This window comes from Nocardia sp. NPDC059180 (genome assembly GCF_042754945.1).
Lineage (GTDB): Bacteria > Actinomycetota > Actinomycetes > Mycobacteriales > Mycobacteriaceae > Nocardia.
Genome location: NZ_JBHZBU010000006.1, coordinates 264,954 through 320,911 on the forward strand (window position 1 = coordinate 264,954; position 55,958 = coordinate 320,911).

Sequence of the window (55,958 nt, forward strand, 5' to 3'; positions counted from 1 at the left end):
AGGAGGTCGGCGCCACTACCGACGACGCGGTGCGCGCGTTCACCGCGGCTGTCGAGATCTTCGGGCTGCGTGAGCTCTGGCAGCGGATCCGTACCGCACCCATTCCGTCCGCCGCGCGCGATGCCCTCGAGCTGGAGACCGGCCGTACCCTCGAGCGAGCATCCCGGTGGCTGCTGCTCAACCGGCCGCAGCCTATCGCCATCGGTGCCGATATCGCCCGCTACCGCGATGGCGTGACGGCGCTGGCCGGCCGGGTGTCGGACTGGCTGCCCGGCTACCTGGCCGACGACCTGACCGCACGCTCACAGGGCGCCGTCGCTCTCGGTGCACCGCAGGAGACGGCCACCGAGGTGTTCCGGCTGATCCATCTGTTCCCGCTGCTGGATGTCCTCGATATTGCCGATATCGCCGAACGCGACGCCGACGAAGTCGCGGTGCTCTACTTCGCGCTCAACGAACACCTCGACATCGAACGGCTACTCACCGCGGTCGGCAACCTCGAGCACGGTGATCGGTGGCCGACGCTGGCGCGCCTGGCTGTCCGCGACGACCTGTACGAATCGCTGCGGCTGCTCACTCTCGACGTCTCTACCGCAACCGAACCCGACGACACCGTCGCGGAGAAGATCGAATACTGGGAGTCGACCAACCGATCCCGGCTGGCGCGGGCCGCGGCTGCGCTCGGCGAGATCTTCGATTCCGGCACCTATGATCTGGCGACGCTGTCGGTTGCCGCACGTCAGGTGCGCGGAATGGTCAGCGCGGGTGGAGAGTCCAGCGTGGTGACGGCGAGCACCATGGGCTGAGCCCGCAGTACTCGATTCGATGGGCCGGTGGCGATCACGCCACCGGCCCATCGGCCTCTGTGGACCCGGTCAGGAGCCTGCAGGCGACCCACAGTCACCACAGAATTTGGCCGCGGCGACGAGTTCGGCTCCGCAGCTCGAACAGTGCCGCGGTCGCCTCGCCAGCTGCTGCCCGCAGTGCATACAGAAACGGGCCGCCGTCGGATTCTCCGTGGCGCAGGCCGAGCAGGTCTGGTTGTCGGTGGCTGCCGCCGCGGGCAGGGCGGCCGGCGCGGGCTGCGCCGGTACAGGTTGCGGGGGAGCTGACTGGATGGGTTGCGGCGGCACGCCGGAGTGCTGACTGATCGCGTTCAGACCGAGTGCCGCGCCGAGGAAGCCGGTGTCGGAACCGGTGCCACCGTGCGCGAATCCCTGGCTCGCACCCAATGCCAGCTCGCCGGCGGCGTACTGGCGGAAGTCGCCGGCCAGCCTGATATAGGTGACGTCCTTGGCGAGCCGTTTGAGCCGATCGGCATCCTCGGGTGCGAGGGTGATGTCGAAATTGCCCATCCGGACGATGCGCAGGCCGTACTCGTAGAGCGTGATGTTGGTCTGCCGCAGCACTGCCGCCTCGATCGGGAGCAAATGTCCCGACAGGCCGAGCACCGGCCACTCGCCTCGGGAAATGCCCTGTGTCACCGCGATCTTCATCGATTTCAGGAGCAGCTCCGCACACCAGGAATTCATGGCGGCCGGGTCGGCGAGGTCGGCGGTACCCGTGAGACCGGTGATCAGCTGACCCGGATCTCGCACGGCCAGAGCGAATTCACCGAACACCCGCAGCGTCACCACCTGCTCGCTGACCGGGTCGACGATATCGGCGAGCCGCCCACCGAACTTGATGCCCGCGAACTCGCGTGTCGAGACGAAATACAGTTCCGCGCGATAGAAGTTTCCGCCCGAGAGCGAGTCGACGAGTGCGCCGAGCACGGGCAACTCATCGGCGTCGATGCGATGGCGGCCGGGGCCCATGGTGGCCACGACATGGCCGGACTTGACGAACAGCGCGGTCTGATCGGCATTGACGATGGCGCGGCTGTAACGGCGGATGTTGACATCGGGCCACTTATAGACCAGCTGGCCCGTCGCGGTCTCCGGGACCGCGATGAATTCCCGATCGAACCACGCCATTTCCGCTCCATCCGCGAGTGACAACAAATAGCGTACCGATTGGTATCGGTACGATCAATCGGCTATGACCTGGGCGAATGCGACCTGGTGCGGCAAAATCCGAAAGTTCTTGGTTTCCAGCACGTTACAAGGGGTAGATACCTATTGATCGTGCCGCTATCTAGCGGTACATTACCCATAGATATGATCGCCGCCACAGGAAAGGCCATCACCATGACCACTGTTCGACCTACCTCGGCGCAGGCGCCTGCCGCGCAGCCCGAGCACGGCGCGCCCGCGACGTCGGTCGACGCGCTGCACGCCGAGGACGCGGGATATCACAAGTCCCTGCGCCCGCGTCAGCTGCAGATGATCGCCATCGGTGGCGCCATCGGCACCGGACTGTTCCTCGGTGCCGGTAGCCGGCTGGCCAGCGCCGGACCCGGCCTGTTCATCGTCTACGCCATCTGTGGCGTGTTCGTGTTCTTCATCCTGCGGGCCCTGGGTGAACTCGTCCTGCATCGCCCGTCCTCCGGGTCGTTCGTGTCGTATGCCCGCGAGTTCTACGGCGAGAAGCTCGCCTTCGCGGTCGGGTGGATGTACTTCTTCCACTGGTGCATGACCGGGATCGTAGACATCACGGCCATCGCCACCTATGTCCATTACTGGGGAGCGTTCGAAGCTGTACCGCAATGGACGATTGCGCTGGTTGCGCTGGTCTTGGTCGTCGCCATCAACATGGTGTCGGTCAAGTGGTTCGGTGAATTGGAGTTCTGGGCGGCACTGATCAAGGTGGTCGCGCTGGTCACCTTCCTGATCATCGGCACGGTGTTCCTCGCGGGCCGATTCGACATCAAGGGTCAGACCACGGGGCCAAGCTTGATCGCCGACAACGGCGGCTTGTTCCCCACCGGTGTGCTGTCGCTGGTGCTGGTCACCACAGGTGTCGTCTTCGCCTACGCGGCGGTGGAGCTGGTCGGCACGGCCGCCGGTGAGACGGAGAACCCGGAAAAGGTGATGCCGCGGGCCATCAACTCCGTCATCGCCCGAATCGCACTGTTCTATGTCGGTTCGCTGGTGCTGCTCGCCCTGCTGCTGCCCTACACCGCCTTCAAGTCCGGAGAGAGCCCGTTCGTCACCTTCTTCGCCAAGCTCGGCATCGAGGGTGCCGGTTCGGTGATGAACCTGGTCGTGCTCACCGCCGCGTTCTCCAGCCTCAATGCCGGGCTGTACTCCACCGGCCGAATCCTGCGCTCGATGTCGATGAACGGCAGCGCGCCGACTGTGGCCGCCCGGATGTCGAAGACCGGCGTGCCCTACGTCGGCATCCTGGCCACGGGCGCGATCGCGCTGTTCGGTGTCGGACTGAACGCGATGGTGCCGGAGAAGGCATTCGAGATCGTGATCAACGTGTCTGCGCTCGGCACCATCTTCGCCTGGGCGGCGATCGTCCTGTGCCAGCTGCAGCTGTGGCGCTGGTCGAAGCAGGGCAGGGTCGAGCGTCCGTCGTTCCGCCTGATCGGTGCGCCGTACACCAGCGTCGCGACTCTGGTGTTCCTGGTCGGCGTGGTATTGCTGATGGCCTTCAGCGATGACGAGGTGCAGCGCGGCGCGGTGATCGCCATGGGCGCCATCATGATCCCCGCCCTGGTCGGCGGCTGGTTCCTGGCCCGCAAGCGGGTGGCGCAGCTCGCGCAGATCCGTGGCGGACACACCGGGCAGTTCCCGGTGCTGGCCGAGCGTCCACCGCGCAAGGATGCCCGCGAAGCGGTGGTCATCCTGGAGAAGCCCGAAGACAAATGAGCACCCCGCTGCCCCGGACGCATAGTCCGGGGCAGCGGTATTCCCAATTCGGGGAACACTGCCGACGCGTGGCTGTGCCGTGGCGCAGCAGAATGAGACCTCGGTTCAACGGGTTCTAGGGGTTCATATGCCGGAACAGCCCAGCACATCCGATCAGCAACGCCCGCCCGCCTGGGCCGATCGGCGTATGCGCGGTATGGAGGTGCCCCACCGTCTTGCGCCACACTGGTCCACCCGGCGGGTATCCAAAGCGGAGCTTTCCCAGCGTGTTTCACCACCGTTGATGACAGCGGACGCGCCCGGCATCGACAAGAACGGGCCGGCCGCGACGGCGACTGCCGGACTCGGTGACTTCGATCTGGCCGAACTCGACGAGCTGGGGACGGGATCGGGCCGCAATACCCCGTCACGACCGAGTGTGCGCCGCCTCGGCGCCGGACTCGTCGTCGTACCCCGTGTCACCGAGACCGATCCGCTCTCGGCGGTGCTGGAGAATCCGGAAGTTCCCGAGCACAAACGGTTCTGCTGGAACTGCCAGGACTCGGTCGGGCGCGGTACTGCCGACGGCCCTGCGGTCGTAGCCGGTGAATGCCGTCGATGTCGGTCGCCGTTCAATTTCCGGCCCGCACTACGTCCTGGTGAGCTGGTGGCCGATCAGTACGAGGTTCAGGGTTGCCTCGCGCATGGCGGTCTCGGCTGGATATATCTGGCGGTCGACCGCAATGTCAGCGACCGCTGGGTGGTGCTCAAGGGTTTGCAGAACCCACTCGACTTCGAGGCTCACGTCGTCGCGCTCGCCGAACGGCAGTTCCTGTCGGAAGTGGCTTATCCAGGCGTGGTGAAAATCTACAACTTCGTCAAGCACAAGTCGGCGCGAGAGGTCGCCGACGGCTACATTGTGATGGAGTACGTGGGCGGGCATTCGCTGAAGTCGATGCTCGACCTCGGTGCGCCCGAACGTATCCCGGTGGCCGAGGCCATCGCCTACTTGATGGAAGTGCTGCCCGCACTGGACTATCTGCATTCCATCGGCCTGGCCTACAACGACCTCAAACCCGACAACATCATGGTCGGCGACGACGAGGTCAAACTCATCGACCTCGGTGCGGTCGCCGCCATGGAGTCCTACGGCAGTATCTACGGCACGCCCGGCTATCAGGCGCCGGAGATCCTGCAGACCGGGCCGACGGTCGAATCCGATATCTACGCCGTGGGCCGCACCTTGGCCGCGCTGTTGTTCGATCTGCCGACCGACTCCGAAGGCCACTATCTGCCCGGAGCGCCGTCGGCTGCACAACAGCCGATGCTGCGTCGTTACCCGTTCCTGCACCGGTTGCTCCTGCGCGCGACCGACCCGGACCCACTGCGCCGATTCCCGTCCGCTTACTCCATGTATTGCCAGCTCGCGGGTGTGCTGCGCATGGTTCTCGCCGCCGACACCGGCCTGGAGCATCCGCAGGCGTCGACGGAGTTCGGCTCCATGCGTGGCGATTTCGGTATCGAAACACTCATCGGTCAGACCGACGGCATGGTCGACGGTATGCACCGCATGCTCTCGGTCGACGCGGTCAGCGTCGTCGCGGCATTGCCGATTCCGCTGATCGACAGTGAGGACCCGAGCGCCGAACTGCTGTCTACGTTGCTACACGGCGATCCACACCACATCCTCGACGTGCTCGAGCGCACCACCGAACGGATCGGTTCCGGGACCATCAAGGCGCCGGAGTCCTTCGATCTGGAGGGTCCGTTGACGGCCGTCCGGGCCCACTTGGATCTGGGGGAGCTCGCACCGGCGCGTGCGCGGCTGGACAAACTGCGCCTTCGATTCGGCACGGACTGGCGCATCCAGTGGTACTCGGGCATCGCCGATCTGCTCGAGGGATACTACGAACGCGCCTACGGCTGTTTCGACGAGGTACACACCGTGCTGCCCGGCGAGATCGCGCCCGCGCTCGCCTTGGCCGCCACTGCCGAACTGATGCTGCAGCACCTCGAGCTGCCCGCCGACACCGACCGCTGGCACAGCGCCGCCATGGAGTATCACCGGATGGTGTGGCGCACTAATCACGGTGTGGTGAGCGCGGCCTTCGGGCTGGCTCGCAGGCTCGCCGCCGATGGTGAGTTGCTCGAGGCAGTCGGCGTACTCGATCAGGTGCCCGCTGCATCGCGACATCATGTCGTCGCTCGGATGACCGGATGCCTGATGCTGGTATCGCGGCCGATCACCGACATTATCGCCGAAGACCTGCGCGAGGCCGCCGAACGGCTGGAATCATTGCCTGAGGAGCCACGGAGGCTGCAATTGCAGGTCATCGTGGTGGGAGCGGCGCTGGAATGGCTGCGCGCAGGTCGCGGCGACTCCGGCACGTGCGCCGCGATCCTGGGATTTCCGTTCACCGAGCCCGGGTTGAGTCGTGGGCTCGAGTCCTGTCTGCGTGCGCTCGCGCGCACCGCACCTGATCGGCTGCATCGCTACCGGCTGGTCGATCTCGCCAATCACGTGCGGCCCCGCAGCCGCTGGTGACGGCTCAGGTGCCCTTCTGGCGTGCGCCCGACAGCCGTTTGACGGCCACCAGCGCCGAGGCACCCGCGACGGTCGGCACCACCAGCAGCATCCACCAGCTACCGAATATCAGCGCCAGCACCACAGCGAGCGCCACGACACCGGCCGCCGCGATCGCGGGCAGCGGATTACCTGGCGATGTCAGGGGAGCCGCGTCTGGGACAACGCCGGGGAGGTCGGTGAACAGTTCGGCCAGTTCGGCGGGCTGATTCGCCGCGGCCACGGCGGCGCTGCGGGTCTCGAACTCGTCCAGGTCGATGCGTCCCGTCCCGAGGTGATGTGACAGTTCGCGCAGGGCGCGTTCGCGTTCGGCGACACTGATCCGGGGCCCCGGCGTATCGGTCATGACCGAAGAATAGGCGCGTTCTACCGCATGGTCGGCGTCGCGAATTGCCATGGGCGGGAAGGTTGCCGGACGTCGATAACGTGACGGTTCCCACATATGGGGAGAATTTAGGCTGGCAGCGGCACGAACTCGCAGCATGAGGAGTCCAGGTATGACCACCGTGATCGAGCGCACCATCCCGGCCGCGTACGCCTGGGACTGGCAATTGCGCGGATCCTGCCGAGGGGTGGAGTCGGCGGTGTTCTTCCATCCGGATGGTGAGCGCGGCCGGGCCCGCGCCGCGCGGGTCCGGCGCGCCAAACAAATTTGTGACAGCTGTCCGGTCTTGGCCCAGTGCCGCAGCTATGCGCTGTCAGTGAGCGAGCCCTACGGCATCTGGGGCGGCATGTCGGAGGACGAGCGCCGGGCCGCTGCGCGCCGCAGCCCTTGGAACCACCGCCGCGCCTGATCGACCAGGTCACGGACTCGCCGCGACCGCGCACGCCCGCTGGACCACCGTCGGATGTGGTTTCCTTGATATATGGCTGGGCGTGTGGAGTACACGATCGACGAGCTTGCTCGCGAGGCCGGCACAACGGTGCGTAGTCTGCGGGTCTATCACGATCGCGGGGTGCTGCCACCACCGCAGGTCAAGGGTCGCACGGGTTTCTATGGCGCCGAGCATCTGAACCGGGTCCGCACCATCAGCCGACTGCTCGATCGAGGCATCAAACTCAACGGCATCAGGGAATTGCTCGAGGCGTGGGATCGCGGCGACGACCTCGGCGACGTCCTCGGTGTCTCCGAAGACGCCGTCGCCGAACCCGGCACGGACACCGCGGCTGCGGAGACCATTCCGGCCACCGAACTCGCGCAGCGCTACGGCGCTGTCTCCAACGGATTGGCGCGCGTGGTGGCGGCCGGCCTCTACGAACCCGTCGATGCCACCACCTATCGCCCGGCCGATCACCGGCTGATCCATGTCCTCGACCAGATGGAAGCCGCCGGAATCCCCGCCGACGACATGCTGGCCGAGCTGGAGAAGGCTCGCACCGACGCCGACCGCATCGCCCGTCGCTTCGTCGAGTTGTTCCATCGCACTGCCTGGCAGTCCTATCAGCGGTCCGCGCGGTCCGCGGCGGATCGGGCCGCGCTCACCGAGAGCATCGACGTGGCGAGGATCGTCCCCGGGCAAGTGGCGGGGGAGCTGGTGAACCGTTTCGTTGCGCGGTATTTCGACGAGGACAGCGAGCTCGGCGAACTGTAAGAGGTCTCAGCCGAGTCTTTTCGGTAGAACATCGCCCCGGGGCGCCGACACCTGACCTCACTCAATTCCCACCACTGGTGATTCTCCTCTCATTAACGTGCCGTTAGGCAGCGGTACATTAATTGACGACAATGATAGGGCGGTCCACCCTGTCCGATCCCGGTGGATCTGCGAGAACGGAGTGATGCGATGCGTGCGTTCACAGAAGCCCGTCGGGCACCGACATGGCTGGCAGGCGCCGCGATCGCAGCGGCTCTCGCGCTCGGCCCGGCGGCGGTCGCGAGCCTCACCGCGGCTGCGCCCGCGCACGCGGCCGGCTACGTGGCTGCCGATGGTGCCGGCGCCGGTGATGCGGACAGCGTGGCCGGGATCGGCGGTGGCGGCGTGGTCGGTGTGAGTGATACCGGGCTCGGCGACAGCGGCTTCGGCGACGGGGGAGTCGGCGGCTTCGGTGACGGCGGCGTCGGTGGTGGTTTCGGTGACGGCGGAATCGGTGGCGGTTTCGACGGTGGCGGCAACGGCGCGGGTGACGGTGGGTTCGGCGGTGGAGCGCCCGATGTCGGCCTACCCACCGACGGCCTACCTGACCTGGGCGGTGGTGATTCCGGCACCGGAACCCTTCCCGGCACCGGCAACGCCCCGCATGTGCCGTCGCCACCCGATGGTGGCGATCCCGGCACCGGCCAACCGGCGCCGGCCGAGCCCGGTGTGCCCCATGATCCCGGTCTTGGCTGGCACGCCGACCGCTGGCCGTTCCCCGATCCGGGCTACCCGTTCAGCCCCTTCTTCCCGCCCTCGCCTGCACCGGAATCCCAGGACGACGCCGATCCGCCCTGTGCGACGTGGCAGCAAGGCGCGCACTGCGACACGGGCCTGTTCGACGGCGACTCCGCACCCCAGTCCCCGGTCACGCCACCACCGGCCCCGCATTCTCCGGCACATCATGGGGGGCTGCCGTTCGGCCTGTCACTGCCCAGCGGAAGCGCGGGCCAACCGTAATTCCTGGTAGTGCGCGATAGCCGACGGCGGCAGTCGTCGTCGGCCGTCAGGCCCGTTCTACCTAAGTAGATCGGCGGGGAACTACCGATGCGCACGGCTACGATCCGGCGCCACAATTCACACTGTCGCACGGGTAGGGACAGTGAGGGTTGCCTGGAATGGGAAGCGTGACGTTATGGATGCAGATATCGCTCGACGGCTTCGCCGAAGGCCCCGATGAGCAGGTGCACTGGCCCGTCGTCGACGAGGAGTTGTGCGTAGCGTTCCTCGAGGATCTACGCCGGGCCGATATGTTCCTGTACGGGCGCAAAACCTACGACATCATGGCGTCGTTCTGGCCGAAGGCCGACGCGGCGCCGGGGATCTCGCCGTTCTACCTCGATTTCGCGCGCTGCTGGAAGCAGAAGCCGAAGATCGTCTTCTCCCGCACGCTGCGCCGCGCGGACTGGAATACGACGGTGATCGGTGACCGGATGATCGAACGGGTCACCCAGATCCGGGAACATTCGGCACGCGAGCTGATCCTGTTCGGTGGCGCGGAAACGGCGGCAGCCTTCATCGAACACGATCTGATCGACCAGTACCGGCTGTTCGTGCATCCGGTGTTGCTCGGCGGTGGGGCTCGCCTGTTCCGGTCGCACGCCGACACCGCAGGCTTGGAGCTGGTCGACGTGACGCGATTCGAGAGCGCGGTGGTCGGAATGCATTATCGGCAATGCGCACCGGCGGCCGTCGGGCATCCGATCAGAGCCGCGGGCTGATCCTCCGGGGAACAAACCCGACCGGCCGGAACGGTGATCGTCTAACCTTCACTCGATATGGTCGTGGTATCGGGAGTGGATGGCGTGTTCGCCGATGCTGCGCGGCCGCCCGCAGGCACCGCCGAATTCGTCGGCCGGGTCGCGGAATTGCACCGGTTGAACGCGTTGATCGACGACGGCGCTCGGCTGATCACCCTGGTGGGGCCAGGTGGGATCGGGAAAACACGGCTCGTCGCCGAACTGCTGCGCCGCATGGGACACCACCGCAAGTCTGTTCACTGGGCCAGGCTGGCCGAAATCGAACGCGACGCGGCAGGTGACGACGTCGGCGCGGTGCAGTGCATGGTGCGCACCAGCGCGGCCGGTGCATCGGAGCCGACTGCCGGCCATCGGATCCTGGTGCTGGACAATTGCGAACATATGCTGCCCGCTGTCGCGCGGGTCGTCGCCGAATTGATCCCAGCGGCCCCTGATCTGATCATCCTCGCCACCAGCCGTGAGCCCATCGGCTGGATCGACGAGTATGTCCTGACCGTCCCGCCGCTCTCGCCGGGGCAGTCGCTCGAGCTGTTCCGCAGGCGCTCGGAGCTCACCGGCAGGCCGATTCTCGACGATCCGGGCCAGATCGATATCGCCGCGCAGATCTGCCGCCACGTCGATCACAGTCCGCTGTTCGTCCGCCTTGCCGCGGCCCGTTTACGTCACCAGCCGCCGGTCATGGTGTTACGCGAGCTGACCGGAGACGCCGGCGACAAGCGGATGCGCTGGTCGCACGGCGCCAGGGCCGGTGTCGAACAACGTCATCGAGGTGTGTACGACGTCATCGAGTGGTCCTATCGGCTGTGTACGGCCGAGGAGCAGGTGCTGCTGGAACGTTTGTCGGTATTCGCCGCGGGTTACGAGACCGACCGGGAGAATACGGTCCGCAATGGGATCGAGCTCGCCGACGCGGTCGCGGTCTGCGCGGGCGACTCGCTGTCGGCGCACGATATCGAAGACCTGATCGAGCGACTGGCCGAGCGATCGCTGGTATCCACGCATGTCACCACGACCTCGGTGCGGTGGTATCTGGTCGAAAGCGTGAAGGTATTCGCACGCGACCGGCTGCAGAGCCGGGGCGAGGACGAATCGGCCCGGATGGCGGATCGGCATCGGCGGTATTACCGCGATCGGGTCATAGCGTGGCAGGCCGACTGGTTCGGCCCGCGGGAGCAGGCATGGTTGGACTGGGTCCGTGCGGCCTGGGACAACATCGTCGTCGGGATCGAAGCCGGACTCGATGACCCGGTGGACGCACTCGCCGGCCTGGAGACCGCGGCCGTCCTGCTCGCGACGTGGGTGCCGTCGATGCGCGGCGACGGCAGCGCGATCACATGGGTGACCGAGCGGGCGCTGGAAGCCACTCGGACAGTGCGCAACGATGGCGCAGAGACCCGGTTGCGCGCCTCGGCGATGCTCGCCTGGAACGCGGTGTGGCAGGGCGACAGCGACCGCGCGGCGCGACTGCTGGACGAATGTGTGGCCGGCGCAGGTGTCACCGGGAATTCGTCGTGGCGCGACACCCCGAGCGCGGATATCGGATTGCCCGCCTACGTCGAATGGGCGTGGGGCCTCGAGCTGATGCTGGCGCATCGAGACGGCCGGGCCATGCTCGTGCTGGAGCGCGCCCGCCGCAAGTTCGCCGAATCCGGTGATCAGATCGGGTGCGAAGGCAGCTCGCTGTTTCACGCCCTTGCCTGCGCCTTCCTCGGCGACGGTGACACCGCTCTGCGCACCAGCCGTGACTATCTGGGCAAGGCGTTGCCCTCGGGCTCGCCGTCGGCGATCGTGTGGGCGCAGATCACGCGCGCGGTGGCCCTCGCCGGGCACGGCGGCGCCATCGAGGCCGTCGCTATCACCGAGCGCCTGCTCGCCGAACTGCGACAGTGCAACGACGCCTGGATCACCCACTGGGCCGAAGTCGCCCGGATCGTGGCCATGACGCAGCTGCTGGCCGGCCACCGGACCGACGAAGAGTGCCGTGGCACGAACACATCGGCCGCTGCCGAAATCAGAGCACTGGTTGCCGATCTCGAACAGGCCGATCCGAGCGCGGGCGTCCGAATCGGAGCGGTTCCGCTCGTCGCGTTCGAAATGCGCCGGGCGACGGAGGTGGCGAACCGGTTCGTCGAAGCTTCGGCACTCGGCGGGGCCGAACGGCTCGGACCCGGCATGGTGTCGCGAGCACCGAACTGGGACAGCTTGTCCCGGGCCGAGCGCGAGATCGCTGTTCTCGCTGCCGCAGGCTGGTCGAACAACGCGATCGCGGTGCGGCGGGGAAGCTCGATGCGCACCGTCGACGCCCAGGTCGCCAGTATTCGCCAGAAGCTGGCCATCGCGTCGCGACGGGAGATCGTCTCGCATATCCCTGCCGACCTGGCCGATCGTATCGAGCTGGAATCGCGGAGTTGGGCCGAGCTTCGTCGCCATTGAGCGCTGCACCGCGTCGGATGTGGAGCCCGCCCCGCGATGGATGTGGGCCGCTCCACCCGCGATGAAAGCTGTGCGCTGACGCCGGAAAGCCCGCTGCCGCGCCTGTTCGGTAGGCGCGCCAGCGGGCTGTTGGCGAGTTCCGCTGCTCGAACAGCGGGGTCGACGGTCCGGGTGTGAGGGATTAGTCCGGGCCGCACTCGCCGTGGCAGCGGCTGCTGTAGCCGGGCTTGTTATCGGAATCGGTGCTGCTCGAGGAGTTGCGCAGTCCGTGGTTGTGGCCGTGGCCGTAGCCGCGCCCTTGGCCGTACCCGCGGCTCTGGCCGTAGCCGCGCCCGTGGCCGTGACCATCGCTTCCGTGGCTGCTGCCGTGGCTGTCGCCACGGTTCATGGAGACCTTGGCGTCGGCGCCCGCGGGCATTGCGGCCGCGATCTGCGGAGCCACAGCGGCGGGGATGAGGGCCAGTGCGCCGGCGAGGGCAGTGGTGGCCAGGATCTTGCGGACCGTGCCGCGGTGGGAGGTGCTGCTCATGGTCTGCTCCGTTCGTTGTGCCAGTGCCCCGCATCGGGTCGGCAGGTGGGCCCCGGCTCTGCCTGACCCATTCAATGTGTCGTTATATAGCGGTACGATACGCGATGTGACGATGATTGCTGTACCGCTATTCCCGTAACTGGGAAGGGGGCCGGGCGCAGAGCGGCGTGCGGTGACCGATGGATGAACTACCTGGCCGATCTGGGTGTGGATGACTACGTCGACGCACATCCCGAATGGCAGCAGCAGATCTGCCGTGAGGCACTCGATCTCGTGCACGCCGAAGCCCGCCGGTAAAGGCGGGCCTTCGGTGGAAGTGGAGTGCCGTCGTGCGGGCGCGATCGACCTACCTCACTGGGGCAGGTGGCGTTATCGGCCTGATTGGCTGGATCGACGTGCTCGCCGTCGGGTGGGCCGCTGCCTAGCTCGCGGCGGCCGTCAACTCCGAAGGCCCTTCGCGCCGCGCCGAGCGGGCGGCGCGGACCGTTGCGGCGGCAAGCATCGGCAGTCGCGCGTCGCCCAGCGACATGGCGTGGTTGCCGAGATGGTTGGTGACGAACGCGATGGACAGTCCGAGACCCGGCATCGCCATGGCGCCCGAGCCGCCGATGCCGTAATGGCCGAGCGCGTGCCTGGTCAGGGTGGCTCCCACGATGCCGCGGTGATAGCCGAGTGCGTGGTGGGGTGGTGCGCCGAGGACATAGTCGAAGCGGCTGTTGGCGGGCATCCGGGCGATCATGCGGGTGGTTTCCGGCTTCAGCAATCGCCGATGTCCGATCCGCCCGTCATTGGCGATCGCGCCGTACATCGCGGCCAGTGCCCTTGCCGTGAACACGCCGTTCCAGCCCGGCATCATGGCGGCGTAGGGGCGATCGCTCTGACTCATCTCGGCCCAACCGTCGTAGACCACCCCGCGCAGCGAGGTCAGGGGCCGCAGCGATCCAGTCAACCCGGTCAGCCGATCCAGCGGCACCCGTGCCACATGCAACCCCGGCGACAGCGGCGCGATCCGGTGCCGGTGATGTTCGGGGACGCCGAACCAGAGATCGTCCTGTCCCAGGGGTTCGGTCAGTTCCGTGCGTACCAGCTCGCGGAACGACCGGCCGGTCGCGCGCTGGGCGATCTCGGCGACCAGCGTGCCGAAGGTCAGCCCGTGATAGCCCGACGCGCGCAGACGCAGCGGATCCGGCGCCGCCGCGCCGAGTGCGGCGGCGAGGGCGTCGTGGTCGAGCATGTCCGCGGGATCGTCGAGCAGTCCGCGGGTGCGCTGCAGGCCCGCGCGATGGTTGAGCACCTCGCGGACGGTGATGCTGTCCTTTCCGTTGGCGGCGAACTCGGGCCAATAGGTGGCGACCGGCTCGTCCACGGCGAGGATGCCGCGTTCGATCAGGCGGTGCGCCACCGTCGCGGCTACGCCCTTTCCGGTCGAATAGGCCAAGGCCATGGTGTCGCCGTGCCAGCGCCGTTCGCCGTCGGCCCAGCCACCCCAGATGTCGAGCACCGGCTCGCCGTCCAGATAGACCGCCAGCGCCGCGCCGCCGTGACCACGGCGACGGAACATCGCGAAGAACTTCATGGCCACCGGGGTGAAACGGTCGTCGATGAGCATGCGGAAGGCGGGCGGGACAGCGTCCTCGGCCCGCGAACCATCGGTGCCGGCAGCTGGCATGGTTCAGACTCCTTTGTCTGCGTAAACGCCCGGCCGCTTGCTCACTGCTAGCAGTTGCAAGCGACCTGCTGCCTCCGAATGTAACCCGTTTCATTACTCCGGGCAATGATCGTCGTAGACGCCTTTTCCGGCCGCATCTCCTCGGCCCTGGCCTGACGCACCCGGCCCTGCTGGTCGGATGCGGCGGGTGGGTCGGTGAGGCGGCACTGTCGCTCTACTATCGACATGTGACCGTCAGCTGGAACACCACACAACCGGCGCCCATCTCATGGGAGGAGTTTCTCGGCCTAGGGGTGGAACTTCGCCGGGAGTCCGAGCTGGTCGACGGATATCTCGTCCCCCGCGAGCAGCGCAGCCGGAATCACCAAAAGGTCGGCGCCCGTGTGTCGAACGCGCTGGAGCGGGCTGCGGTTGTTGAAATGCGCCGTGACGGTGGGGGTTCCTGCTACGAAACGAACACCGAGGTCGATGTTCTGCTCTGGGAAGTGCCGCCGACCGCCCGCAAGCCTGATGCCGTGGTGCATCGCTGCTTGCCCGATTACGAGCAATTGACGGCGGCGCACTGCCTGATCGTGGTCGAGGTGTTGTCGACGTGGTCGGCGCGCCGGGACCGAGTGCACAAGATGAGCGACTACGCCGACGCGGGCATTCCGCACTACTGGCTGGTCAGCTTCGACAAGGTCGGCGCACTGACCATCGAGCGATACGCATTGTCCGGGGCGGCGGGGCCTTACACCCACATCGGGACCGTACATCGGGACATGGGGCCGGTGGCTGTCGATGTGTCGGATCCGTTCCCGATCGAGTTGGTGTGGCGGGATCTGGAGATCGCGCCGCCTGATTAGACCCTCGGACGGCCGATGCTCGTCGCGGAGGCGCCGTGCCGGTGGCAAGGCGATTACGGCCCCGGCCAGGTCCAGTCCGCGACGACGGGGATGTCTTCGCCGTGCTCCCTGGTCCATGCCCGTGCCCGCAGGCGCGCGTCCTGCATCTGCTGGCGCAGCCCGCCGGCTTTGTCGCGCAGGGCGGGCACGCGGTCGATCACGTCGGTCACCAGGTGGTAGCGGTCCATATCGTTGAGCATCACCATGTCGAACGGTGTCGTGGTGGTGCCGCGCTCCTGGTATCCCCGCACGTGCAGACCGTCGTGGTTGGTGCGCCGGTAGGTCAGCCGGTGGATCAGCCACGGGTAGCCGTGGAAGGCGAAGATCACCGGGCGATCGCGGGTGAACAGGGTGTCGAATTCGGAATCGGGGAGCCCGTGCGGATGGTCGGTGCTCGGCAGCAGCCGCATCAGATCCACCACATTGATCACCCGCACCCGCAGCTCGGGAAGGCGCTCGCGCAGGATGGCCGCGGCGGCCAGGGTCTCGAGGGTCGGCACGTCGCCCGCGCAGGCGAGCACCACGTCGGGCTCGGTGCCGAGTTCGTCGTTGTGACCGGCCCAATCCCAGATGCCGATGCCGCGCGCGCAGTGCAGCGCGGCCGCATCGACCGACAGCCACTCGGCCTGCGGCTGTTTACCGGCCACCACCACGTTCACGTAATGGCGCGAACGCAGGCAGTGGTCGAACGTGGACAGCAGCGTATTGGCATCAGGCGGCAGATACACCCGCACGATCTCGGGCTTCTTGTTCAGCACCACATCGAGGAATCCCGGGTCCTGATGGGTGAATCCGTTGTGATCTTGGCGCCACACATGTGAGGAGAGCAGATAATTCAGGCTCGGAATCGGCTGCCGCCACGCCACCGCGGCACTCGCGTCGAGCCATTTCGCGTGCTGGTTGAACATCGCGTCCACGATGTGCACGAACGCCTCGTAGCAGGTGAACACCCCATGCCTGCCGGTGAGCAGATAGCCCTCGAGTAAGCCCTGGCACATGTGCTCCGACAGCACCTCGATCACCCGGCCGGTGCGGTCGAGACCGACATCGAATTCGTCGATCTCGGCCTGCCAATTGCGTCCGGTGACTTCGAGAATGTCCTGTAATCGATTGCTGGCCAGCTCATCCGGTGCGAAGGTCAGGAAATTGTGCCCGTTGCGCGCGGTGACCTCGCGCAGCCAGCCGCCGAGCACCCGGGTCGCCTCATGGTGGGTGGCCCCGGGTGCGGGAACCTCGACGCCGAACGCGCGCCAATCCGGCAGGCGCAGATCGCGCACGAGAGCGCCCCCATTGCTCACCGGGTTCGCGCTCATCCGCCGATCACCCGACGGCACCAGCCCCATCAGCTCCGAGACCGGTGCCCCGGATTCGTCGAACAATTCCGCGGGCCGGTAGGACTGCAGCCACAGCTCGAGCACCGCCCGATGGCTGTCGTCGGTGCGGGCCGCGGGCAGAGGCACCTGATGAGCGCGGAAGGTCCCCTCCACCTGATCGCCGTCCACCAGCGGGGGACAGGTCCAGCCCTTGGGGGTGCGCAGCACGATCATCGGCCAATGCGGCCGCGTGCCGTCACCACCGCCGCGTGCCGCGCGTTGGATCTGGGCGATCCGCTCCAGCGCGGTGTCCATCGCCTCGGCCATGGCCTGATGCACCCGCGCCGGATCCCGGCCGGAGACCACCAGCGGCTCGTACCCGTAGCCGCGCAGCAGCGAGATCAGTTCGGGTTCCGGTATCCGCGCCAGAATCGTCGGGTTGGCGATCTTGTATTCGTTGAGCGCCAGAATCGGCAGCACCGCGCCGTCGCGGGCCGGGTTGAGGAACTTGTTCGCATGCCAGCTGCCCGCCAGGGGACCGGTCTCGGCCTCACCGTCGCCGACCACGCAGAACACGGTGAGGTCCGGATTGTCCAAGGCCGCACCGAACGCGTGCAGCAGGGAATAGCCCAGTTCACCGCCCTCGTGAAACGAGCCGGGTGTTTCCGGCGCGCAATGGCTCGGCACCCCACCGGGGAAGGAAAACTGCGCGAACAGCGCGCGCATACCGTCCAGATCGCGCGGGACGTGACTGTAGAGCTCGGAATAGGTGCCCTCGAGCCAGGCGCAGGCGTTCGGTCCCGGACCGCCGTGGCCGGGCCCGGCGACGAATACGGCGTTGAGATCGCGGGCCAGGATCGCCCGATTGGCATGCACCCACACCAGATTCAGCCCCGGCACCGTGCCGAAATGGCCGAGCAGTCGCGGTTTGATGTGCTCGGCGCGCAGCGGTTCGCGCAGCAGCGGATTGGCCATCAGATAGATCTGGCCGACCGACAGAAAGTTGGCGGCGCGCCACCACGCGTCTACGGCCTCGAGTTCCTCGGTGTCGAGCGGGCCAGGAGCATCGGTGAGCCGATACGGGCGCGGCGCCACCGAGATCCCGCCGCCGCCACCTACGTTGTCGGCCGAGGTGTCTTCGGCAGTGGGGTTACCGTCGGAACCGGCCGACTGCGCCATGGGCGACTCTCCTCACGTTCGTGCCACGCACCGGATGGAGATTCCCCGTCAGGTTACCGGCCGTATCCGCTGTAGGCCCAGTACTTCAGGCATACTTCCGCCTCCTCCGCGGCTGCGCACGAGCCGCGCCGGAACCGTTCGTACCTGCGTCTGCGTCGCGGCCCGTATACCTGTGCTGCGGCCTGGGGCGGGCCGCGTGCGGTGACGTCGATTAGGGTGCGCGGCATGCCTACCTCCGCCAGGATCATCGGTATCGCCACCATCGCCGCCGCGGCGTTCGCGCTCGGAGCCTGTGGCTCGGACGACAGCTCCGACACCGACGCAGCGGCCACCACCACGAAGGCCACCACCAGCGCCGCCGTGGCTACCGGTGCGACCACCGCCAAACCGTCGACCGGCCGCGCATGCACCGCCGAGGACATCGGCGTCACCGGCGGCTTCGGTGAGAACCCCACCATCACCATTCCCGACGATTGCGACGCTCCGACCGAACTGATCGTCAAGGACCTGGTGGTCGGTTCCGGCCCCGGCGCGCAGGCCGGTCAGGAACTGGAGATGAACTACACCCTGGTGACCTGGTCGGACAAGCAGAAGCTCGACAGCTCCTTCGACCGCGGCGAGCCGTTCGAGCTGACGCTCGGCGCGGGCATGGTCATCCCGGGCTGGGACCAGGGCCTGGAAGGTGTGCAGGAGGGCACGCGGCGGCTCCTGATCATCCCGCCGGACTTGGGCTACGGCGCGGGCGGCAACGGCATCAAGCCGAACGAGACCCTGGTCTTCGTCACCGACGCGGTGGACGTGCCGGATAACTGACGCACCCGGTGAGTGCGGGCCCGCCCGCGCCGATGAGGCGCTGACGGGCTCGTTCGCATGACCGGATTGCAGGGCGTGGGCACCGGTCGACTAACCTTGCGTGGATGCGATCGGGGGGACCACCGACGTCAACGACCGATGAACTACGAACAAGGAGCATGTCCGTGAAGAGCACCGTCGAGCAGCTGAGCCCGACCCGGGTCCGGATCAATGTCGAGGTGCCCTTCGAGGAGCTGAAGCCGGACTTCGACAAGGCCTACAAGGCCCTGGCCAAGCAGGTCCGTATCCCCGGTTTCCGCCCGGGCAAGGCACCGGCCAAGCTGCTCGAGGCCCGCCTCGGCCGCGGCGCGATCCTGGAGCAGGTCGTCAACGACGTGCTTCCGGCCCGCTACAGCGAGGCCGTGACCACCTCCGAGGTGAAGGTCATCGGCCAGCCCGAGATCGAGATCACCAAGATCGAAGACGGCGAAGAGCTGGCGTTCACCGCCGAGGTCGACATCCGCCCGGAGATCACCCTGCCCGACTACAGCACCATCGCGGTGACCGTCGACGCCATCACCATCGGCGACGACGACATCGACGAGCACCTGCAGTCGCTGCGCCAGCGCTTCGGCACCCTCACCGGCGTCGAGCGCGCTGTGCAGGAAGGCGACTTCATCTCCATCGACCTGTCGGCCACCGTCGACGGCGAGGACGTCCCCGAGGCCTCCACCACCGGGCTGTCTCATGAGGTCGGCTCCGGCCAGCTCATCGAGGGCCTGGACGAGGCCGTGGTCGGCCTGTCGGCCGGTGAGTCCAAGGAGTTCACCTCCACCCTGGTCGCAGGCGAGCACGCGGGCAAGGAAGCCGTCATCACCGTCACCGTCGGTTCGGTCAAGGAGCGCGAGCTGCCCGAGGCCGACGACGAGTTCGCCCAGCTGGCCAGTGAATTCGACACCCTCGACGAGCTGAAGACCGATCTGCGCGGCCGCGTAGAGCGGGTGAAGAAGGTCGAGCAGGCCGGCGATATCCGCGACAAGGTCCTCGAGCAGCTGCTCGAGCAGGTCGAGGTGCCGCTGCCCGAGGCCGTGGTCAAGGCCGAGATCGACGCCGTCGAGCACGACGCCGTGCACGGTTTCGACCACGACGAAGCCAAGTTCGCCGAGGCGCTCGAGGCGCAGGGTTCCAGCCGCGAGGAGTTCGACAAGGACACCAAGGAGGCGGCCGAGAAGTCGGTGAAGACCCAGCTGCTGCTGGACGCCATCGCCGAGGCCGAGGGCACCCAGGTCGGCCAGGAGGAGCTCACCGAGCGGATCCTGTTCCAGGCCCAGCGCTACGGCATGTCGCCTGAGCAGTTCATCCAGCAGGTACAGCAGGCGGGCCAGCTCGGCGCCGTGTTCGCCGATGTGCGCCGCGGCAAGGCGCTCGCCGGTGTGGTCGGCCAGGCCACCGTCACCGACTCCGAGGGCAACGCCGTCGATACCGCCGAGATGTTCGGCGAGTCGGAGGATTCGGCCGAGGAGTCCACCGAGGCGGCCGTCGAGACCGTCGAGGCTTCGGCAGACGCCGAGAAGTAAGCCGAACGGCGAAGAACCATTGAGAGACCAGCGTGATGGGTGCCCTGCGGGGAGCGTAATTGCGCTGTGAGCGAAGAAGGGCGGTACCGGGAGTTCGGTGCCGCCCTGCTTCGTTAATGTTTGTGTCAGCAACGAGCCGGCGAGAGAAGGCAGGTATCCGTGACGATCAATAAGGCAGGGGTCATGACAACCGCGACTGCTGGTCTCAACCTCAGTGATTCGGTGTACGAGCGCCTGCTGCGTGAGCGCATCATCTTCCTCGGCACCCAGGTCGACGACGACATCGCGAACAAACTCTGCGCGCAGATCCTGCTCTTGTCGGCCGAAGACCCGACCAAGGACATCGCGCTCTACATCAACTCGCCGGGTGGTTCGGTGACCGCCGGTATGGCCATCTACGACACGATGCAGTTCGCCGAATGCGATATCGCGACCTACGGCATGGGTCTGGCCGCCTCGATGGGCCAGTTCCTGCTCACCGCGGGGACCAAGGGCAAGCGTTTCGCGCTGCCGCACGCGCGCATCATGATGCACCAGCCCTCGGCCGGTATCGGTGGTTCGGCCGCCGATATCGCGATCATGGCCGAGCAGTTCGCGCACACCAAGCGGGAGCTGAACGAGCTGCAGGCACTGCACACCGGCAACTCCATCGAGCAGGTGACCGCCGACGCCGACCGTGACCGCTGGTTCACCGCGAGCGAAGCCTTGGAATACGGCTTCATCGATCACGTGATCAGCCACGCGAACCAGGCCAACGGCGCAGGCAAGTAAGCGGACACCCTCACAAGACTTTGGAGACGAAGATGGCCAACCTGATCGACCCCCGCGCAGGCCTGTCCGGTAGCGCGCCCGCGAGCCCGCAGGCCCGCTACATCCTGCCGTCGTTCATCGAGCACTCGAGCTTCGGCGTCAAGGAGTCCAACCCGTACAACAAGCTGTTCGAGGAGCGCATCATCTTCCTCGGCGTGCAGGTCGACGACGCCTCGGCGAACGACATCATGGCGCAGCTGCTTGTGCTCGAGTCGCTCGATCCCGATCGCGACATCACCATGTACATCAACTCGCCGGGTGGCTCGTTCACCTCACTGATGGCCATCTACGACACCATGCAGTACGTGCGTGCCGATGTGGCCACCGTCTGCCTCGGCCAGGCCGCCTCCGCCGCGGCCGTGCTGCTGGCCGCCGGTACCCCTGGTAAGCGCGCCTGCCTGCCCAACGCCCGCGTGCTCATCCACCAGCCGTCGCTGGAGGGTGGCATCCAGGGTCAGGTGTCGGACCTGGAGATCCAGGCCGCCGAGATCGAGCGCATGCGTCGCCTGATGGAGACCACGCTGGCCCGGCACACCGGCAAGGACGCCGACACCATCCGCAAGGACACCGATCGCGACAAGATCCTGACGGCGGAGGACGCCAAGGAGTACGGGATCATCGACACGGTGTTCGACTACCGCAAGTTGAGCGCGCAGAAGTAATCGGCGGCGCCTGCGGCACCGCGTGTTCGCGGCCCCTGGATGTCTCGCGTCTCCGCTACCGCTGCTTGCCTTCGGCGTACGCAGCGGCAGCGGAGATGCGAGACGGGCCGCGAACTCGGATGCTCGGTCTCGCTTCGCTCGAAAATTGAGGTATGGCCGGCCGATGTCACGGACGGTGGTCAGCCTGGCCGCGGTCCGTTGAGTCGTCCGGCGTCGGGTGTCGGCGACACGCGCGGTTGCTGATCTGTTGCGCTCGGCGCGGATAGCTCGGCGACCGGGCGACTCCGGCGAATCATGGTGAGAACCCGCACAACCCCGGCGAGAAACATGCGCGAGTTGTCGACCTGTATCGCGCACACCGGGTACGGTCGTCCTAGGGACCTTTGCTCCCGGTTGACAGCAGTGCACCACCACCCGGATACGGTCGACGTATTCAACGACACCTTCCACCGGTGGCGGAAAGCTGGCAACTGGATGGACGGTTGCACGCGAACAAGGAAGTAGGACCCACGAGATGGCGCGCATCGGTGATGGCGGCGATCTGCTGAAGTGCTCGTTCTGCGGAAAGAGCCAGAAGCAGGTCAAGAAGCTCATTGCGGGACCCGGGGTGTACATCTGCGACGAGTGCATCGACCTGTGCAACGAGATCATCGAAGAGGAGCTGGCCGAGTCCAGCGAGGTCAAACTCGATGAGTTGCCCAAGCCCGCCGAGATCCGGGATTTCCTGGAGAACTACGTGATCGGGCAGGACACGGCCAAGCGCACGCTCGCCGTGGCCGTCTACAACCACTACAAGCGCATTCAAGCCGGCGACAAGGGCCGCGACAGCCGCGGCGAGAGCGTCGAGCTGGCCAAGTCCAACATTCTGATGCTCGGCCCCACCGGCTGCGGTAAGACCTATCTGGCGCAGACCCTGGCCAAGATGCTCAATGTCCCGTTCGCCATTGCCGACGCCACCGCGCTCACCGAGGCGGGCTATGTCGGTGAGGACGTCGAGAACATCCTGCTGAAGCTGATCCAGGCCGCCGATTACGACGTCAAGCGCGCCGAGACGGGCATCATCTACATCGACGAGGTCGACAAGATCGCCCGCAAGAGCGAGAACCCGTCGATCACCCGCGACGTCTCCGGTGAGGGTGTGCAGCAGGCGCTGCTGAAGATCCTGGAGGGCACCCAGGCCAGCGTGCCGCCGCAGGGTGGGCGTAAGCATCCGCACCAGGAATTCATCCAGATCGACACCACCAATGTGCTGTTCATCGTGGCTGGCGCGTTCGCCGGTCTGGAGAAGATCATCTCCGACCGCACCGGTCACCGCGGTATCGGCTTCGGTGCCGAGGTCCGGTCCAAGGCCGAGATCGACACCACCGACCACTTCGCCGAAGTGATGCCCGAGGATCTGATCAAGTTCGGCTTGATCCCGGAGTTCATCGGCCGGCTCCCCGTCGTGGCGTCGGTGACGAACCTGGACAAGGATTCGCTGGTCACGATCCTGTCCGAGCCGAAGAACGCGCTGGTCAAGCAATACATCCGGCTCTTCGAGATGGACGGCGTCGACCTCGAGTTCACCCGCGACGCGCTCGAGGCGGTGGCCGACCAGGCCATCCTGCGCGGCACCGGTGCCCGCGGCTTGCGTGCCATCCTGGAGGAAGTCCTGCAGCAGGTGATGTTCGACATCCCCAGCCGCGACGATGTCGCCAAGGTGGTCGTGGACGCCGACACCGTCAACGACAACGTGCTGCCCACCATCGTCCCGCGCAAGCGCGAGCGCGCCGAGCGCCGCGAGAAGTCGGCCTGAGTTCGTTCTGAAACGGCCCGTCCACGTTGTGGGCGGGCCGTTTATCGTTTCGGCGCGGAGTTGGCGATGACGGCCTCTGGAGGGCGTCGATCGTTGTAGGGTCGGTGCACCTGCAGGCGTCGCACAACGAGGAGCGGCCGATGTCGAAGCGTTTCCGAGCCCGCAATCTGGCCGCAGCGGCCGCGTTCGCCGCGGCGGCGGCATCGGCCGTGGTGGTCAGCGCGCCTACGGCGGCGGCCACCGTCACGCAGGTCAGCGTGATGCCGGACTACAATTTCGGGCCGATCACCAACTACGGCACCACCTGCCAGTACACGGTGCGGGCGCGGCTGACCGAGGGGGTGACGCCGGTGACCTTCTACGACAACGGGCTACCGTTCGCCACCGTGGCGCCGACAGACGGCGTCGCGCTGGTCACCTGGACGCCGACCACCCGGGGCCACCACACCTTGCAGGCGGTACAGCCGACGACCGGGGCGAATCTCGCGCCCTGGGTCCAGGTCGAAGTGGGCGTAGGCATGCATATCGGATACGCCTGCCTCGTCATCTGATCCGGCCTGCGGCGATCGGGTCCCTCGGTGGTCGTGCACGCCGCGGCGCCGGGGCGATGCCTCAGCGCCTGGTCGGCGTCTCGGCTCAGGCAGGTTCCATGCTCAGATCGTCCTGGCCCCAGTAGGCGCGCATGTGGATGATCCGGCCCTCGTCGTCGAACTCCATCACGTCGATCGGATGCAGTGTCATGCGCTGCCCACCCGCGATCGTGACGAGGGTGAACATGAATGCCGCGTGATTGCCGACGATGCGGATCGAATCGGCGTGGATCGACGTTTCGCGTTCCAGGTTCGCCAGGATGTTGTAGAACTCGCGAATCGCGTCATGGCCCTGCTTCGGCGGGGTGCCGATCGGGTCCTCGACGATCGCGTCCGGTGCGTAGAGCGCGACGATGTCGTCGGTGGGACCACTGCCGACCAGCTTGACGTACTGCTCGACCACATCGCGGATCTGCCGTGCCATGGGAACTCCTGCCGAATTGGAACGTGTTCTAATTCGGCACGATATCAGTCCAGGTGCACCACCGCGGCGGGAACGGACCGACCCTGTAGTTGTCGCACCCGGTGGGATTCGGTGACGGCCGGTGGGTTCCGGTCCGCGCCCGGTGTCGAGATCGCCGTTGATCTCCCTGGTTCGCCGTTGAACCTTGATCCGTGCGGGTGCTTCTGCTGATGTGTCGGTTCGTGTCGCCTCGCTGTTACGTGGATCACTCACCGACCGTTCCGTACTCCGGGGCGCCCGCCATACGGTAGGTCGACATGACCAGGCCGGTGGAGCTCGCACGGGACTCGGTGAGCCGGAATCCGGTGGGGCGCAAGCCATCGGTGAACAGTCGCTTACCATCGCCGAGCACGACGGGGGTGGTGACCAGATGCAAGATGTCCACCAACCCCGCGGCGAGCAAGCTCTGTCCGAGACTGCCGCTGCCGTGCACCTGCACCTCACGTCCGGGGCGATCTTTGAGGGCGGTCACCTCCGTGACCAAGTCGCCACTCAGGATTTCGGTGTTCGCCCATTCAGCATGATCGAGGTGAGTGCTGACGACGAACTTGGGCAGCGCGTTCAGCTTCACCGGCACCACGTCGTCGCTGTCGGTGACCTTGGGCCAGTACCCGGCGAAGATGTCGTAGGTGCGCCTGCCGAGCAGGAACGCGTCGGCCCGGTCGAACACGGAATCGATGAAGGCGCCGAAATCCGCGTCGATGAACGGTGCCATCCAGCCGCCCTGGGTGAAGCCGCCGCGGGGATCTTCCTCGGGTCCGCCGGGGGCCTGGTAAACGCCGTCGAGGGTGACGAACAGGGTCAGTGACAGCTCCATCGGTCCGGTCCTTCCCGTCTCCGCCCGGTCGGTTCGGGCTCGTTATGGGTTCCGACGGGCCGGAGCGCGGAAAATCATCGCGTTATCCACCATGTTCTTCCCCGGTGTGTCGGGCGTACCTTGTCGGTACGGTGATGTTGAATCGGTCCGGTCAACCAGATGTTCGAGTGACGAGTGAAAGCGGAGGAGACATGGCACTGCCTACCATGACCGCGGAACAACGCACTGAAGCGTTGGCCAAAGCGGCTGCGGTCCGCAAGGCGCGCTCCGAACTGATCGGCAAGGTGAAGGAGGGCAAGGTCTCGGTAGCGGATCTGCTGAAGAAGGCCGACTCCGACGACCTGGTCAAGAAGACGAAGGTCGCGGCGGTCATCAAGGCGCTTCCCGGCGTCGGCCCGGTCAAGGCGGCGAAGCTGCTCGACCAGGCGGAGATTCCCGAGGACCGTCGTATCGGCGGTCTCGGCGCTCGCCAGCGCGCCGCCTTGCTCGAGGCCCTCGCCGACTGAGAATCCGGCGCTGAGCGTCCGCGCGACGAGTTTTCCGCGACGGACGCTCAGGTCGGCGCGAGTTCGACACCTGGCATACGATCGACCGTATGGTGATCGGTCGACCGCATGCGGGTGCTATCGGGACGACCGCTCGACCGTCGCCTGCGGATGGTCGGCTCGTTCGAGGCGCACGCTCCCGAGCACTGATCACCCGGCGCGCGGTCGACATCGCCTCTATCGACGGACTCGACGGGATCAGCTTCGGCAGACTCGCTGACGAGCTCGGTATCAGCAAGGCGGGCATTCAGACGCTGTTCCGGACCAAGGAGCAATTGCAACTGGCCACCGTCGAAGCGGCGGGTGAGGTATTCGCCGAGGCGGTCGTTCGTCCGGCCGAGCAAGAGCGCACCGGCGTGGATCGGGTCCGCGCGCTGGTCGCGCGGTGGATCGACTACGCCAGCGCACCATTATTGCCCGGCGGATGCTTTTGGACCGCAAACCTTCCCGAGTACGACAGCCGTCCAGGAGTCATCCGCGATCTATTGGTCCGCCAGCGTCGGTGGTGGCGGACGCTTCTTGCTGACGAAATCGCCGCGGCCGTTGCCGCCGGTGAGATCGCCCCCACCGACGCCGGGTTCGGCGCATTTCAGATCGTCGCAGTGCTCGATGCTGCCAATATCTCGCTGCGGCTGGGGGATTCGAGTGTGATTGATCTGGTGGATCGGGTTGTCGACGGTGTTCTCGACGGCTCCGGCGACACGCACCGCGGGTAGAAGTCGCCGTCGATCTCAGACGAGTTGCGCCTTGGTGAGTGCGGGCAGTCGGCGGATGCGCGGGTCGGCGGTCATCGGTTCGGCTCCTCGAGCAGCCTGCGGCGGGCGGTGGCGGGGTGGAGGAGCCGCATCGCGGTCGTGAGGTCCTGATTGCTCTTGGCGTCTGCGAGCTGTTGGGCCGGCTCGAACATTCTGCTGCTGTGCATGCGCGTACCTCCGGAGCGTGTCTGGCTCGGCGGCACTACAAAAATACGTCCGGCCGTATGTATAAATCAAGCGCAGTCTCCCGGCGTCGAGGTGGAAGGGGATCCGTCCTCAGGCGGGCCGGGAGGTCGCCGTGGAATCGGTGCTGATCCGGTCGGCGTGGGTGTAGATGTTCATGGTCTCGCCGCGGACGAAGCCCGCGAGGGTGAGGTCGGATTCGGCGGCGAGGTCGACGGCCAGTGAACTGGGGGCCGAGACCGAGGCCAGCAGGGGGATGCCGGCCATGACGGCCTTCTGGACCAGTTCGAAGGATGCGCGGCCGCTCACGACCAGCACCAGGTCTCCGGCCGGGATCCGATCCTCGCGCAGCGCCCAGCCGACCACCTTGTCCACGGCATTGTGGCGGCCGATGTCCTCGCGGACCGCGAGGACCGTGCCATCGGGGGCGAACAGGCCCGCCGCGTGCAGGCCGCCGGTGGCATCGAAGACCGATTGCCGGGATCGCAGCGTGTCCGGCATGGCGGCAAGCGTGTCGACATCGACCATCGCGGCTGGTGCGGACAAGGGAAAACGAGTGCGGGTGCGGACATCCTCGAGCGCGGACTTGCCGCAGAGCCCGCAGGAACTGCTGGTCAGGAAATTCCTGGCGTGTACCGGTGCCGCCGCAGTGCGCAGAGAGACGTCGAGGACGTTGTAGGTGTTGCGGCCCTCGTCGTCGGTGCCCGCGCAGTAGCGAGCCGCCACGATGTCCTCCGCAGAGCCGATCACCCCCTCGGCGAACAAGAATCCGTGCACCAGATCGATATCGCTGCCCGGAGTGCGCATGGTGACCGTGAGCGACTCACCGTTCACCCGGATCTCCAGCGGTTCCTCCACAGCCAAGGTGTCGGGGCGCTGGATCAGACCGGCCGGAGATACGCGCTGCATCCGGCGGCGGGCGGTCACGCGGCTCATGAGCCGGCCCGCTCGAGCCGGATGGTGACCGCCTTCGCCACGGGCGTGTTCGATCTCGCTGCGACATGGTCGAGCGGGATCAGCGGGTTGGTCTCCGGATAGTAGGCGGCGGCATTGCCGCGCGGGGTCGAGTAGCCGACGATCCGGAATCCTTCGACCCGGCGCGCCACACCGTCGCTCCACTCCGACACCAGATCGACGAGTTCGCCGTCGACGAAACCGAGTTCGGCGATGTCGTCGGCATTGACCAGCACGACCTTGCGGCCACCGTGCACACCGCGGTAGCGGTCCTCGAGCCCGTAGATGGTGGTGTTGTATTGGTCGTGGCTGCGCAGTGTCTGGAGTATCAGCCGTCCGGGCGGAACAGGCAGCCAAGTGAGATCGTTGACGGCGAAATTGGCGCGGCCGGTATCGGTGCGGAATTCGCGGGAATCGCGCGGTGGATGTGGAAGCACGAAACCGTTGCGCTGGCGGACTTTTCGATTGTAGTCGGCGCATCCGGGGACGACGTGCGCGATGGCGTCGCGGATGAGGTCGTAGTCGCGACGGAAATCGGCCCATGGCACCGGATGCTCCGACCCGAACAGGCGTTGCGCGAGTTCGCAAACGATGGCGACCTCGCTGCGCAGCTGTTCGCTCACCGGATGCAACCGGCCGGTGGACAGATGCACCATCGACATCGAATCCTCGACCGACACGTGCTGTTTCACGCCTTCCTGCAGGTCGTGATCGGTGCGGCCGAGGGTGGGCAGGATCAGGGCGGTTGCGCCGTGTACGACGTGGCTGCGGTTGAGTTTCGTGGAGACCTGCACCGTGAGATCGCAGGCGCGCAACGCTGCCTCGGTAACGTCGGTGTCGGGTGTGGCGGCCACGAAATTGCCGCCCATACCGAAGAACACCCGCGCCTTACCATCGCGCATGGCGCGAATGGCATTCACGGTATCGAGGCCGTGGGCGCGCGGGCTGGTGATCCCGAACTCCCGATCCAACGCGGTCAGAAACGATTCCGGCATCTTCTCCCAGATGCCCATGGTGCGATCACCCTGCACATTCGAGTGCCCGCGCACCGGGCATACACCAGCGCCGGGCTTACCGATCATGCCGCGCATCAGCAGCAGGTTGGTGGCTTCTTCGATGGTGGCGACGCCGTGGGTCTGCTGGGTCAAGCCCATGGCCCAGCAGACGATGATCCGTTCGGATTCGGCGAACAATCGCGCGGTGCGGTCGAGTTGCTCCCGGGTCAGTCCGGTCGCCTGTTCCACAACGCCGAGATCGACAGCGCGGACGTTCTTTTCGTACTCGGCGAGGCCTGCGGTGTGCCCGTCGACGAAGGTCTGGTCGACCACCGTGCCCGGGGCACGATCTTCGGCCTCGAACAGCAGTTTGCCCAGACCCTGGAACAGCGCCATATCGCCGCCGAGCCGGATCTGCAGGAAATCGTCGGCGATCGGCACACCGGTGGTGAGTCCACGCACCGTCTGCGGATCGCGGAATCCGATCAAGCCGGTTTCGGGCAGCGGGTTGACCGCGATGATGCGCGCGCCCGCGGCCTTGGCGTCGGCGAGGACGCTGAGCATGCGTGGATGGTTGGTGCCCGGGTTCTGGCCGGCGACGATGATCAGATCGGCAGCGGCGAAATCGTCGATGGTCACCGAACCCTTGCCGATGCCGATCGAGCCGGTCAACGCCGTGCCCGAGGATTCGTGGCACATATTGCTGCAGTCGGGCAGGTTGTTGGTGCCGAAGCTGCGGACCAGCAGCTGATAGAGAAATGCGGTCTCGTTGGCGGTGCGGCCGGAGGTATAGAAGACCGCTTCGTCCGGGCTGTCGAGGGTGCGCAGCCGGTCGGCGATCAGCTGATAGGCGTCGTCCCAGGCGATAGGGGAGTAGTGGTCCTCGCCAGGGCGCAGCACCATCGGGTGGGTCAGCCTGCCCTGTCTGCCCAGCCAATACCCGGACTTGTCCGCCAGCTCGGCGACCGAATGCGCGGCGAAGAACTCCGGCGTGACGGTGCGCGTCGTCGCTTCCTCGCCGACCGCTTTGGCGCCGTTCTCACAGAACTCGGCGGGCCTGCGGTGGCCGGTGGGTTCGGGCCAGGCGCATCCGGGACAGTCGAAGCCGTCTACCTGGTTGAGCCGCGCCAGCGTCCGGGCCGTGCGCACCACACCCATGTCCTCGACGGCCCGCTTCAGCGCGACCGCCACCGCGGTGACGCCTGCCGCCTGCTGCTTCGGCGGGGTCACCGACAGTGCGGACTCATCGATATCCTCGGTCGGCCCTTTGCGGTGCATGGGGCCATTGTGCTCTTCGCGTTGTTGCGGCGTGGGACATGGTCGGATCCAGGCAGGTCACTCGGCCCGGCATCCGGTGGTTACGCAGATGCGCTGCCGTCCTCGCTCCGGTAGGTGAGTACTCGGTCGCTGATCCGGACCCGTCCGCCCGGTGGGAGTTCGGTGGGGGACCGGCCGACGCGGGCCCACTCGGGGGAGTCCGGAGTGGCCAGGAAGGTTCCGGAGGCGGTGCCTGCGTCGCGGACGTAGACCTTGCCGTGGTCCAGCGAGACGTAGGCGTGCACGCGCGAGATGTGGCGATCGCGCTGCAGCACGATCGGGGCTGCGGTGGCGCTGCGGACCGATTCGTCGGCGGAGGGCCCGCGCCCGATGACGTACGGACGGTCCAGCGGATAGGTGGCGCCGTCCTCGGCGACCAGGACACCGGGGACCTGAACGCTCGGCGTCGCTCCGACGGCGAGGCGCGGGCGGCGGCGGACCGTATCCTGCGGTCCGGGTTTGTGCAGGGCTACCGGTTCCGGCGGATCCGAGCGCAGCGTGGCCGGGGCCTGCGACCAGGCAAGGGACATGGCTTGGGTGCCCTCGGGCTTCGGGCCGGCGCGATGGCGCGCGGCCGCCGATGGCTTGTTGTGCACCGGTGGTGTCGCGCTGGTCGAGGGATGTTGGTCGGGTTCGGCGTCGGCGACGGCGAACCCGGCGGGTGCGGTGGCGGGCGGCTCGCCCGGCGTCGCGGCGGGCGTCGCGGTCCGTGCGGCGGGCTTGCGTCCACTGCGGCGAACACCGGCGCGCAGCACGAATCCGCCACCGGGAACAACGCCCGAACGCAGATCGGTGCGCGGGTGTTCGACGATCGGAGCTCCGGTGTCCGGGCCGATGGTGATGGAGCGGATCGGCACGCGGACGATTTCGTCGACCCAGGTGAAGGCCCGCGAACCGGTCAGGCGTCGAGCCCCCTCGGCACCGTCGATCATGGCGGCCACCGAGCCGCGCAACAGCACGAGGGTGCCGTCATCGGTGGGGGCGAGCACGCCGAACGGGGGCGGTTCCGAACCCGCGCCGAACACCACCGCGGCCAGCCGCTGAGCAATGGCCGCACCCGGATGTTCGGTCGCCGCCACGGCCTCTACCGCGCCGAGAATCCGCTCGGTGGAGGCGGTTTCGCCGCCGATATAGACGATGACGTCGTCGAATCGCGCCACCAGGCCATCGCCCGGCGCGACGCCGACTGTGGATGATCTGCCGCGCACTCGCGCCTCCTTCCTGGCGCACCACCGGGTCCAGCATAGAGGCCGCGCGCGGGGCTGACCGGGGGACGAGCGACGCAGTTGGCGCTGATGCCGACCCCGTGTGCGCGGCAGGTCGTCATCGGTGCAGGTGAGGCCTGCGGGCCGTCGAGCGGCAGCGAGGGAACTGCGTCGGTCAGCCGAGTACGGTGGCGCGCCGTTGAGCGAGATTCGCGACGCCGAGGTAACCGGCCGCTCGGCCGTGCCGCAAGTGTTGGCTCCTTGCTGCTGGTGAGCGCCGCAGCGATGGGTAGCGGACTACCGTTGGTCCGGTGATCCGCTCCGCCGTGCTGGCCGACCTCCCATTGCTGCAAGACATCGAACGCGCGGCGGGTGCCCCGTTCGCGACGATTGGTATGACCGAGGTCGCCGAGGACGAACCGCCGAGCATCGACACCCTGCGCGAGTTCGTCGACGCCGACCGTGCCTGGGTGTGGGCCGATCCCGCCGGAACGCCGGTCGCCTATTTGGTGGTGGCCGTGGTCGACGGCAGCGCCCACATCGAGCAGGTTTCGGTGCATCCGTCGCAGGCCGGTCAGCGGATCGGCAGGCGCCTGATCGACCACGCCGCTCGCTGGGCCGAGGAGCAAGGCATGCCGGCTTTGACGCTGACGACGTTCACCGAGGTGGACTGGAACGGCCCGTACTACGAGACCATGGGCTTCCGCTACCTGTCCGCAGACGAGGAAACCCCAGGCCTGCGCGCTATCCGCGCCGCCGAAGCCGCGCACGGACTGGACCGGTGGCCGCGGGCGAGCATGCGCGCCCAGCTCGCCGGCTGGACCGCGCACTGAGCACCTGGGTGCTGCTCGGTCTCAGGGACTCTCGGCTCGCGGGCCAGCGCTACGCCTTCTTGCGCAGCAGCGTTTCCAACTCGTCGATTGCCTCTTGCCAGCCCGAGTCTTCCTCCATGTATTCGATCAACAGCGTTCGCTGCCATCGCGTCCAGAAGTGTGCGTCCAGGAAGCGGACATCATCGCGCAACAGCGAATGGCGTGTGATGAACGCGTGGACCGAATCTCTTCGAACACCCAACTCGATCAGCAAGTCCCAGGCTGTAGCAGCCATCTAATCCCCTCCCCAGTCCCGGTGGAGAGATCGTAGTCCCGTCGGACCGCTAGTCGGTTCGATCTGCTGCGAGCGCCTCCTCCGCCGCGGGGAGTGCGGCCACGCGGTCGGTCGCGACCAGTCCGATGCGGGTGCGGCGGTCGAGGAGGTCGGCGGTGTCGAGGGCGCCTTCGTGGGAGATCGCCCACGCGAATTCGGCTCTGGTGACGTCGATTCCGGGGGCCACCGCCGCGAGCTGGGCCGGGTCGGCATCGGCTTGGCCGAGCACGGCGGCTGCTTCCGAGCCGTAGCGTTCGACCAGCACCGGCGGGGCGGCGATCTTGTCGCGGGCGGCGCCGGAGACCGCGCCGACCAGTGGTAGCCGTTTGGTGCGGCATGGGCTTGCGGTGAGTCCGGCGTGGGTGACGGCGGCGTCGACGGTGTCCTCGGCCATCTTGCGGTAGGTGGTGAGTTTGCCGCCGACAATGGTGATGAGGCCGTCGGGGGAGTGCAGGACGGCGTGTTCGCGGGAGATGTCGGCGGTGCTGTCGGTGCCGGTTTTCAGCAGCGGCCGCAGGCCGGCATAGCTGCCGCGAATATCGGCGCGGGTCAGCGGTTCCCGCAGTGCGGCGTTGATGGTGTCGAGCAGGAAATCGATCTCGGAATCGGTGGGCTTCGGTTCGTCGGGAACCGGGCCGGGGGCGTCCTCGTCGGTCAGGCCGAGGTAGACCCGCCCGTGTGCGGCGGGGAAGGCGAAGACGAAACGGCTGGTGCTGCCGGGCACCGGCACCGTCAGCGAGGCGCTGAGCCCGCCGAAGGCCGCGGCGTCGAAGACCAGGTGCGTGCCGCGGCTGGGCCGCAGTTCGATACTCGGGTCGACCTGGTCGGCCCACACACCGGTCGCGTTGACCACGGCGCGGGCGCGCACCGTCAACGTCTCGCCGGTGCGGGTGTCGCGCAGTGTGGCGGATTCGCCGGTGGCAGTGGTGACCTCGACGCGGGTCAGCACGGACGCACCCGCCGCGGCGGCGGTGCGCGCGAGCGCGACAACGAGGCGGGCGTCGTCGACCAGTTGCCCGTCCCAGGCCGTCAACCCACCGCGCAACCCGTCCCGGCGCACCGTCGGTGCCAGCCGCAGCGCCTCCGCCGCGGCCACCCGCCGCGAACGTGGTAGCAAACTCGCGGGCGTCCCTGCTCCACGTCGCAGCAGATCACCTGCCAAGAATCCCGCTCGGACCAGCGAACTCTGCGCCACACCCAGCTCCGGCAGCAGCGGCACCAGTTGCGGTAGCGGCCGCACGAGATGGGGAGCGGTGGTGCGGATCAGGATGCCGCGCTCCACCGCGCTCTCATGTGCGATGCCGACGTGCCCGCCCGCCAGATACCGCAGCCCGCCGTGCACCAGCTTGGAGCTCCACCGGCTGGTGCCGAAGGCCAGATCGTGCCGTTCCACCAGCACCGTGCGCAGGCCGCGGGCGGCGGCGTCGAGCGCGACGCCCGTGCCGGTCACGCCGCCGCCGATCACCAGCACGTCGATCTGCGCCCCGTCGCCGAGTGCCGCCAGTTCGCGCTGACGTCGCGCGGCGTTGAGGGCTGAATCGCCGGTATGTACCGAATTCTGGGTCATCACAGTCCTTGTCATCGGTGTCGGTGGTTGCTATCGGTGCCCGGTGCCCGGTGCCCGGTGCCCGGTGCCCGGTGCCCGGTGGCTGGTGCCCCGTGGTTCGCCCGTTGGCCGGTAGCGGTGGCTGGTGTCTGGTATCTCTGGTCGTTCGGGGCTTGTGAACTGTGTCCGGTGTCCGGGGCTCATGGCCTATGGCTGTGGCCGTGGCCGGTCAGCCGTTACTGCCGCCCGGCGGTGCGCTGTGCGGAGTGAGGTATCCGTCGATGGCGCGGGCGAGTTCGGCGTCCAGCGCGGTGCCGTCGAGCAACTCGGCTAACGTCCCGGCCGACTGCACCACCGATTGCGCGATGAGCAGCAGCATGGTGGCCATCTGTTCGGGATCGCCGTCGCGGACCGATCCATCGGCATTGCCCTCGCGGATCGCGGCGGCGAACAGTTCGATCAGATGGCGCTGGTTGCGGCCGAGCCTGCCGAATACGTAGGTCAGCATCAGATCGGTGTCGGCGCGGAAGATCTTGCGGAACAACGGGTTCGCGCGCACTGCGGCCGAGCCCGCGACGATACCGTCGACCAGGCGCCGTCGCACTACGCCGTCGGTGGGCATGGCGGTGGTGAGGATGTCGCCCAGCTCGCGGACCAGCAGTTCGGCCACCAGCGAGCCGGTGTCGGGCCAGCGCCGGTAGACGGTCGGCCTGCTCACCCCCGCACGGCGCGCGACCTCGGTGAGGGTGGTTCGCCGCACCCCGAACTCCGCCACACAGTCGCGTGCGGCATCGAGGATCGCGAGGTCGATGGCCGAAGGCTCGGCGTCGGGCTCGTCGGAGACGGTCATGGGTTCACCACCGGGGTCGGGCGGGCGATCGGAGGTCCGGTCGCACGCAATCCTGCGCGTTCACTGGTTACTGCTTGACAGTCTATGTCAAACTGTAACGCATGGTCGATACTCAGCAGCCTGCCGGCGCCGAACCGGATCCCCTGGCGAACCAGGACGACACGGCGCTCCCGACGAGTATGGCGTGGGACGCCTGGGGCGCTCCCGCCGGACACAAACCGCTGTCGGCGCAGATCCGTGGCCTGCTGAAGCAGGTGTTCGGGGTGTCCGGCGAACCGGTGGCGCGCCGCGATGAGGGTGACGTGCCGCTGCGCGATTCGGCATTGACGCCTGCCGCGCGCGACGGGCTGGTCGCGGTGGTCGGTGCCGAGAATGTGTCGACCGCCCACCGCGACCGGCTGCTGCGCGCGGGCGGCAAGAGCACCCCCGACCTGCTGCGCCGCCGCGCCGAAGGCCCGCAGGACGCACCCGACGCGGTGGTGTTCCCCCGCGACCACGATGAGGTCGTCGCCCTCCTGTCCTACTGCGCCGAGGCCGGCATCGCCGTCGTCCCGTTCGGTGGCGGCACCAGCGTGGTGGGCGGCCTGGACCCGATTCGCGGCGACTTCGACACGGTGATCACCCTCGATCTACGCAGGCTGAACGCCTTGTCCGACGTCGATCCGGTGAGTGCCACCGCAACCCTCGGCGCCGGCGTGACCGGCCCGCGCGCCGAGGAACTGCTGGACGCCCACGGCTTGTCGCTCGGTCACTTCCCGCAGAGCTTCGAATTCGCCAGCATCGGCGGTTTCGCGGCCACCCGCTCATCTGGTCAGGCTTCGGCGGGCTATGGCCGCTTCGACGATATGGTGCAGCGGCTCAAGATCGCGACGCCGAGCGGAACACTCGAGCTCGGCCGCGCTCCCGCCTCGGCGGCCGGCCCAGATCTGCGCGAACTGTTCGTCGGCTCCGAAGGTGCGCTCGGCATCATCACCGAGGTGACCCTGCGCGTGCATCCGGTGCCGGAAACCATTGCCTACCAGGCATGGTCGTTCCCGGACTTCGAAACCGGCGCGGCCGCATTGCGTGCGGTCGTTCAGGCGGGTGCGGCCCCCACCGTGCTGCGGCTGTCCGATGAGATGGAGACCGGCGTCAACCTGGCGCGTACCGCCGATATCGGCGGCGAAGCGGTCACCGGCTGCCTGGCCATCACCACCTTCGAAGGCTCCGAGATGCATGTCGCGGCCCGCGGGCTGGAGGCCGGTGCGTTGCTGTCGGCGGCAGGTGGGACGGTGCTCGGCGAGCTGCCCGCGCGCGAATGGGAGAGCGGCCGGTTCTCCGCGCCGTATCTGCGTGACTCGCTACTGGACGCCGGCGTGCTGTGCGAGACCCTGGAAACCGCGACCACCTGGTCGAACCTGTCGAACCTCAAAGCGAAGGTCACCGCGGCACTCACCGAAACGCTCACCGGCCAGGGCGCTCCGGCACTGGTCATGTGCCATATCTCGCACACCTATCCGACCGGTGCCTCGCTGTATTTCACCGTCATCGCCAAGCAGCTCGACGATCCGCTGGCCCAATGGCAGGCCGCGAAACAGGCCGTGGGCGACGCCATCATCGGGGCGGGCGGCACCATCACCCACCATCACGCCGTCGGCGCGGACCACCGACCGTGGATTCCCGACGAGATCGGCGAGCTGGGTGTGCGGGTGCTGCGCGCGGTGAAACGCGAAATCGACCCCTCGGGCATTCTCAATCCGGGCAAGCTGGTCCCATGACATCGCAGTCGCGGCGCGAGATGCGCAAGGTCACGGTGGTGACCAACGCGCTGTCCGGGATGGGTAAGGGGCACGACGTCGCCGGTGCCGCCATCGCCCGGCTCAGTGAATGTGGCATCGAGATCACCGAGATCCGGGCGCCGTCGGCGGCCGAATCGGTGCGGCTGGTGCGCGCGGAGATCACCGGGCCGGGCCCGCGTCCGGACGCGGTGGTCTGCGCCGGCGGTGACGGCCTGGTGTCGGTGATGCTGGAGGCTCTGGCCGGAACCGATACCCCGATCGGGCTGATCCCCGGCGGCTCCGGCAACGATCTCGCCCGCGAATTCGGCGTCCCGATCGACGACCCGGTTGCCGCCGCCGATGTGGTGCTCGGCGGTATGGCACGCACCATCGATCTCGGCCTGATCGATCGCGACGATGCCGCGCCGATGTGGTTCGCCACCGTCACCGGCACCGGCTTCGATGCGCGAGTCACCTTGCGCGCCAACAGTATGAGCTGGCCCAAGGGTCCGCTGCGCTACACCGCGGCCGCGTTGGTCGAGCTCGCGAGCCGGACCGCGACTCCGTATCGGATCGAACTGTCGGACGGGTCTGCGCAACCGGACACGGTGGTCGAGACCGATGCGATGCTGGTCGCGATCGGCAATACCCGCACCTACGGCGGTGGCATGCTGGTCTGCCCGGATGCGGTGGTCGACGACGGTTTGCTCGACCTCACCGTGGTCCGCGCGGTGTCCCGGTTCCAGATGCTGCGTTTGCTGCCCGCACTCGCCTCCGGTAAGCGCATCGACCACCCGGCTGTCTCGCACTACCGGGCCCAGCGGATCACACTCACCGCCCCGGGCGCACCCGCGACGGCGGACGGTGAACCGGTGGGCACCCTGCCGATCACCCTGCGCGCCGTGCCCGGCGCGCTGTCGATCCTAGTGCCCGAATAGGTCGCCTCAGGCGGCGAAACTGACCCGGCTCATCCCGCCCACCGTGTCGCGGTCGGCGATGACGATCGAAGCGGGCGCGGGATCGGTGATCGGTCCCGCGTCCACCTCCCGCAGCAACTGCTGCCAGCGCACGCAGTGCAGCCGGAAGAAGAAGCCGTTGACCCGTCGCCCGCGCTTGTACTGGCCTGCGCGGGCGATGGTCGCGGGTACGTCGATGAGAATCAGATGCAGTTCCCGTCCGCGTGCCGCGGCCCAGCGGGCCAGCATCCGCCGCGCCCAGCCGAAGGTGGCGCAATCGTGCACGACGACGGGCCCGGCATTGTCGCGCAACGCGTTCCGGATGCGGGTGTAGTGCGCGACATGCACCACCGGCCGCCACAGCGGATACGGCACCCTGCCCAGTCGATGCCGCCAGGAATTGCGTGAATGCTGCGAGTCGAGCACCACCGAACCCGCCGGGCCGGTCGGCGGCCACTCGGCCTCGGCCGTCGATCCGAACAAGGCCCGTAGCGCCGTGCTCTTGCCCGCGCCCGGGACACCGGCGAATACCAGCACCGCTGTGGGCGGATACCGCAATTCGTCGACCACATGTCCGCGTAGATCATGGACCGCATGAGGTAGCAGCATGGAAACCGATGCGGGCGCGCGGGATTCGCTGGGAAGCAGAGCGGACGATTCGAGCCGGGGGTTCACTCTTCCAGAGTTGTCAGTAATGTCCGATTCGGCAACTGTGTGTGACCAATACGGGTGAAAACCGAAGCTGAGAATTGGCTATGGATCCGCGATCGCCCCTGCGATCGGCGGTAGTCTGTCAGGTGTAGGCGGAGTCTTCGGTGTCCCTCATCCACCGAAGACTCCGCCGGTGTTTTTTCTGGGGGCCGGGCCCATGGGTTCGCGCCACGGCGTCGTCGACCCTGCGCGAGACGATCCGCGCCGACCACTAGAATCGCGGGGTGACCAGCGCAGCCCCAGACCACACGCGTAATCGTGCCGATGCCCTACCCAAGAGCTGGAACCCCGGCGAGGTAGAGGCCGAGATGTACGAGCGCTGGGTAGCGGCCGGTTACTTCACCGCCGACCCCACCAGCAGCAAGCCCGGATACTCGATCGTGCTGCCGCCGCCCAACGTCACCGGCAACCTGCACATGGGCCACGCCCTCGACCACACGCTGATGGACCTGCTCGCGCGCCGCAAGCGCATGCAGGGCTATGAGGTGCTGTGGCTGCCCGGTATGGACCACGCGGGCATCGCCACCCAGACCGTGGTGGAAAAGCAACTCGCCGTCGACGGCAAGACCAAGGAAGACTTCGGCCGCGAACTGTTCATCCAGAAGGTCTGGGACTGGAAGCACGAATCCGGTGGCGCCATCCAATGGCAGATGCGCGCGCTCGGCGACAGCGTCGACTGGAGCCGCGACCGCTTCACCATGGACGACGGCCTCTCGCGCGCCGTCCAGACCATGTTCAAGCGGCTGTTCGACGCCGGGCTCATCTACCGCGCCGAGCGGCTGGTCAACTGGTCGCCGGAACTGCGCACCGCCATCTCCGATATCGAGGTCAAATACGAAGACGTCGACGGTGAGCTGGTCTCGCTGCGCTACGGCTCGCTGCGCGACGACGAACCGCACGTGATCGTCGCCACCACCCGCGTGGAGACGATGCTCGGCGACACCGCCGTCGCGGTCCACCCCGAGGACCCGCGCTACCAGGCGCTGATCGGCAACACCCTCGAGCATCCGATCACCGGCCGCCAGATCCCGGTGATCGCCGACGACTACGTCGACCCCGAATTCGGCTCCGGCGCGGTCAAGATCACCCCCGCGCACGACCCCAACGACTTCGAGATGGGTCTTCGGCACAACCTGCCGATGCCGACCATCATGGACGAACGCGCCAGAATTACTGGTACCGGAACCGAATTCGACGGTATGGACCGGTTCGAGGCCAGGGTGAAGGTGCGTGAACGCCTCGCCGACGAAGGCCGCGTCGTCGCCGAGAAGCGCCCGTACCAGCACAGCGTCGGCCACTCCGAGCGCAGCGGTGAAGCGATCGAGCCGCGGCTGTCGATGCAGTGGTGGGTCAAGGTCGAATCGCTGGCCAAGGCAGCCGGTGACGCCGTGCGCGGCGGCGATACCGTCATCCACCCCACCAGCCAGGAACCGCGCTGGTTCGACTGGGTCGACGATATGCACGACTGGTGCATCTCCCGGCAGCTGTGGTGGGGCCACCGCATCCCGATCTGGTACGGCCCCGAAGGCGAGATCATCTGCGTCGGGCCCGATGAGAGCGCCCCCGAGGGCTGGGTGCAGGACCCCGACGTGCTCGACACCTGGTTCTCCTCCGGGCTGTGGCCGTTCTCCACCATGGGCTGGCCGGACAACAGCGCCGAACTCGAGAAGTTCTATCCGACAAGCGTTCTGGTCACCGGCTACGACATCCTGTTCTTCTGGGTGGCCCGGATGATGATGTTCGGCACCTATGTCGCAGAGGATCACGTCATCACCGCGGGCAAGGACGGTGCCAGGCAGGTGCCGTTCAAGGACGTCTTCCTGCACGGGCTGATCCGCGATCAGCACGGCAAGAAGATGTCCAAGTCGCGCGGTAACGGCATCGACCCGCTGGAGTGGATCAACGCCTACGGTGCCGACGCGCTGCGATTCACCCTGGCCCGCGGCGCGCAGCCCGGCGGTGACCTGTCGGTCGGTGAACCGCATGCGCTGGCCTCGCGCAGCTTCGTGACCAAGCTGTTCAATGCCACCAAGTTCGCGTTGATGAACGGCGCCCGCCCCGGCGAGCTGCCCGACCGCGCCGCCCTCACCGACGCCGATCTGTGGATCCTCGATCGCCTCGACGCGGTGCGTGCCGAGGTCGACGCGGCCTTCGACGCCTACGAATTCGGTAAGGCCTGCGAGGCGCTCTACCACTTCGCCTGGGACGAACTGTGTGACTGGTACCTCGAACTGAGCAAGGTGCAGTTCGCGGCCGACGACGCGCGCGCCGAATCCACCCGCACCGTGCTCGGTTCGGTACTGGACTCGGTGCTGCGGCTGCTGCATCCGGTGATTCCGTTCGTCACCGAATCGCTGTGGCGTGCGCTGACCGGCGCGGATTCGATCGTGGTCGCCGACTGGCCGCAGGCCTGCGGCCACGCCACGGATCAGGGTGCGGCACAGCGCATCTCCGATACCCAGCGATTGATCACCGAGATCCGCCGGTTCCGCAGTGACCAGGGTCTTGCCGACAAGCAGAAGGTCGCAGCCAAGGTGATCGGCCTGTCTGCTGCCGGGCTTGCCGAGCTCGAGCGCTCCATCGCCGATCTGGCCCGGCTCACCGCGCCGGGTGCGGGTTTCGCCGCCACCGCCTCGGTCGAAGTCCGGCTCAGCGGTGCCACCGTCACCGTGGAACTCGACACCTCGGGCACGGTCGACCTCGTCGCCGAACGGCGCAGGCTGGAGAAGGACCTGGCGGCCGCCGAAAAGGAACTCGCCGCGACCACCGCCAAGCTCGGCAACGAGGCCTTCCTTGCCAAGGCGCCCGAGCCGGTCGTCGACAAGATCAGGAACCGCCGCGATGTCGCCGCCGCCGAGGTGGAGCGGATCGGCGCCCGGCTCGCCGAGCTGAGCGGCAAGTGACCGGCCCCGACGAGACCGGCGGCCCGGACTTCTCGCACGAGGCGGGCAACGCGGAACCGGAGCCACAGCACGGCACCGGTGCTCCACTCGGCTCCGGACCCTCGCCGGTGGATCTGGCGGAGATGGCGCTGGTCGAGGCCGAACTCGACCGGCGCTGGCCGGAAACCAAGATCGAGCCGTCGCTCACCCGCATCTCCACCCTGATGGATCTGCTCGGATCGCCGCAGCAGAGCTACCCGGCGATCCACATCGCGGGCACCAACGGCAAGACCTCGGTGACCCGCATCATCGACGCGCTGCTCACCGCACTGCATCGGCGCACCGGCCGCATCACCAGTCCGCATCTGCAACTGGCGACCGAGCGGATCAGCATCGACAACGCGCCCATCACGCCGGCCCGCTACGTCGAGGTCTATCGCGAGCTGGCGCCCTACATCGAGATGATCGACGCGCAGTCGGCGGCGGCCGGCGGTCCCGCGATGAGCAAATTCGAGGTGCTCACCGGCATGGCCTACGCCGCCTTCGCAGAGGCGCCGGTCGACGTCGCGGTGGTGGAAACCGGTATGGGCGGCACCTGGGACGCGACCAACGTCATCGACGGGCAGGTGGCGGTGATCACCCCGATCGGGCTCGACCACACCGACTACCTCGGCCCCGACCTCACCGCCATCGCGGGGGAGAAAGCCGGGATCATCAAACGCGCGCCCGAGAGCTTGGTCCCGCGCGACAACGTCGCCGTCATCGCCGAACAGGACCCCGAGGCGATGGAGGTGCTGTTGCGCCGCGCCGTCGAGGTGGACGCGGCCGTGGCGCGTGAGGGCGCGGAGTTCCGGGTCCTTGCGCGCAAGATCGCCGTCGGCGGCCAGCAGTTGGAACTGCAGGGCCTCGGTGGGGTGTACGACGAGATCTTCCTGCCGCTACACGGTGAACACCAGGCCCGCAACGCGGTGCTGGCGCTGGCCGCGGTGGAGGCGTTCTTCGGCGCGGGCGCGCAACGTCAGCTCGACGTCGATGCGGTCCGCGAAGGATTCGCGAGCGTCTCCAGCCCGGGCCGGCTGGAACGGATGCGCAATGCGCCGACCATCTTCATCGACGCCGCCCACAACCCGGCAGGCGCGAAAGCGCTGGCGGCGACGTTGACCGGCGAGTTCGACTTCCGCAAGCTGGTCGGCGTAGTCGCGGTACTCGGTGACAAGGACGCCGCGGGCATCCTCGAGGCGCTGGAGCCGGTGTTCGACGAGATCGTGGTCACCACCAACGGCTCACCGCGTGCGCTCGATGTCGACACCCTCACCGACCTTGCGGTGCAGCGCTTCGGCGACGAACGTGTCGTGCCCGCATTCACCCTGCCCGATGCCCTGGAAACCGCGATCGCGATCGCGGAGGACGTCGGCGACAGCGGGGAGATGGTGTCCGGCGCCGGCGTCGTGGTCACCGGCTCCGTGGTGACCGCGGGTGCCGCGCGCGCCCTGTTCGGTAAGGAACCGGCGTGATCGGTCGGCGTGCGGAGGCGGCAGTGTGGGTTACCACGGAGGACGCCCGAGGACGCCGAAGTCGACACAGCGTGATCGGCAGATCGTGCCGAGGAGGCAGACCATGAGCGAATCCGACCCGCGCCCGGACGACGATCCGGCCGCCGAACAGACCTCTGAGCAGACGGCACCCGCCCCGCCCGACCCGTGGAAGGGCCTGCGCGGGGTGATGGCGGGCACGCTGATCCTCGAGGCCATCGTCGTGCTGCTCGCGCTGCCGGTGGTCGCCGACGTCGGCGGCGGCGTGAGCTGGCTGTCCGGCACCTATCTGGTGGGCCTGGCCGTGGTGATGGTTCTCGGCGCGGGCGTGCAGCGCAAACCCTGGGCCCTCCCGTTCAACCTCGGCTTGCAGGTCCTGGTGATCGCCGGCGCCTTCATCCACATCTCCATCGGCGTCATCGGCATCCTGTTCGCCATCGTCTGGGCTTTCATCCTGATCCTGCGCAACGACGTCCAACGCCGCATGGACCTCGGCGTCCTGCCCAGCCAGCGCACCCAACCGCCCAGCTGACGAGCGACGACCCGAAGAGGTCATCATCGACCCGTGGGTGATCTAGCGGGTGACCCTCGTCGCCGCATCCTCTGCGACCGCTGGTTGGGAACCTGGGGGAGGTGCCCGTTACGCTGTCGCGGTGACTGAGCAGACGTTGATCCTCATCAAGCCGGACGGTGTGGCCCGTGGCCTCGTCGGTGAGGTGCTGAACCGGATCGAGCGCAAGGGCCTGAAGATCGCCGCGCTGGAGCTGAAGCAGGTGTCCGGCGAGCTGGCGGGGGAGCACTACGCCGAACACGCGGGCAAGCCGTTCTACGGCTCGCTGATCGAATTCATCACTTCCGGCCCGGTCGTCGCGGCCGTCCTCGAAGGCCCGCGCGCGATCGCCGCGTTCCGGCAGATCGCCGGCGGCACCGATCCGGTCGAGAAGGCCGCCACCGGCAGCATCCGGGGCGATTTCGCTCTGGAAACCCAGGAGAACCTGGTGCACGGATCCGACTCGCCGGAGTCGGCCAAGCGGGAGATCGGGCTCTGGTTCCCCGAGTTCCCGGCCTGATCCGACTCCATTTCCGTCGTTTCAGACCTCACGCTGTTGCGCCGATGGCGAACCCTCGGCGCACGGTGTGGGATACTGGCAACTGGTTGCAACCGAATAACGGTGGTAACCGGATGACACCCCGAGGTTCGATGCCGATCATCGCTGCCGCGGCGCGGTAACTCGTTCGCGTCGGCACGCTGGATGAACGCTCACACCACGGAGTTCAGCCATACAGCCAGGCGCCGCGTGTCCAGTTAGCCCGAACGACGATCGACATGGAGATATCCGGGCACGCGGGGCGAGACCATCGACCTCGTGCCAACCGCACGAGGTGTACCGACAGCGCCCCCGCGTCGGCCGCGTCACTCCCTGCCGGGAGGAACGCGCCCGGGGGCCCGAGGAGACTTCGTGGCCGATCAAGAGCCGCTGGACACAACATCACAGGATGCCGATCAATTGCCGGAGCGAATCCGAGTTCATGCGCTGGCCAAACGTCTGGGAGTAACGAGCAAGCGCATCCTGGCGAAGCTGGGTGAGCTCGGCTCCGACGCGCGCAGCCCCCAGTCGAACGTGGATCGCGCGGTCGCCGAGTCGGTTCGGGACGCGCTCGCCGCCCCCGAGACCGAGCCGGCTGCCGCGGCGCCCGAACCACAGCCCGTCGCGGACACCACCCAGCAAACCGCCGCCGAGCAACCGGCGAGCGTCGCGACCGAGCCGTCCACCCCTGAGCAGGCCCAGCCCGCTCCCACAGTCGAGGTGGTCGCCGCCGAGGAGACCGCGCCAGAAGCGCCGGTCGCCGACCTGTTCTCCACCGCGCCCTCGTTCAGCCCGCCTGGCGGGCTGTTCGCCAGCCCCATATCGCAGACGCCCCCAGCCGTGGAGCCGGTTGTCTTCGAATCCGCGGTCGTCGCGGCGCCGCTGTTCCTGTCCCCGGACGCCACCGCCGCCGGCGAACTGCGCAAGAAGCGCCGCACCGAGCGCGATACGACCCGTACCGAGGACGACACCGCGCAGGTGGAGGAGACCGAAGAAGAGGTTTCCGACGAGCAGGACACCGCCGAGCAGGCCGAGTCCGACGATCAGCCCCGCCGCAGGCGCCGTGGCCGTCGTGGTCGTGGTCGTGGTCGTGGTGAGCAGCACGCCGACGGTGACGACGAGCACGACACCGAGCCCGAACGCGGTGCCCGCGACAAGGACGAGACGCGCGGCAAGGAAGAGACGAGCGGCAAGGAGTCCGGCGCCGAGGACGGCGAGGGCGCCGAAACCCTCGCCGAGGACGAGCACGCGGAGCCTGCCGAGACCGCCGAATCCGTCGAGGACGGCGATGACGGCTCGCCCGATGGTTCCACCCGCAGACGGCGCAGGCGCAGGCGGCGCAAGGTCGCCGGTGAATCCGGTGGCGAGAACGAGGCGGCCGAGGACGATCCGCCCAACACCGTCGTGCACGAGCGTGAACCCCGCAACAAGAGCCGGGGCCGCGCCACCGTCGACGAGGTGCAGGGCATCACCGGGTCCACCCGGCTCGAAGCCAAGCGGCAGCGTCGTCGCGACGGACGCGAGGCGGGCAGGCGGCGTCCGCCGATCCTGACCGAATCGGAGTTCCTTGCCCGCCGCGAGGCGGTCGACCGGGTCATGGTGGTTCGGGAGAAGGAGTTCCCCGGTCATCCCACCGCTACCCAGGTCGCGGTGCTCGAGGACAACATCCTCGTCGAGCACTTCGTCACCAGCACCGGTCAGGCGTCGATGGTCGGCAACGTCTACCTCGGCAAGGTGCAGAACGTGCTGCCGAGCATGGAGGCGGCGTTCGTCGACATCGGCCGCGGCCGCAACGGTGTGCTCTACGCCGGTGAGGTGAACTGGGAGGCCGCAGGTCTCGGCGGCAAGGAACGCAAGATCGAGCAGGCGCTCAAGCCGGGCGATCAGGTGCTGGTCCAGGTCAGCAAGGATCCGGTCGGGCACAAGGGCGCCCGCCTGACCACCCAGATCAGCCTCGCCGGACGCTTCCTCGTCTATGTGCCTGGCGGCACCTCCACCGGCATCAGCCGCAAGCTGCCCGATACCGAGCGCAAGCGCCTCAAGGAGATCCTGCGCGAGATCGTGCCCGCCGACGCGGGTGTGATCATCCGGACCGCCTCCGAGGGCGTCAGCGAGGCCGAACTGGCTCGCGACGTGGAGCGGCTCCAGGCCACCTGGCGGACCATCGAAAAGGCCGCCGAACAGGATTCCGGCGCCCCGAAGACGCTCTACGAAGAGCCGGACCTGCTGGTCAAGGTGATCCGTGACCTGTTCAACGAGGACTTCTCCAAGCTCGTCATCGAGGGGGAGCGGTCCTGGAGCACGGTGGAGACCTACATCCGCACCGTCGCCCCTGATCTGCTGGCGCGGGTCTCCCAGCACGAGAACAACAGCGTGGACGTCTTCGAGACCTACCGCATCGATGAACAGCTGGCCAAGGCGCTGGACCGCAAGGTGTGGCTGCCCTCGGGTGGCACGCTCGTCATCGACCGCACCGAGGCGATGACGGTCGTCGACGTCAACACCGGCAAGTTCACCGGGTCCGGCAACAGCAACCTCGAAGAGACGGTCACTCGCAACAACCTGGAAGCCGCCGAGGAGATCGTGCGGCAGATGCGGTTGCGCGATATCGGCGGCATGATCGTCGTCGACTTCATCGACATGGTGCTCGAATCCAACCGTGATCTGGTGTTGCGCCGGCTTACCGAGGCACTGGGCCGCGACCGCACCCGGCATCAGGTCTCGGAAGTGACTTCGCTCGGCCTGGTGCAGATGACCCGTAAGAAGCTGGGTACCGGCCTGGTCGAGGCGTTCTCGACCACCTGCGAGCACTGCCACGGTCGCGGCATCCTGGTGCACAGCTACCCGGTGGAGCCGACTGCGGCCGAGGACGGCGGCGGGCGCGGGCGCGAGTCCGGTGCGCGCAGGCGCCGCGGCCGCGACAAGTCCGGTGCGGCCGCCACCCCGCAGCCGCAGCAGCCTGCGGTGCCAGAGGTGAGCGAGGAAGAGGCCGCGGTCAAGCGCGCGCATCCGGTCGCGCTGGCCATGGCCGCCCATCACGGCGACGACACCGCGGTATCGGAGGCCGACGCCGAGACGAAGCCGTCGGAGACGGTGGCCGAACCCGAGGCTGCGGCAGAGACAGAAGCGGCGGCGAAGGAGGCGACCGGCGAACCGGCCGCTGCCGAACCGGCGACCGAGCCCGCTGTCGCTGCCACCCAGAACGGCACCCGCACCCGCTCGACCAGGCGTCGGCGAGTGGCTCGTTCGGCCGCAGCCCCTGCGGCGGAGGTGGAGGTGACCACAGCTGAATCGGCCACGGCCGAATCTGCCGCGGCGGCTGAACCGGCCCCATCGACCGAATCGGCTCCGGTAGCCGAACCGGCAGCAGCGACCACCGAGTCGGCTGCGACCACCTCTGCCGAGCCCGTGTCGGAATCCGCGGAGCAAGCTCATGTCGAAGCCGCTGCCCCGTCGGAGAACGGCACCCCTGCCCGGACCACCCGGCGCAGGCGGGTGGCCCGCTCGGCCGCAGCGCCTGCCGCGGACAGCACCGGTGCGGTGTTCGTGCTGAGCAGTTCGGACGAGCCCGCGGCGCCGGTAGCCGACCTCGCCGAGCCGGTCCCGGTGGCCCAGGCGCCTGCCCGCAGGCCACGCAGGCGTAGCTCCGGCCGTCCCGCCGGGCCGCCACCGGCCGACGCGACGAACGAATGACCAGGTGGTCCCCGCCCTTGTGGCGGGGGCCACTGTCGTTCTGCGGCCGGTTTGGTCGCGCACCTATGCGTCCTGTAATCTTGGACAGTCGCTGCCCGGCGACAGCGTTTTATCACGCTGTGCCCGCGAAGTTGTATCGGGAACTGTATCTAGCAGACCCTGAGCAATCGCCAGTGCTGAGGCGGCGATGACTACCAGACCAGATGTGTAGTGGTTGCCCGGTGGAGTTCTTCCGCCGGGTGCCACTCCAGCGCGCTATCAAGCGCCGCACACTAGAGGAAGAAGGGCAGCCGACCGATGGCAACGTACGCGATCGTCAAGACCGGCGGAAAGCAGTACAAGGTCGCGGTCGGTGACCTGGTGAAGGTCGAGAAGATCGAGGGTGCGCCGGGCACCGCTGTGGATCTGTCGCCGGTGCTCGTGGTCAATGGCGCCGAGCTGACCGCCGATGCGGACAAGCTGGCGAAGGTTTCGGTGTCCGCCGAGGTCGTCGAGCAGACCAAGGGCCCGAAGATCCGTATCCACAAGTTCAAGAACAAGACCGGCTACCACAAGCGCCAGGGTCACCGTCAGCCGCTGACGGTCCTGAAGGTCACCGGCATCAAGTAATCGGCCGGGGGTTCACCGAGCCCCCATCTGGAGGAGTACAGCAATGGCACATAAGAAGGGTGCATCCAGCTCCCGGAACGGTCGTGATTCCAACAGCCAGCGCCTCGGCGTCAAGCGGTTCGGCGGTCAGACCGTGAAGGCCGGCGAGATCCTGGTGCGTCAGCGCGGCACGCACTTCCACCCCGGCGTGAACGTCGGCCGTGGCGGTGACGACACTCTGTTCGCCCTCGAGGCGGGCGCGGTCGCGTTCGGCAGCAAGCGTGGACGCAAGACCGTCAACATCGTGGTTCCGGAGCCCGTCGAAGCCTGACCGGCTGACGACTCCAACACAGACGAGCGGGTCAGGGTGACATACCCCTGGCCCGCTTTTCGTTGTTTCCATCACAGTGACCTGCGGCGACGTTCGCCGTCCTGACCAGACCGAAGGAGGATGATTCGGCGTATGTCCAAATTCATCGACCGTGTCGTACTTCACGTGCGTGCTGGCAAGGGCGGCCACGGCTGCGCGTCGGTGCACCGGGAGAAGTTCAAGCCGCTCGGCGGTCCCGACGGCGGTAACGGTGGCAACGGCGGAGACGTGATCCTCGAGGTCGACTCCAACGTGCACACCCTGCTGGACTTCCACTTCCATCCGCATGCCAAGGCGAGCAACGGTAAACCAGGTGAGGGCGGCAACCGCGACGGCAAACAGGGCACCGACCTGCTGCTGAAGGTTCCTGACGGCACCGTGGTGCTCGGCTCGGACGGCGAAGTGCTGATGGACCTGGTCGGTGTGGGCAACCAGTACATCGCCGCCCGCGGGGGTCGTGGCGGGCTCGGCAACGCCGCACTGGCGTCGAAGGCGCGTAAGGCGCCCGGGTTCGCGCTGCTCGGTGAGGAGGGCGAAGAGCGCGATATCGTGCTCGAGCTCAAGTCGGTGGCCGATGTCGGTCTGGTCGGGTTCCCGTCGGCCGGTAAGTCTTCGCTGGTGTCGGTGCTGTCGGCGGCGAAACCCAAGATCGCCGACTACCCGTTCACCACGCTGGTCCCCAATCTCGGCGTGGTCGCCAGCGGCGACACCACGTTCACCGTGGCCGATGTGCCCGGACTGATTCCTGGTGCGAGCCAGGGCCGCGGCCTCGGACTCGACTTCCTGCGTCATCTGGAGCGTTGCGCCGTCCTCGCCCATGTCGTGGACTGCGCGACGCTCGAACCTGGCCGCGACCCGGTCTCCGATGTCGACGCCCTCGAGGCGGAACTCGCCGCCTACAAGCCCGCGTTGAGCGCCGACGCCGGGCTCGGCGATCTGGCCGATCGTCCGCGCGTGGTGATCCTGAACAAAACCGATGTGCCCGATGCGGCCGAACTGGCCGAGATGGTGACCGACGAGTTCACCGCGCGCGGCTGGCCGGTCTTCGAGATCTCGGCAGTCAGCCGGGCCGGACTGCGGCCGCTGACGTTCGCGCTCGCGGACCTCGTGCTGAAGTACCGGGAGGACCATCCGAAGGCGGCGCCGAAGCGCCCGGTGATCCGCCCGATCGCGGTGGACGAGACCGGCTTCAGCGTGATCGCCGACCCGGAAGAGCCCGGCGGCTTCATCGTGCGCGGCACCCGGCCCGAGCGTTGGGTCCGCCAGACCCAGTTCGACAACGACGAGGCCGTCGGCTACCTGGCCGACCGACTCGCGCGACTCGGTGTCGAAGACAAACTGGTGCGCCTCGGTGCCGAGCCCGGCGCGCCCGTCACCATCGGCGATGTGACCTTCGAATGGGAGCCGCAGATCTCGGCGGGCGTCGATATGGTGCCCACCGGCCGCGGCACCGATATCCGGCTCGAGCAGTCCGACCGGGTCGGCGCAGCCGAACGCAAACATGCCTCCAGGGTGCGTCGCGGTTTGGTTGGCGACGACGAGGACGGAGCGTAGGCAGGCCCCAGCGGCGTGCCTGCGCGTGAGAACAGTGGTGGAGATCAGCCGTGACGGAAACGAAGGTGCAGTTCGGCGCCGAACTCAGTGAGGCGCGCCAGGCCATCGCCGGTGCGCGCAGTGTGGTGGTGAAGATCGGGTCCTCGGCCCTCACCAGCATGAAGGCCGGTCTGGATATCGCACGGCTGGATCGGCTCGCCGACGCCATCGAGGCGCGGATGCGGGCCGGTTCGGATGTGGTCGTTGTGTCCTCGGGCGCGATCGGCGCCGGAATGGCTCCACTCGGTCTGAGTCGCCGCCCGCGTGATCTGGCCACCAAACAGGCCGCGGCCAGCGTCGGTCAACTGGCGCTCGCCCACGCCTGGGGGACCTCGTTCACCCGTTACGGCCGAACAGTCGGGCAGGTGCTGCTCAGCGCCGACGACTTCGCCCGCCGCGAACACCATCGCAATGCCCAGCGCACCCTCGACCGGCTCCGTTCGCTCGGCGCGGTGGCGGTGGTGAACGAAAACGACACTGTCGCAACCGAAGAGATCCGTTTCGGCGACAACGACCGGCTGGCCGCACTGGTCGCGCATCTCGTTGGCGCCGATGCGCTGGTACTGCTCTCGGATGTCGAAGGCCTCTACGACGGCGACCCACGCAAGGGCGGCGCCACCTTCATTCCCGAGGTGCGTTCCAGCGCGGACCTGGACGGGGTGATCGCAGGCAGCGGTGGCGCACTCGGCACCGGCGGCATGGCCTCGAAGCTGTCGGCGGCGCGCCTTGCCGCTGATGCGGGTGTACCGGTGCTGCTGGCAGCGGCCTCCGACGCCACGACCGCCCTGAGCCATGGCACAGTCGGCACCGCGTTCGCGGCTCGCCCGGTGCGCCTGTCCGCGCGCAAGTTCTGGGTCCGCCACGCCGCCGACAGCCGCGGCGCCATCCACATCGACGACGGCGCCGTCGCCGCCGTCGCCCACCGTCGCCACTCCCTGCTCGCCGCAGGCATCACGGGCGTGCGCGGCCGCTTCCACGGCGGCGACGTCGTCGACCTCATCGCCCCCGACAACCGCCTGGTCGCCCGTGGCGTCGTCGAATACGACGCGGCCGAACTGTCCACCATGCTCGGCCGCTCCACCACCGAACTTCCCGACACCATGCAGCGCCCGGTCATTCACGCTGACGATTTGGTGAAGGTGTAGGGCGAGCACTCGGTACTCGAGTTCCTTCCTTGGGATCGCGATGGGGAACGGATACCGACAATCGAGCCGATTCCGGCTGGTCGTTGGGGGAGGCAAGGGCGCCGCGATCCAGTCGACCGGGTGCCCGCTCTGGCCGGTGCCATCATGTATTCATGCGCATAACGGTCGAGTTGCCGCCAGAGCTCCTGCAGGCAGCCAACCTCGCCGCTGCCGCGCGTGGAATCAGACTGGAGGAGCTGTTCACTAGGGCTCTTACTCACGAGGTCGGTGCTCACCCTCGGGCACGGGTTGGCGGTCGAGTTGCGTTCCCGCTGGTCAGGGCGGCCGATCAAGGGCACCTGCGGGAGATCACGAATTCGGACATCGCGGACGTCTTCGTCGCCGAGGACATTGAGAAGTACACCTGATGCTCCTGGTCGATGTCACCAAAGCATCCGGTGCCCTGACGTGCGGTGCCGGTCACCCATTCATGCGACCTGGTGACGGTGTAGGCGGAAAGCTCAGTACTCGAGTTCCGACCACGGGATGTTGATCGGGAAAGGGAAGTCGATCTCGATTCCGCTGGTATCGGCCGGGGTCCATTCACCCGCAACCAGATAGTTCGCCGGACGCAACGGGCACACCCCGCCGGGAACCTGTCCATGCCCCGTCTCCAATGCGTACGCCCGGATAGTTTCGATCGCGCGTTTCTCACGAGCCAGGGCGACCTCCCAGTACCAGGGGATCCTGGCGCTCGCGTAGCGCGTCTTCTTGGCCTCGAGATCGGCACGGTCACTCCACGGAGACAGGACTTCGCCGACCAGCAGTGCGTCAGCCGCGCGAGCGTCTTGGAACGGCGACGCGAGTTCGCGGTGAATCATAAAGTCCGGTATGGCGAAATCCGACTTTCCGCTGTAGCCGAAGAACAGAGCTGTCAGGCCGACCACACGCATGCTCGGATGGGAATTCCTGGTCTCAGCGGCGCGCGAGCACCGCTCCAAAGCGTTCCAGATTCGGCAGGTGAACATCTGGTGCTCGGGTGGTTCACCGCCGATCCACACGACCCGTCGATCCCGCAGCTCGATCCACTCTGCAAGTTCCTCCGGTAGTCGCTCCAGTTCATCCCACGTCATGTATTCAGGCAGGTCTGGACGCTCGCCGCGAGGCACAGTCATGTCGCAACGATAATCCGACCTTGACCACCATCTCGCCTGCGCGATGGTGATCCCGCCGTAGACTCCGTCGCAGATTGGTGGAAATGGCCCCGGGACCGAGGTAGAGACATGATTCGGTCTGTGGTGTTCGATGTCGGCGAGACTTTACTCGATGACAGCCGGGAGTTCGGTGCCTGGGCCGACTGGATCGACATACCGCGCCACACTTTCTCGGCTGTCCTCGGTGCGGTGAACAGATCGAGGAGCAAGACCTCTACTCAGACGTGCGGTCTGGACTGGCCGCTGTGCGGGAGCGCGGGCTGTGGGTCGGCATCGCCGGGAACCAGACCGCCCGCGCTGCGGAACTGCTCCGGGCGCTTGACCTTCCGTGCGACGACATAGCGACGTCTGGTGAATGGGGAGTGGCGAAACCGGATCCAGCCTTTTTTGATCGGGTGGTTGATTTCGCGCGTGGAGCACGCGACGAGATCGTGTACGTCGGCGACCACCGCGACAACGATATTATTCCGGCTCGTGCGGCGGGACTGAAGGCTGCGCTGATCCGCCGGGGACCTTGGGGATATCTGTGGGCGGATGAGGTCAGCGGTAATAGCGCCGCCGATTGGGTGATCGATTCACTGAACGATCTGGTTTCGGTGCGGCGTTAGCAGTTCAAGCGCTCCATCATGTCCTTGACGTAGGGATGTGCGTGCGTGTGCTGGTGTGCGATGGCTTCGGCCGCCTGGAGGGCGGTGAAGGCTTCTTCGCACCGCCACGTCTGCGTGAAAGCTCGTCAGCCTTCCTGTGGGGCGTTCAGTACCTTCGCCATTTCCTCCATGACTGGCGAGTCCGCAAACGGCTGATCTCGCCCGACGACGCGCCAGCCCCATGCCTCGTAGGTCGCCCTGGCGGGATTGCCGACTCGTACTAGGAGGTAGCCCAGCGGTTCTGGGCGTTCGGCCAGCAACGCATCATGGATGGTTCGCGCGTATCCCTGCCCGTGGTATTCGGGGTGAACAGCGAATTCGCGGAAGATGTAGACCGACGCACCAGCTGGTTCGTTGGTCAACTCGGGGTATAGATGTGCCGCCTTTGCCCACACTGCCTGGGGTCGCCCGTACGGGGTGCCGAAGGCATAACCGACCATCCGATCGTCCACTCTCCCTACAACCAGCTCGAAATCTGGGATCGGTGCATACAGCTGCTCCAGGCGCTCCCAGAATCTCTCGGGGCGATACCACGGGTTGTGTTGCAGTTCGATGTGCGATGCCAGGTATATCGCTTGCAGTTCATCTGCAAGTCCGAGCGGTCCGGTTGCTTCGTAGCGCGTTAGCTCGAGAGAGCCAGGGCTCATGACTCGACGGCCTTCTGTGCGTGTAGTGCGTCCTCCATCAGGAGTTCGCGCAGTTCCCGAGCGGTGGACGTGCGGCGGTCGCCTGGCGGTACCGCCGCAAGCACCTGCTCACCCAGCCCCATGACAAAGCGGGTCCGGTATTCCGCTGGCAAGGCCGCCAAAGTCGTTGTTGCGTAGTCAGTGCCCTGGCTCGGGTCACCGCCTCGCACCAGGCACAATGCGCGCTGTAGCTCGATCTGGACGGGGCCGCGCCGACTGTTCGGCGGGTAGAGGTCAAGTGCCGCTGTCTGCGCTCGTTCGGCGCGGCGGGTATCGCCGAGGTGGGAGTAGACGAAGCTCTCGGCGAACCTGACCCGTTCTTCGGGGTAGGCCCAGCAGTGCCAGCCGTGGTCGCTGGTCACGGTAGAAGGCAAGGCTGCGAAGGTATCCCGCAGAGCGGCCAAGGATGCCTCAGCTTCGTCTGCACGACCGAGCAGAGCGAACGATTGCGCGCGAGCAGCGAGCAAGCTCGGCCTGCCACCGGCCGGTCCTGCCATGATCAAGTCGGCGGTCTTCCCGATATCGTCGATGATCACCTGTGGTGACTGTCCGTCATAGATAGCGCGGATTGCCTTGCGCCCTCTCACGTATAGCATCACATGCAGGTCATCTGAGCGGTCCGCCGCATAGCGAGCGGTGCGCCACCACCGCACAGCTTCGCGACGCTGTCCGAGGTCGCCGACGGCCTGCGCCATGTACTGGCTCAGTAGCGCACCGATCTTGTACAACTCCCGCCGCTGAGCAGTTCTGACTGGCATGCTCAGCGCCAGCTCGAGACTCAGAACATCGACCAGCAGCATTTCGTGAAGCTCGGTCGATGTGTGCGTGACATACGTGGCTCCGTACTCTCGAACGACTTCGTGCCAGTCGTCCAGTTCGACCGAACACCCATCCGAAATAGCACGATTCAGCCCGTGCCGCGCCGACTCCAACCCGAGCGCAGCGCCAACTCCAGCGGCCGAAGCGCTGAGTAAAAAAGTTCGGCGGAGCACGTCGTCAACTTCTTTCCCTGCGGTTGGCGGGAACATCGGAGGATCGTTCGGACCTGTCCCCATGCTACCGGTGTCGCCGCTGCGCTCGACCGGGCGAAAACCGAGGTCGGCGTCGGTCTGAACACCGAGAACAGCCCGGATTCCGGCACGGAAGTCGGCATTTGGCCACCGGAAGACACCGCGTTCCAACTTGCCGATGTAATTGCCGGACAGCTCGATTACTCGTCCGCTGCTGCGTAGGACCCACTCATTCACCAACTCTGCCACCTCCGCGCGTGATAGCGGATGCCCAGTTGTTTCAGAACGGACTCGACCACGAGCGTTACGCAGCAGATGATTCGGTTCAGACATTGCTCCCCCATCCCTTGCGCGGCAACCCTTCAGCCGAATCGTCGCACCGAATCCTGCCCCGCAGAGCCAGTTCTTGGCCTGTCTCCCCCCAATCTCCCCCAGATCGACCACAGAGAGGCATTCCCCGCTGGCCTCGTGGCAAGGAATCTGAATCCAGCCCCGCCGCCGGGTCGATGCCGTGCCCCTCATCGGCGCTCCTCGGCGGCGGGTGCCCACCACGCAAGAGGAAGGGGTCGGCGATGGAGCTGTCCGCGCGAAACGCCAATGAGGATGAGCGGGATGCCAACAGGGCGTCCGGCAACGAGGGCTACCGCTATCTCCAGCGCGCGGACGGGTCCTGGTCGCTGGTCGGTGACGATGGCTGGGAAGTCGAGTTCGCCGACCTCGACGCCGAAGTGCTGGAGGCCTTTGCTGCGGCCGTGACGTTCCTCCAGATCGATGTTGAACCGTTTTCGGTCGCGGACGCCGAGATCAGGTGAGCGGCGTGACGGGATGGCAGGTGTTGACGATCGTGATGACTGCCGTTTTGACGGTGGCGGCGGTGATGTTCGCGGTCGCGTTGACATGGCCGAGCCGGATTCCGGAAGGCAAGAGTGTCGCCGAGATTCAACAGCGGATAGGGCAGGAGCGCAGCGATATGGATTCGAAGGTCTGGCCGATCGGGTACCCGCATGAGCCGCCCGACCGGCCGATGAGCGTACGCGATGCGCAGATGACAATGCAGCGACATCGGGCGTGCCGAGTGGGTGAGTGCCCACGTAAGACGGCGGCCTGGCGGGTGCTGGTGGAGAGCGGACGGATCACCCCGGACTCGGGGCGGACATACTGACGATTCATCTGCTGGAATCAGCTAGCTGTTGCTGGCCAGAAGGTTGTTGACGCTGGAACTGCGTAGGTCTGGCAGATGATCGGATGATGCTGGAGCCTAGACGGAACGGCCGGCACGCAAGCGGGCACCGAACGATTGTCTACGCGGCTCTTGTGAGTGCGGACCATCCGGCCATCGCGCCTGTGACGATGTCTTCGAGTTCGGTGCGCGTTGCACCATCGCGA

The 55,958-nt window shown here is 67.1% G+C and carries 53 protein-coding genes (2 of these 53 cut by a window edge); 33 read left to right on the plus strand and 20 right to left on the minus strand.

Annotated elements, in window-relative coordinates; genetic code table 11:
* Nucleotides 1-806: the 3' portion of an NAD-glutamate dehydrogenase gene (locus tag ACFXNW_RS20500; RefSeq protein ID WP_379419466.1), read on the plus strand. It extends 4,105 nt beyond the left edge of the window; the window shows 806 of its 4,911 coding nt (coding positions 4,106-4,911); its start codon lies off the left edge, out of view; its stop codon occupies nucleotides 804-806.
* Between the two features lie 69 nt (nucleotides 807-875).
* Here the strand turns inward: ACFXNW_RS20500 and ACFXNW_RS20505 are convergent, their stop codons facing one another.
* Nucleotides 876-1,976, minus strand: coding sequence for an SPFH domain-containing protein (locus tag ACFXNW_RS20505; protein ID WP_379419304.1), 1,101 nt, complete (start codon nucleotides 1,974-1,976; stop codon nucleotides 876-878).
* Nucleotides 1,977-2,189: 213 nt separating this feature from the next.
* Here ACFXNW_RS20505 and ACFXNW_RS20510 point away from each other — a divergent pair, with 213 nt between their 5' ends.
* Both ACFXNW_RS20510 and ACFXNW_RS20515 read left to right on the plus strand, forming a co-directional pair.
* Nucleotides 2,190-3,758: an amino acid permease gene (locus ACFXNW_RS20510; protein ID WP_379419305.1), complete on the plus strand. Its 1,569-nt coding sequence runs from the start codon at nucleotides 2,190-2,192 to the stop codon at nucleotides 3,756-3,758.
* A gap of 283 nt (nucleotides 3,759-4,041) precedes the next feature.
* On the plus strand, nucleotides 4,042-6,282 hold the full coding sequence (locus ACFXNW_RS20515; RefSeq protein WP_379419306.1) for a tetratricopeptide repeat protein: 2,241 nt from the start codon (nucleotides 4,042-4,044) through the stop codon (nucleotides 6,280-6,282).
* A 4-nt stretch (nucleotides 6,283-6,286) separates the two neighbouring features.
* On the opposite strand, the gene ACFXNW_RS20520 is transcribed toward ACFXNW_RS20515, so the two are convergent.
* Nucleotides 6,287-6,667: a DUF1707 domain-containing protein gene (locus ACFXNW_RS20520; protein ID WP_379419307.1), complete on the minus strand. Its 381-nt coding sequence runs from the start codon at nucleotides 6,665-6,667 to the stop codon at nucleotides 6,287-6,289.
* A gap of 151 nt (nucleotides 6,668-6,818) precedes the next feature.
* On the opposite strand from ACFXNW_RS20520, the gene ACFXNW_RS20525 reads away from it, so the two are divergent.
* The 5 genes from ACFXNW_RS20525 to ACFXNW_RS20545 all read left to right on the plus strand — a co-directional run bounded on the left by ACFXNW_RS20525 (nucleotide 6,819) and on the right by ACFXNW_RS20545 (nucleotide 12,145).
* Nucleotides 6,819-7,115 carry a WhiB family transcriptional regulator gene (locus ACFXNW_RS20525; RefSeq protein WP_379419308.1) on the plus strand — a complete coding sequence of 99 codons (297 nt, stop codon included), beginning with the start codon at nucleotides 6,819-6,821 and terminating at the stop codon, nucleotides 7,113-7,115.
* A 72-nt stretch (nucleotides 7,116-7,187) separates the two neighbouring features.
* Nucleotides 7,188-7,913: a MerR family transcriptional regulator gene (locus ACFXNW_RS20530; protein WP_379419309.1), complete on the plus strand. Its 726-nt coding sequence runs from the start codon at nucleotides 7,188-7,190 to the stop codon at nucleotides 7,911-7,913.
* A 189-nt stretch (nucleotides 7,914-8,102) separates the two neighbouring features.
* On the plus strand, nucleotides 8,103-8,912 hold the full coding sequence (locus ACFXNW_RS20535) for a hypothetical protein (RefSeq protein ID WP_379419310.1): 810 nt from the start codon (nucleotides 8,103-8,105) through the stop codon (nucleotides 8,910-8,912).
* A 158-nt stretch (nucleotides 8,913-9,070) separates the two neighbouring features.
* Nucleotides 9,071-9,673: a dihydrofolate reductase family protein gene (locus tag ACFXNW_RS20540; protein WP_379419311.1), complete on the plus strand. Its 603-nt coding sequence runs from the start codon at nucleotides 9,071-9,073 to the stop codon at nucleotides 9,671-9,673.
* 57 nt (nucleotides 9,674-9,730) lie between these two features.
* Nucleotides 9,731-12,145: an ATP-binding protein gene (locus ACFXNW_RS20545; protein ID WP_379419312.1), complete on the plus strand. Its 2,415-nt coding sequence runs from the start codon at nucleotides 9,731-9,733 to the stop codon at nucleotides 12,143-12,145.
* 181 nt (nucleotides 12,146-12,326) lie between these two features.
* On the opposite strand, the gene ACFXNW_RS20550 is transcribed toward ACFXNW_RS20545, so the two are convergent.
* Nucleotides 12,327-12,674, minus strand: a complete 348-nt coding sequence (locus ACFXNW_RS20550; protein ID WP_379419313.1) for a hypothetical protein — start codon at nucleotides 12,672-12,674, stop codon at nucleotides 12,327-12,329.
* Nucleotides 12,675-13,095: 421 nt separating this feature from the next.
* Entirely contained in the window at nucleotides 13,096-14,343 is a 1,248-nt protein-coding gene (locus ACFXNW_RS20555; protein WP_379419314.1) for a serine hydrolase domain-containing protein, read from the minus strand.
* 227 nt (nucleotides 14,344-14,570) lie between these two features.
* On the opposite strand from ACFXNW_RS20555, the gene ACFXNW_RS20560 reads away from it, so the two are divergent.
* Entirely contained in the window at nucleotides 14,571-15,188 is a 618-nt protein-coding gene (locus tag ACFXNW_RS20560; RefSeq protein ID WP_379419315.1) for a Uma2 family endonuclease, read from the plus strand.
* Between the two features lie 53 nt (nucleotides 15,189-15,241).
* On the opposite strand, the gene ACFXNW_RS20565 is transcribed toward ACFXNW_RS20560, so the two are convergent.
* Nucleotides 15,242-17,719 carry a phosphoketolase gene (locus ACFXNW_RS20565; protein WP_379419316.1) on the minus strand — a complete coding sequence of 826 codons (2,478 nt, stop codon included), beginning with the start codon at nucleotides 17,717-17,719 and terminating at the stop codon, nucleotides 15,242-15,244.
* Between the two features lie 53 nt (nucleotides 17,720-17,772).
* The gene (locus ACFXNW_RS20570) at nucleotides 17,773-17,946 is read right to left on the minus strand and encodes a hypothetical protein (RefSeq protein ID WP_379419317.1); all 174 of its coding nucleotides are present in this window, start codon (nucleotides 17,944-17,946) and stop codon (nucleotides 17,773-17,775) included.
* On the opposite strand from ACFXNW_RS20570, the gene ACFXNW_RS20575 reads away from it, so the two are divergent.
* The 6 genes from ACFXNW_RS20575 (at nucleotide 17,945) to ACFXNW_RS20600 (ending at nucleotide 23,906) form a co-directional block, all read left to right on the plus strand.
* On the plus strand, nucleotides 17,945-18,532 hold the full coding sequence (locus tag ACFXNW_RS20575; protein ID WP_379419318.1) for an FKBP-type peptidyl-prolyl cis-trans isomerase: 588 nt from the start codon (nucleotides 17,945-17,947) through the stop codon (nucleotides 18,530-18,532). The genes ACFXNW_RS20570 and ACFXNW_RS20575 overlap by 2 nt on opposite strands.
* 164 nt (nucleotides 18,533-18,696) lie before the next feature.
* Nucleotides 18,697-20,088, plus strand: coding sequence for a trigger factor (tig, locus tag ACFXNW_RS20580; RefSeq protein WP_379419319.1), 1,392 nt, complete (start codon nucleotides 18,697-18,699; stop codon nucleotides 20,086-20,088).
* A gap of 183 nt (nucleotides 20,089-20,271) precedes the next feature.
* A complete protein-coding gene (locus ACFXNW_RS20585; RefSeq protein WP_379419320.1) occupies nucleotides 20,272-20,859 on the plus strand; it encodes an ATP-dependent Clp protease proteolytic subunit in 588 nt (195 codons plus the stop codon).
* 32 nt (nucleotides 20,860-20,891) lie between these two features.
* The gene (locus tag ACFXNW_RS20590) at nucleotides 20,892-21,560 is read left to right on the plus strand and encodes an ATP-dependent Clp protease proteolytic subunit (RefSeq protein WP_379419321.1); all 669 of its coding nucleotides are present in this window, start codon (nucleotides 20,892-20,894) and stop codon (nucleotides 21,558-21,560) included.
* A gap of 514 nt (nucleotides 21,561-22,074) precedes the next feature.
* A complete protein-coding gene (gene clpX, locus ACFXNW_RS20595; RefSeq protein ID WP_379419322.1) occupies nucleotides 22,075-23,355 on the plus strand; it encodes an ATP-dependent Clp protease ATP-binding subunit ClpX in 1,281 nt (426 codons plus the stop codon).
* Nucleotides 23,356-23,495: 140 nt separating this feature from the next.
* Nucleotides 23,496-23,906 (plus strand): hypothetical protein, encoded by a 411-nt coding sequence (locus ACFXNW_RS20600; protein ID WP_379419323.1) that lies wholly within the window; start codon nucleotides 23,496-23,498, stop codon nucleotides 23,904-23,906.
* An 85-nt stretch (nucleotides 23,907-23,991) separates the two neighbouring features.
* Here ACFXNW_RS20600 and ACFXNW_RS20605 read toward each other — a convergent pair whose 3' ends face one another.
* Complete coding sequence (locus tag ACFXNW_RS20605; RefSeq protein ID WP_379419324.1) at nucleotides 23,992-24,369, minus strand: nuclear transport factor 2 family protein; 378 nt, start codon at nucleotides 24,367-24,369, stop codon at nucleotides 23,992-23,994.
* 244 nt (nucleotides 24,370-24,613) lie between these two features.
* On the minus strand, nucleotides 24,614-25,225 hold the full coding sequence (locus ACFXNW_RS20610) for a dihydrofolate reductase family protein (RefSeq protein WP_379419325.1): 612 nt from the start codon (nucleotides 25,223-25,225) through the stop codon (nucleotides 24,614-24,616).
* A 191-nt stretch (nucleotides 25,226-25,416) separates the two neighbouring features.
* Between ACFXNW_RS20610 and mihF the strand changes: the two genes are divergently transcribed.
* Both mihF and ACFXNW_RS20620 read left to right on the plus strand, forming a co-directional pair.
* Complete coding sequence (mihF, locus tag ACFXNW_RS20615; RefSeq protein WP_280236576.1) at nucleotides 25,417-25,731, plus strand: integration host factor, actinobacterial type; 315 nt, start codon at nucleotides 25,417-25,419, stop codon at nucleotides 25,729-25,731.
* An 89-nt stretch (nucleotides 25,732-25,820) separates the two neighbouring features.
* The gene (locus ACFXNW_RS20620; RefSeq protein ID WP_379419326.1) at nucleotides 25,821-26,486 is read left to right on the plus strand and encodes a TetR/AcrR family transcriptional regulator; all 666 of its coding nucleotides are present in this window, start codon (nucleotides 25,821-25,823) and stop codon (nucleotides 26,484-26,486) included.
* Nucleotides 26,487-26,557: 71 nt separating this feature from the next.
* On the opposite strand, the gene ACFXNW_RS20625 is transcribed toward ACFXNW_RS20620, so the two are convergent.
* The 4 genes from ACFXNW_RS20625 to ACFXNW_RS20640 form a co-directional block, all read right to left on the minus strand.
* Nucleotides 26,558-26,692, minus strand: a complete 135-nt coding sequence (locus tag ACFXNW_RS20625) for a hypothetical protein (protein WP_379419327.1) — start codon at nucleotides 26,690-26,692, stop codon at nucleotides 26,558-26,560.
* A gap of 109 nt (nucleotides 26,693-26,801) precedes the next feature.
* Complete coding sequence (gene fdhD, locus ACFXNW_RS20630) at nucleotides 26,802-27,644, minus strand: formate dehydrogenase accessory sulfurtransferase FdhD (protein WP_379419328.1); 843 nt, start codon at nucleotides 27,642-27,644, stop codon at nucleotides 26,802-26,804.
* Entirely contained in the window at nucleotides 27,641-29,935 is a 2,295-nt protein-coding gene (locus ACFXNW_RS20635; RefSeq protein WP_379419329.1) for an FdhF/YdeP family oxidoreductase, read from the minus strand. The genes fdhD and ACFXNW_RS20635 overlap by 4 nt, the downstream gene beginning before the upstream one ends.
* A gap of 80 nt (nucleotides 29,936-30,015) precedes the next feature.
* Nucleotides 30,016-31,182: an FHA domain-containing protein gene (locus ACFXNW_RS20640; protein WP_379419330.1), complete on the minus strand. Its 1,167-nt coding sequence runs from the start codon at nucleotides 31,180-31,182 to the stop codon at nucleotides 30,016-30,018.
* A 308-nt stretch (nucleotides 31,183-31,490) separates the two neighbouring features.
* Here ACFXNW_RS20640 and ACFXNW_RS20645 point away from each other — a divergent pair, with 308 nt between their 5' ends.
* Nucleotides 31,491-32,012 carry a GNAT family N-acetyltransferase gene (locus tag ACFXNW_RS20645; protein WP_379419331.1) on the plus strand — a complete coding sequence of 174 codons (522 nt, stop codon included), beginning with the start codon at nucleotides 31,491-31,493 and terminating at the stop codon, nucleotides 32,010-32,012.
* 49 nt (nucleotides 32,013-32,061) lie between these two features.
* On the opposite strand, the gene ACFXNW_RS20650 is transcribed toward ACFXNW_RS20645, so the two are convergent.
* From ACFXNW_RS20650 to ACFXNW_RS20660, 3 genes are all read right to left on the minus strand, one after another.
* The gene (locus tag ACFXNW_RS20650) at nucleotides 32,062-32,286 is read right to left on the minus strand and encodes a DUF2789 family protein (protein ID WP_379419332.1); all 225 of its coding nucleotides are present in this window, start codon (nucleotides 32,284-32,286) and stop codon (nucleotides 32,062-32,064) included.
* Nucleotides 32,287-32,335: 49 nt separating this feature from the next.
* Nucleotides 32,336-33,892: a glycerol-3-phosphate dehydrogenase/oxidase gene (locus ACFXNW_RS20655; protein ID WP_379419333.1), complete on the minus strand. Its 1,557-nt coding sequence runs from the start codon at nucleotides 33,890-33,892 to the stop codon at nucleotides 32,336-32,338.
* 208 nt (nucleotides 33,893-34,100) lie between these two features.
* The gene (locus ACFXNW_RS20660; RefSeq protein ID WP_379419334.1) at nucleotides 34,101-34,721 is read right to left on the minus strand and encodes a TetR/AcrR family transcriptional regulator; all 621 of its coding nucleotides are present in this window, start codon (nucleotides 34,719-34,721) and stop codon (nucleotides 34,101-34,103) included.
* Between the two features lie 179 nt (nucleotides 34,722-34,900).
* Between ACFXNW_RS20660 and ACFXNW_RS20665 the strand changes: the two genes are divergently transcribed.
* The gene (locus tag ACFXNW_RS20665; protein ID WP_379419467.1) at nucleotides 34,901-36,478 is read left to right on the plus strand and encodes an FAD-binding oxidoreductase; all 1,578 of its coding nucleotides are present in this window, start codon (nucleotides 34,901-34,903) and stop codon (nucleotides 36,476-36,478) included.
* Complete coding sequence (locus ACFXNW_RS20670; protein WP_379419335.1) at nucleotides 36,475-37,416, plus strand: diacylglycerol kinase; 942 nt, start codon at nucleotides 36,475-36,477, stop codon at nucleotides 37,414-37,416. Before ACFXNW_RS20665 ends, ACFXNW_RS20670 begins: the two co-directional genes overlap by 4 nt.
* A 6-nt stretch (nucleotides 37,417-37,422) precedes the next feature.
* Here ACFXNW_RS20670 and ACFXNW_RS20675 read toward each other — a convergent pair whose 3' ends face one another.
* Nucleotides 37,423-38,109, minus strand: coding sequence for an AAA family ATPase (locus ACFXNW_RS20675; protein WP_379419336.1), 687 nt, complete (start codon nucleotides 38,107-38,109; stop codon nucleotides 37,423-37,425).
* A gap of 260 nt (nucleotides 38,110-38,369) precedes the next feature.
* Here ACFXNW_RS20675 and ACFXNW_RS20680 point away from each other — a divergent pair, with 260 nt between their 5' ends.
* The 10 genes from ACFXNW_RS20680 (at nucleotide 38,370) to ACFXNW_RS20725 (ending at nucleotide 51,443) form a co-directional block, all read left to right on the plus strand.
* Nucleotides 38,370-41,048, plus strand: a complete 2,679-nt coding sequence (locus tag ACFXNW_RS20680) for a valine--tRNA ligase (protein ID WP_379419337.1) — start codon at nucleotides 38,370-38,372, stop codon at nucleotides 41,046-41,048.
* 122 nt (nucleotides 41,049-41,170) lie between these two features.
* Nucleotides 41,171-42,541 carry a bifunctional folylpolyglutamate synthase/dihydrofolate synthase gene (locus tag ACFXNW_RS20685; RefSeq protein ID WP_379419468.1) on the plus strand — a complete coding sequence of 457 codons (1,371 nt, stop codon included), beginning with the start codon at nucleotides 41,171-41,173 and terminating at the stop codon, nucleotides 42,539-42,541.
* 103 nt (nucleotides 42,542-42,644) lie between these two features.
* A complete protein-coding gene (locus ACFXNW_RS20690; RefSeq protein ID WP_379419338.1) occupies nucleotides 42,645-43,091 on the plus strand; it encodes a DUF4233 domain-containing protein in 447 nt (148 codons plus the stop codon).
* Nucleotides 43,092-43,212: 121 nt separating this feature from the next.
* Nucleotides 43,213-43,629, plus strand: a complete 417-nt coding sequence (ndk, locus tag ACFXNW_RS20695; RefSeq protein WP_379419339.1) for a nucleoside-diphosphate kinase — start codon at nucleotides 43,213-43,215, stop codon at nucleotides 43,627-43,629.
* A 390-nt stretch (nucleotides 43,630-44,019) separates the two neighbouring features.
* Nucleotides 44,020-47,340: a translation initiation factor IF-2 N-terminal domain-containing protein gene (locus ACFXNW_RS20700; protein ID WP_379419340.1), complete on the plus strand. Its 3,321-nt coding sequence runs from the start codon at nucleotides 44,020-44,022 to the stop codon at nucleotides 47,338-47,340.
* Nucleotides 47,341-47,637: 297 nt separating this feature from the next.
* Complete coding sequence (gene rplU, locus ACFXNW_RS20705; RefSeq protein ID WP_014349679.1) at nucleotides 47,638-47,949, plus strand: 50S ribosomal protein L21; 312 nt, start codon at nucleotides 47,638-47,640, stop codon at nucleotides 47,947-47,949.
* A gap of 43 nt (nucleotides 47,950-47,992) precedes the next feature.
* The gene (rpmA, locus tag ACFXNW_RS20710) at nucleotides 47,993-48,259 is read left to right on the plus strand and encodes a 50S ribosomal protein L27 (RefSeq protein WP_379419341.1); all 267 of its coding nucleotides are present in this window, start codon (nucleotides 47,993-47,995) and stop codon (nucleotides 48,257-48,259) included.
* Between the two features lie 132 nt (nucleotides 48,260-48,391).
* Nucleotides 48,392-49,852: a GTPase ObgE gene (gene obgE, locus ACFXNW_RS20715; protein ID WP_379419342.1), complete on the plus strand. Its 1,461-nt coding sequence runs from the start codon at nucleotides 48,392-48,394 to the stop codon at nucleotides 49,850-49,852.
* A 50-nt stretch (nucleotides 49,853-49,902) separates the two neighbouring features.
* Nucleotides 49,903-51,036 (plus strand): glutamate 5-kinase, encoded by a 1,134-nt coding sequence (proB, locus tag ACFXNW_RS20720; protein WP_379419343.1) that lies wholly within the window; start codon nucleotides 49,903-49,905, stop codon nucleotides 51,034-51,036.
* 152 nt (nucleotides 51,037-51,188) lie between these two features.
* Complete coding sequence (locus ACFXNW_RS20725; RefSeq protein ID WP_379419344.1) at nucleotides 51,189-51,443, plus strand: hypothetical protein; 255 nt, start codon at nucleotides 51,189-51,191, stop codon at nucleotides 51,441-51,443.
* A gap of 93 nt (nucleotides 51,444-51,536) precedes the next feature.
* On the opposite strand, the gene ACFXNW_RS20730 is transcribed toward ACFXNW_RS20725, so the two are convergent.
* Nucleotides 51,537-52,190 carry a Uma2 family endonuclease gene (locus ACFXNW_RS20730; protein ID WP_379419345.1) on the minus strand — a complete coding sequence of 218 codons (654 nt, stop codon included), beginning with the start codon at nucleotides 52,188-52,190 and terminating at the stop codon, nucleotides 51,537-51,539.
* 263 nt (nucleotides 52,191-52,453) lie between these two features.
* Between ACFXNW_RS20730 and ACFXNW_RS20735 the strand changes: the two genes are divergently transcribed.
* The gene (locus ACFXNW_RS20735; RefSeq protein WP_379419346.1) at nucleotides 52,454-52,837 is read left to right on the plus strand and encodes an HAD family hydrolase; all 384 of its coding nucleotides are present in this window, start codon (nucleotides 52,454-52,456) and stop codon (nucleotides 52,835-52,837) included.
* A gap of 125 nt (nucleotides 52,838-52,962) precedes the next feature.
* Here ACFXNW_RS20735 and ACFXNW_RS20740 read toward each other — a convergent pair whose 3' ends face one another.
* Together ACFXNW_RS20740 and ACFXNW_RS20745 are read right to left on the minus strand one after the other, a co-directional pair.
* Nucleotides 52,963-53,523, minus strand: a complete 561-nt coding sequence (locus ACFXNW_RS20740; protein WP_379419347.1) for a GNAT family N-acetyltransferase — start codon at nucleotides 53,521-53,523, stop codon at nucleotides 52,963-52,965.
* On the minus strand, nucleotides 53,520-54,809 hold the full coding sequence (locus ACFXNW_RS20745; protein WP_379419348.1) for a hypothetical protein: 1,290 nt from the start codon (nucleotides 54,807-54,809) through the stop codon (nucleotides 53,520-53,522). The genes ACFXNW_RS20740 and ACFXNW_RS20745 overlap by 4 nt, the downstream gene beginning before the upstream one ends.
* Nucleotides 54,810-55,144: 335 nt before the next feature.
* Here ACFXNW_RS20745 and ACFXNW_RS20750 point away from each other — a divergent pair, with 335 nt between their 5' ends.
* Both ACFXNW_RS20750 and ACFXNW_RS20755 read left to right on the plus strand, forming a co-directional pair.
* Nucleotides 55,145-55,384 (plus strand): hypothetical protein, encoded by a 240-nt coding sequence (locus ACFXNW_RS20750; RefSeq protein WP_379419349.1) that lies wholly within the window; start codon nucleotides 55,145-55,147, stop codon nucleotides 55,382-55,384.
* 35 nt (nucleotides 55,385-55,419) lie between these two features.
* Nucleotides 55,420-55,734, plus strand: coding sequence for a hypothetical protein (locus ACFXNW_RS20755; protein ID WP_379419350.1), 315 nt, complete (start codon nucleotides 55,420-55,422; stop codon nucleotides 55,732-55,734).
* Nucleotides 55,735-55,873: 139 nt separating this feature from the next.
* Here the strand turns inward: ACFXNW_RS20755 and ACFXNW_RS20760 are convergent, their stop codons facing one another.
* Nucleotides 55,874-55,958, minus strand: the 3' end of a protein-coding gene (locus ACFXNW_RS20760; RefSeq protein ID WP_379419351.1) for a TetR/AcrR family transcriptional regulator. 482 nt of this gene lie beyond the right edge of the window; the window shows 85 of its 567 coding nt (coding positions 483-567); its start codon lies beyond the right edge, outside the window — the gene reads right to left on this strand; the stop codon is at nucleotides 55,874-55,876.

Bases quoted from the DNA above. Each gene is read 5' to 3' on its own strand.
- ACFXNW_RS20505 (WP_379419304.1), bottom strand. From the start codon at position 1,976: ATGGCGTGGTTCGATCGGGAATTCATCGCGGTCCCGGAGACCGCGACG.
- ACFXNW_RS20510 (WP_379419305.1), top strand. From the start codon at position 2,190: ATGACCACTGTTCGACCTACCTCGGCGCAGGCGCCTGCCGCGCAGCCC.
- ACFXNW_RS20515 (WP_379419306.1), top strand. From the start codon at position 4,042: ATGACAGCGGACGCGCCCGGCATCGACAAGAACGGGCCGGCCGCGACG.
- ACFXNW_RS20520 (WP_379419307.1), bottom strand. From the start codon at position 6,667: ATGACCGATACGCCGGGGCCCCGGATCAGTGTCGCCGAACGCGAACGC.
- ACFXNW_RS20525 (WP_379419308.1), top strand. From the start codon at position 6,819: ATGACCACCGTGATCGAGCGCACCATCCCGGCCGCGTACGCCTGGGAC.
- ACFXNW_RS20530 (WP_379419309.1), top strand. From the start codon at position 7,188: ATGGCTGGGCGTGTGGAGTACACGATCGACGAGCTTGCTCGCGAGGCC.
- ACFXNW_RS20535 (WP_379419310.1), top strand. From the start codon at position 8,103: ATGCGTGCGTTCACAGAAGCCCGTCGGGCACCGACATGGCTGGCAGGC.
- ACFXNW_RS20540 (WP_379419311.1), top strand. From the start codon at position 9,071: ATGGGAAGCGTGACGTTATGGATGCAGATATCGCTCGACGGCTTCGCC.
- ACFXNW_RS20545 (WP_379419312.1), top strand. From the start codon at position 9,731: ATGGTCGTGGTATCGGGAGTGGATGGCGTGTTCGCCGATGCTGCGCGG.
- ACFXNW_RS20550 (WP_379419313.1), bottom strand. From the start codon at position 12,674: ATGAGCAGCACCTCCCACCGCGGCACGGTCCGCAAGATCCTGGCCACC.
- ACFXNW_RS20555 (WP_379419314.1), bottom strand. From the start codon at position 14,343: ATGCCAGCTGCCGGCACCGATGGTTCGCGGGCCGAGGACGCTGTCCCG.
- ACFXNW_RS20565 (WP_379419316.1), bottom strand. From the start codon at position 17,719: ATGGCGCAGTCGGCCGGTTCCGACGGTAACCCCACTGCCGAAGACACC.
- ACFXNW_RS20575 (WP_379419318.1), top strand. From the start codon at position 17,945: ATGCCTACCTCCGCCAGGATCATCGGTATCGCCACCATCGCCGCCGCG.
- ACFXNW_RS20570 (WP_379419317.1), bottom strand. From the start codon at position 17,946: ATGCCGCGCACCCTAATCGACGTCACCGCACGCGGCCCGCCCCAGGCC.
- ACFXNW_RS20585 (WP_379419320.1), top strand. From the start codon at position 20,272: ATGACAACCGCGACTGCTGGTCTCAACCTCAGTGATTCGGTGTACGAG.
- ACFXNW_RS20590 (WP_379419321.1), top strand. From the start codon at position 20,892: ATGGCCAACCTGATCGACCCCCGCGCAGGCCTGTCCGGTAGCGCGCCC.
- clpX (WP_379419322.1), top strand. From the start codon at position 22,075: ATGGCGCGCATCGGTGATGGCGGCGATCTGCTGAAGTGCTCGTTCTGC.
- ACFXNW_RS20600 (WP_379419323.1), top strand. From the start codon at position 23,496: ATGTCGAAGCGTTTCCGAGCCCGCAATCTGGCCGCAGCGGCCGCGTTC.
- ACFXNW_RS20605 (WP_379419324.1), bottom strand. From the start codon at position 24,369: ATGGCACGGCAGATCCGCGATGTGGTCGAGCAGTACGTCAAGCTGGTC.
- ACFXNW_RS20610 (WP_379419325.1), bottom strand. From the start codon at position 25,225: ATGGAGCTGTCACTGACCCTGTTCGTCACCCTCGACGGCGTTTACCAG.
- mihF (WP_280236576.1), top strand. From the start codon at position 25,417: ATGGCACTGCCTACCATGACCGCGGAACAACGCACTGAAGCGTTGGCC.
- ACFXNW_RS20620 (WP_379419326.1), top strand. From the start codon at position 25,821: ATGGTGATCGGTCGACCGCATGCGGGTGCTATCGGGACGACCGCTCGA.
- ACFXNW_RS20625 (WP_379419327.1), bottom strand. From the start codon at position 26,692: ATGCACAGCAGCAGAATGTTCGAGCCGGCCCAACAGCTCGCAGACGCC.
- fdhD (WP_379419328.1), bottom strand. From the start codon at position 27,644: ATGAGCCGCGTGACCGCCCGCCGCCGGATGCAGCGCGTATCTCCGGCC.
- ACFXNW_RS20635 (WP_379419329.1), bottom strand. From the start codon at position 29,935: ATGCACCGCAAAGGGCCGACCGAGGATATCGATGAGTCCGCACTGTCG.
- ACFXNW_RS20650 (WP_379419332.1), bottom strand. From the start codon at position 32,286: ATGGCTGCTACAGCCTGGGACTTGCTGATCGAGTTGGGTGTTCGAAGA.
- ACFXNW_RS20655 (WP_379419333.1), bottom strand. From the start codon at position 33,892: ATGACCCAGAATTCGGTACATACCGGCGATTCAGCCCTCAACGCCGCG.
- ACFXNW_RS20660 (WP_379419334.1), bottom strand. From the start codon at position 34,721: ATGACCGTCTCCGACGAGCCCGACGCCGAGCCTTCGGCCATCGACCTC.
- ACFXNW_RS20665 (WP_379419467.1), top strand. From the start codon at position 34,901: ATGGCGTGGGACGCCTGGGGCGCTCCCGCCGGACACAAACCGCTGTCG.
- ACFXNW_RS20670 (WP_379419335.1), top strand. From the start codon at position 36,475: ATGACATCGCAGTCGCGGCGCGAGATGCGCAAGGTCACGGTGGTGACC.
- ACFXNW_RS20685 (WP_379419468.1), top strand. From the start codon at position 41,171: ATGGCGCTGGTCGAGGCCGAACTCGACCGGCGCTGGCCGGAAACCAAG.
- ACFXNW_RS20690 (WP_379419338.1), top strand. From the start codon at position 42,645: ATGAGCGAATCCGACCCGCGCCCGGACGACGATCCGGCCGCCGAACAG.
- rplU (WP_014349679.1), top strand. From the start codon at position 47,638: ATGGCAACGTACGCGATCGTCAAGACCGGCGGAAAGCAGTACAAGGTC.
- rpmA (WP_379419341.1), top strand. From the start codon at position 47,993: ATGGCACATAAGAAGGGTGCATCCAGCTCCCGGAACGGTCGTGATTCC.
- obgE (WP_379419342.1), top strand. From the start codon at position 48,392: ATGTCCAAATTCATCGACCGTGTCGTACTTCACGTGCGTGCTGGCAAG.
- ACFXNW_RS20725 (WP_379419344.1), top strand. From the start codon at position 51,189: ATGCGCATAACGGTCGAGTTGCCGCCAGAGCTCCTGCAGGCAGCCAAC.
- ACFXNW_RS20730 (WP_379419345.1), bottom strand. From the start codon at position 52,190: ATGACTGTGCCTCGCGGCGAGCGTCCAGACCTGCCTGAATACATGACG.
- ACFXNW_RS20740 (WP_379419347.1), bottom strand. From the start codon at position 53,523: ATGAGCCCTGGCTCTCTCGAGCTAACGCGCTACGAAGCAACCGGACCG.
- ACFXNW_RS20750 (WP_379419349.1), top strand. From the start codon at position 55,145: ATGGAGCTGTCCGCGCGAAACGCCAATGAGGATGAGCGGGATGCCAAC.
- ACFXNW_RS20755 (WP_379419350.1), top strand. From the start codon at position 55,420: ATGACTGCCGTTTTGACGGTGGCGGCGGTGATGTTCGCGGTCGCGTTG.